Annotated in this window: 46 protein-coding genes; 18 read left to right on the plus strand and 28 right to left on the minus strand. The window is 53.2% G+C overall.

Annotated features, from left to right (window positions below):
* Nucleotides 1-91: 91 nt before the first annotated feature.
* Complete coding sequence (gene pduL, locus QZL66_RS09205; protein WP_022411423.1) at nucleotides 92-673, minus strand: PduL/EutD family phosphate acyltransferase; 582 nt, start codon at nucleotides 671-673, stop codon at nucleotides 92-94.
* A gap of 176 nt (nucleotides 674-849) precedes the next feature.
* On the minus strand, nucleotides 850-1,974 hold the full coding sequence (locus QZL66_RS09210) for a CPBP family intramembrane glutamic endopeptidase (RefSeq protein ID WP_022411424.1): 1,125 nt from the start codon (nucleotides 1,972-1,974) through the stop codon (nucleotides 850-852).
* 282 nt (nucleotides 1,975-2,256) lie between these two features.
* On the opposite strand from QZL66_RS09210, the gene QZL66_RS09215 reads away from it, so the two are divergent.
* Entirely contained in the window at nucleotides 2,257-3,141 is an 885-nt protein-coding gene (locus QZL66_RS09215; RefSeq protein WP_022411425.1) for a YitT family protein, read from the plus strand.
* A 106-nt stretch (nucleotides 3,142-3,247) separates the two neighbouring features.
* Nucleotides 3,248-3,658 (plus strand): bis(5'-nucleosyl)-tetraphosphatase, encoded by a 411-nt coding sequence (locus QZL66_RS09220; protein ID WP_022411426.1) that lies wholly within the window; start codon nucleotides 3,248-3,250, stop codon nucleotides 3,656-3,658.
* Between the two features lie 49 nt (nucleotides 3,659-3,707).
* Here the strand turns inward: QZL66_RS09220 and QZL66_RS09225 are convergent, their stop codons facing one another.
* From QZL66_RS09225 to QZL66_RS09235, 3 genes are all read right to left on the minus strand, one after another.
* Nucleotides 3,708-4,085 (minus strand): DUF4363 family protein, encoded by a 378-nt coding sequence (locus tag QZL66_RS09225; protein ID WP_022411427.1) that lies wholly within the window; start codon nucleotides 4,083-4,085, stop codon nucleotides 3,708-3,710.
* Nucleotides 4,082-4,765 (minus strand): DUF421 domain-containing protein, encoded by a 684-nt coding sequence (locus tag QZL66_RS09230; protein ID WP_022411428.1) that lies wholly within the window; start codon nucleotides 4,763-4,765, stop codon nucleotides 4,082-4,084. Before QZL66_RS09230 ends, QZL66_RS09225 begins: the two co-directional genes overlap by 4 nt.
* A gap of 65 nt (nucleotides 4,766-4,830) precedes the next feature.
* The gene (locus tag QZL66_RS09235; protein ID WP_022411429.1) at nucleotides 4,831-5,343 is read right to left on the minus strand and encodes a GtrA family protein; all 513 of its coding nucleotides are present in this window, start codon (nucleotides 5,341-5,343) and stop codon (nucleotides 4,831-4,833) included.
* Between the two features lie 132 nt (nucleotides 5,344-5,475).
* Here QZL66_RS09235 and QZL66_RS09240 point away from each other — a divergent pair, with 132 nt between their 5' ends.
* The gene (locus QZL66_RS09240; RefSeq protein WP_022411430.1) at nucleotides 5,476-6,738 is read left to right on the plus strand and encodes a hemolysin family protein; all 1,263 of its coding nucleotides are present in this window, start codon (nucleotides 5,476-5,478) and stop codon (nucleotides 6,736-6,738) included.
* A gap of 75 nt (nucleotides 6,739-6,813) precedes the next feature.
* Here QZL66_RS09240 and QZL66_RS09245 read toward each other — a convergent pair whose 3' ends face one another.
* The 5 genes from QZL66_RS09245 to pflB form a co-directional block, all read right to left on the minus strand.
* Nucleotides 6,814-7,743, minus strand: a complete 930-nt coding sequence (locus QZL66_RS09245) for a magnesium transporter CorA family protein (RefSeq protein WP_022411431.1) — start codon at nucleotides 7,741-7,743, stop codon at nucleotides 6,814-6,816.
* A 256-nt stretch (nucleotides 7,744-7,999) separates the two neighbouring features.
* Nucleotides 8,000-8,764 carry a pyruvate formate-lyase-activating protein gene (gene pflA / locus QZL66_RS09250; protein ID WP_022411432.1) on the minus strand — a complete coding sequence of 255 codons (765 nt, stop codon included), beginning with the start codon at nucleotides 8,762-8,764 and terminating at the stop codon, nucleotides 8,000-8,002.
* A 208-nt stretch (nucleotides 8,765-8,972) separates the two neighbouring features.
* The gene (gene grcA3 / locus QZL66_RS09255; RefSeq protein ID WP_226944079.1) at nucleotides 8,973-9,242 is read right to left on the minus strand and encodes an autonomous glycyl radical cofactor GrcA3; all 270 of its coding nucleotides are present in this window, start codon (nucleotides 9,240-9,242) and stop codon (nucleotides 8,973-8,975) included.
* A 26-nt stretch (nucleotides 9,243-9,268) separates the two neighbouring features.
* Nucleotides 9,269-9,478 (minus strand): hypothetical protein, encoded by a 210-nt coding sequence (locus QZL66_RS09260; RefSeq protein WP_022411434.1) that lies wholly within the window; start codon nucleotides 9,476-9,478, stop codon nucleotides 9,269-9,271.
* 34 nt (nucleotides 9,479-9,512) lie between these two features.
* Nucleotides 9,513-11,588 carry a formate C-acetyltransferase gene (gene pflB / locus QZL66_RS09265; RefSeq protein WP_227794134.1) on the minus strand — a complete coding sequence of 692 codons (2,076 nt, stop codon included), beginning with the start codon at nucleotides 11,586-11,588 and terminating at the stop codon, nucleotides 9,513-9,515.
* A gap of 391 nt (nucleotides 11,589-11,979) precedes the next feature.
* Between pflB and QZL66_RS09270 the strand changes: the two genes are divergently transcribed.
* Nucleotides 11,980-12,840 carry a S66 peptidase family protein gene (locus tag QZL66_RS09270; protein ID WP_022411436.1) on the plus strand — a complete coding sequence of 287 codons (861 nt, stop codon included), beginning with the start codon at nucleotides 11,980-11,982 and terminating at the stop codon, nucleotides 12,838-12,840.
* Between the two features lie 223 nt (nucleotides 12,841-13,063).
* On the opposite strand, the gene gap is transcribed toward QZL66_RS09270, so the two are convergent.
* Complete coding sequence (gap, locus tag QZL66_RS09275) at nucleotides 13,064-14,101, minus strand: type I glyceraldehyde-3-phosphate dehydrogenase (protein ID WP_022411437.1); 1,038 nt, start codon at nucleotides 14,099-14,101, stop codon at nucleotides 13,064-13,066.
* Nucleotides 14,102-14,362: 261 nt separating this feature from the next.
* Between gap and QZL66_RS09280 the strand changes: the two genes are divergently transcribed.
* The 7 genes from QZL66_RS09280 to QZL66_RS09310 all read left to right on the plus strand — a co-directional run bounded on the left by QZL66_RS09280 (nucleotide 14,363) and on the right by QZL66_RS09310 (nucleotide 20,980).
* On the plus strand, nucleotides 14,363-15,448 hold the full coding sequence (locus tag QZL66_RS09280; protein WP_022411438.1) for a hypothetical protein: 1,086 nt from the start codon (nucleotides 14,363-14,365) through the stop codon (nucleotides 15,446-15,448).
* 153 nt (nucleotides 15,449-15,601) lie between these two features.
* The gene (locus QZL66_RS09285) at nucleotides 15,602-16,309 is read left to right on the plus strand and encodes an AzlC family ABC transporter permease (RefSeq protein ID WP_022411439.1); all 708 of its coding nucleotides are present in this window, start codon (nucleotides 15,602-15,604) and stop codon (nucleotides 16,307-16,309) included.
* Complete coding sequence (locus QZL66_RS09290; protein WP_022411440.1) at nucleotides 16,306-16,614, plus strand: AzlD domain-containing protein; 309 nt, start codon at nucleotides 16,306-16,308, stop codon at nucleotides 16,612-16,614. The genes QZL66_RS09285 and QZL66_RS09290 overlap by 4 nt, the downstream gene beginning before the upstream one ends.
* 297 nt (nucleotides 16,615-16,911) lie before the next feature.
* A complete protein-coding gene (locus QZL66_RS09295) occupies nucleotides 16,912-17,778 on the plus strand; it encodes a prohibitin family protein (protein ID WP_022411441.1) in 867 nt (288 codons plus the stop codon).
* Nucleotides 17,779-17,888: 110 nt separating this feature from the next.
* A complete protein-coding gene (gene xylB, locus QZL66_RS09300) occupies nucleotides 17,889-19,415 on the plus strand; it encodes a xylulokinase (RefSeq protein WP_022411442.1) in 1,527 nt (508 codons plus the stop codon).
* 77 nt (nucleotides 19,416-19,492) lie between these two features.
* Nucleotides 19,493-20,176 (plus strand): hypothetical protein, encoded by a 684-nt coding sequence (locus QZL66_RS09305; protein ID WP_022411443.1) that lies wholly within the window; start codon nucleotides 19,493-19,495, stop codon nucleotides 20,174-20,176.
* Between the two features lie 12 nt (nucleotides 20,177-20,188).
* Nucleotides 20,189-20,980, plus strand: a complete 792-nt coding sequence (locus QZL66_RS09310) for an NAD(P)H-hydrate epimerase (RefSeq protein ID WP_022411444.1) — start codon at nucleotides 20,189-20,191, stop codon at nucleotides 20,978-20,980.
* A gap of 4 nt (nucleotides 20,981-20,984) precedes the next feature.
* Here the strand turns inward: QZL66_RS09310 and QZL66_RS09315 are convergent, their stop codons facing one another.
* Nucleotides 20,985-21,428 carry a C-GCAxxG-C-C family protein gene (locus tag QZL66_RS09315; RefSeq protein ID WP_022411445.1) on the minus strand — a complete coding sequence of 148 codons (444 nt, stop codon included), beginning with the start codon at nucleotides 21,426-21,428 and terminating at the stop codon, nucleotides 20,985-20,987.
* A gap of 109 nt (nucleotides 21,429-21,537) precedes the next feature.
* On the minus strand, nucleotides 21,538-23,628 hold the full coding sequence (gene ppk1 / locus QZL66_RS09320; RefSeq protein ID WP_022411446.1) for a polyphosphate kinase 1: 2,091 nt from the start codon (nucleotides 23,626-23,628) through the stop codon (nucleotides 21,538-21,540).
* Between the two features lie 285 nt (nucleotides 23,629-23,913).
* On the opposite strand from ppk1, the gene QZL66_RS09325 reads away from it, so the two are divergent.
* The gene (locus QZL66_RS09325) at nucleotides 23,914-24,849 is read left to right on the plus strand and encodes a Ppx/GppA phosphatase family protein (RefSeq protein ID WP_022411447.1); all 936 of its coding nucleotides are present in this window, start codon (nucleotides 23,914-23,916) and stop codon (nucleotides 24,847-24,849) included.
* A 77-nt stretch (nucleotides 24,850-24,926) separates the two neighbouring features.
* On the opposite strand, the gene QZL66_RS09330 is transcribed toward QZL66_RS09325, so the two are convergent.
* The 4 genes from QZL66_RS09330 to QZL66_RS09345 form a co-directional block, all read right to left on the minus strand.
* Nucleotides 24,927-27,686, minus strand: coding sequence for a glycoside hydrolase family 9 protein (locus tag QZL66_RS09330; RefSeq protein ID WP_022411448.1), 2,760 nt, complete (start codon nucleotides 27,684-27,686; stop codon nucleotides 24,927-24,929).
* A 57-nt stretch (nucleotides 27,687-27,743) separates the two neighbouring features.
* Nucleotides 27,744-28,046 (minus strand): YerC/YecD family TrpR-related protein, encoded by a 303-nt coding sequence (locus QZL66_RS09335; protein ID WP_293602176.1) that lies wholly within the window; start codon nucleotides 28,044-28,046, stop codon nucleotides 27,744-27,746.
* Nucleotides 28,047-28,382: 336 nt separating this feature from the next.
* Complete coding sequence (locus QZL66_RS09340; protein ID WP_022411450.1) at nucleotides 28,383-30,101, minus strand: ammonium transporter; 1,719 nt, start codon at nucleotides 30,099-30,101, stop codon at nucleotides 28,383-28,385.
* 287 nt (nucleotides 30,102-30,388) lie between these two features.
* The gene (locus tag QZL66_RS09345; protein ID WP_022411451.1) at nucleotides 30,389-31,222 is read right to left on the minus strand and encodes an Mrp/NBP35 family ATP-binding protein; all 834 of its coding nucleotides are present in this window, start codon (nucleotides 31,220-31,222) and stop codon (nucleotides 30,389-30,391) included.
* A 209-nt stretch (nucleotides 31,223-31,431) separates the two neighbouring features.
* Here QZL66_RS09345 and sigK point away from each other — a divergent pair, with 209 nt between their 5' ends.
* Nucleotides 31,432-32,109, plus strand: a complete 678-nt coding sequence (gene sigK, locus QZL66_RS09350) for an RNA polymerase sporulation sigma factor SigK (RefSeq protein WP_022411452.1) — start codon at nucleotides 31,432-31,434, stop codon at nucleotides 32,107-32,109.
* 65 nt (nucleotides 32,110-32,174) lie between these two features.
* On the opposite strand, the gene QZL66_RS09355 is transcribed toward sigK, so the two are convergent.
* Nucleotides 32,175-33,674 (minus strand): sodium/proline symporter, encoded by a 1,500-nt coding sequence (locus tag QZL66_RS09355; protein WP_336309479.1) that lies wholly within the window; start codon nucleotides 33,672-33,674, stop codon nucleotides 32,175-32,177.
* Between the two features lie 416 nt (nucleotides 33,675-34,090).
* Between QZL66_RS09355 and QZL66_RS09360 the strand changes: the two genes are divergently transcribed.
* From QZL66_RS09360 to QZL66_RS09380, 5 genes are all read left to right on the plus strand, one after another.
* A complete protein-coding gene (locus QZL66_RS09360) occupies nucleotides 34,091-35,005 on the plus strand; it encodes a hypothetical protein (protein ID WP_293602181.1) in 915 nt (304 codons plus the stop codon).
* Nucleotides 35,006-35,079: 74 nt separating this feature from the next.
* The gene (gene xylA, locus QZL66_RS09365) at nucleotides 35,080-36,402 is read left to right on the plus strand and encodes a xylose isomerase (protein WP_022411455.1); all 1,323 of its coding nucleotides are present in this window, start codon (nucleotides 35,080-35,082) and stop codon (nucleotides 36,400-36,402) included.
* Between the two features lie 110 nt (nucleotides 36,403-36,512).
* The gene (locus QZL66_RS09370; protein WP_022411456.1) at nucleotides 36,513-37,055 is read left to right on the plus strand and encodes a prolyl-tRNA synthetase associated domain-containing protein; all 543 of its coding nucleotides are present in this window, start codon (nucleotides 36,513-36,515) and stop codon (nucleotides 37,053-37,055) included.
* Nucleotides 37,056-37,059: 4 nt separating this feature from the next.
* Nucleotides 37,060-37,551 carry a Cys-tRNA(Pro) deacylase gene (ybaK, locus tag QZL66_RS09375; RefSeq protein ID WP_022411457.1) on the plus strand — a complete coding sequence of 164 codons (492 nt, stop codon included), beginning with the start codon at nucleotides 37,060-37,062 and terminating at the stop codon, nucleotides 37,549-37,551.
* A 25-nt stretch (nucleotides 37,552-37,576) separates the two neighbouring features.
* Nucleotides 37,577-37,924, plus strand: a complete 348-nt coding sequence (locus tag QZL66_RS09380) for a hypothetical protein (protein ID WP_022411458.1) — start codon at nucleotides 37,577-37,579, stop codon at nucleotides 37,922-37,924.
* Here QZL66_RS09380 and QZL66_RS09385 read toward each other — a convergent pair.
* The 10 genes from QZL66_RS09385 to QZL66_RS09430 all read right to left on the minus strand — a co-directional run.
* Nucleotides 37,905-39,401, minus strand: a complete 1,497-nt coding sequence (locus QZL66_RS09385; RefSeq protein ID WP_022411459.1) for an oligosaccharide flippase family protein — start codon at nucleotides 39,399-39,401, stop codon at nucleotides 37,905-37,907. The two genes, QZL66_RS09380 and QZL66_RS09385, sit on opposite strands and share 20 nt — an antisense overlap.
* Before the next feature lie 127 nt (nucleotides 39,402-39,528).
* Nucleotides 39,529-41,382 carry a DNA helicase RecQ gene (gene recQ, locus QZL66_RS09390; protein ID WP_022411460.1) on the minus strand — a complete coding sequence of 618 codons (1,854 nt, stop codon included), beginning with the start codon at nucleotides 41,380-41,382 and terminating at the stop codon, nucleotides 39,529-39,531.
* A complete protein-coding gene (gene recN, locus QZL66_RS09395; RefSeq protein ID WP_022411461.1) occupies nucleotides 41,379-43,073 on the minus strand; it encodes a DNA repair protein RecN in 1,695 nt (564 codons plus the stop codon). Before recN ends, recQ begins: the two co-directional genes overlap by 4 nt.
* On the minus strand, nucleotides 43,073-43,519 hold the full coding sequence (locus QZL66_RS09400) for an arginine repressor (RefSeq protein WP_022411462.1): 447 nt from the start codon (nucleotides 43,517-43,519) through the stop codon (nucleotides 43,073-43,075). The genes recN and QZL66_RS09400 overlap by 1 nt, the downstream gene beginning before the upstream one ends.
* A gap of 18 nt (nucleotides 43,520-43,537) precedes the next feature.
* Nucleotides 43,538-44,407 (minus strand): NAD(+)/NADH kinase, encoded by an 870-nt coding sequence (locus tag QZL66_RS09405; protein ID WP_022411463.1) that lies wholly within the window; start codon nucleotides 44,405-44,407, stop codon nucleotides 43,538-43,540.
* A complete protein-coding gene (locus tag QZL66_RS09410) occupies nucleotides 44,404-45,201 on the minus strand; it encodes a TlyA family RNA methyltransferase (protein WP_022411464.1) in 798 nt (265 codons plus the stop codon). Before QZL66_RS09410 ends, QZL66_RS09405 begins: the two co-directional genes overlap by 4 nt.
* Nucleotides 45,188-47,092 carry a 1-deoxy-D-xylulose-5-phosphate synthase gene (gene dxs, locus QZL66_RS09415; RefSeq protein WP_293602190.1) on the minus strand — a complete coding sequence of 635 codons (1,905 nt, stop codon included), beginning with the start codon at nucleotides 47,090-47,092 and terminating at the stop codon, nucleotides 45,188-45,190. The genes QZL66_RS09410 and dxs overlap by 14 nt, the downstream gene beginning before the upstream one ends.
* 93 nt (nucleotides 47,093-47,185) lie before the next feature.
* Nucleotides 47,186-48,079: a polyprenyl synthetase family protein gene (locus QZL66_RS09420; RefSeq protein ID WP_022411466.1), complete on the minus strand. Its 894-nt coding sequence runs from the start codon at nucleotides 48,077-48,079 to the stop codon at nucleotides 47,186-47,188.
* Complete coding sequence (gene xseB, locus QZL66_RS09425; RefSeq protein ID WP_022411467.1) at nucleotides 48,063-48,278, minus strand: exodeoxyribonuclease VII small subunit; 216 nt, start codon at nucleotides 48,276-48,278, stop codon at nucleotides 48,063-48,065. The genes QZL66_RS09420 and xseB overlap by 17 nt, the downstream gene beginning before the upstream one ends.
* A 26-nt stretch (nucleotides 48,279-48,304) precedes the next feature.
* A partial coding sequence (locus QZL66_RS09430; protein ID WP_293602192.1) for an exodeoxyribonuclease VII large subunit occupies nucleotides 48,305-48,627 on the minus strand: 323 nt, incomplete at its 5' end.

The raw sequence follows: 48,627 nt of genomic DNA on the forward strand, positions 1-48,627 counted from the left end.
TCTCAACAGATAGACAAGAGCGGCAGATGTAAAATGCTTCCGCACTCCACAGCATCCGCCGCTCTTGGTGATAAACTCACAGATTCTGCAATTAGTCTACGCTGACGATCTCACCCATCAGGCTGCGGGGTGCAGCAATTGCGTTGGACTCATCGGTATCAATGTGCATTGCAGTTGCATAGTTGGGAGATACACGACAGACAACGTCGCCCAAAATTGCCTTTCTGCCTTCGGTTTCTACACGAACCCAGACAATATCCTTGTCCTTTACGCCGCACTTCTCAGCGTCTTCCGGTGTAAAGTGGATGTGACGCTTGGCAACGATCACGCCCTCGCTGATCTCCAGCTCGCCTGCCGGACCAACGATCTTGCATGCGCCGGAACCAGCGACATCGCCGGACTCACGAATCGGTGCAGCAATTCCGATAGAACGTGCATCCGTTGCGGACAGCTCTACCTGATTTGCGCTGCGGAACGGACCAAGGATGGAAACGTTCGGCAGTTCCTTCTTCGGGCCAACGATGGTAACACGCTCTTCGCTTGCAAACTGACCCGGCTGAGAAAGCATCTTCTTAACGGTCAGTTCCTTTCCTTCGCCGAACAGAACGGCAAATGCTTCTGCTGTCAGATGTACGTGTCTTGCAGATGTTTCTACGATAAACTGAAAAGACATTGCAAAAACCTCCAGATTTAGATTTGAGAGCAGTTCCGGAAATGCCGTCAAACCAGCCTGCCGGCGCCCTCTTCCTAGGCCTATTGTACTACTTTTTCCGCCATTCGTCAAGGGCAGAAACCGGATTTTCACAGATTTTACAAAATCACGAAAATCTGAAACAGGGTCCTGGATTTTTATTGCAGTCCAAACGCCAGCAGCATGCCGATCTGGAACGCCAGCGCAATCAGCAGGCAGGGTGCCGTCCATGCCACACGATTTCGCATCGCCTGCTTCTGGGTGTTGTACGGCAGAGGCTTCCGGCACTCAAAACAGAACCAGAACAGGATGCCAATGAAAGCGACACCCAGATATATTAGATTGAGTCCGAAATTCACATAATTTTCCCAAAGCGAGGGCACAAGTTCTCCGATCAGTTCAATTGCCATGGAGGTGCTGTTGATTGCAATGTGCACCAGAATGGACGGGAGCAGGGAGTTGTGCCGTGTGTCGATCTTTCCCATGAAGATTCCCACCAGAAAGCCCAGAAGGAACTGCGCCGGATTGCCGTGCGCCAAACCAAAGGCAAGCGCACTGATCAGGATGCCGAACCGAATACTGACACGGGAGAGCGTCTTCATCAGGAAGCCTCGGTAGAGCAGCTCCTCCGTCAGCGGTGCCAGAATACAGGTGTACAGAATGGTCATCAGCACGGACTTTCCGCTGGAGAAATAGGAGAAATCCGCATCCACGCCGGACAGACCGCCCTGCTCCAGAAACCAGGACAGTGCCGTATACAAATAGGCTGCGACACACTGCAACCCGATTCCGATGGGGATGTACTTCAGGGCGCTTTTCCACGTGAAATCCTGCGTCTGGAACAGACTGCGCAGCGGAATTCGCATGCTCTTACAGCCGATGCACGCTGTGGCGGTGTTGATGGTAAAAAAAATCAGCCCGTTGATTGCGATGAGAATAGAGGAGTTGGAGAGATAGTCCGAGGCGGTATTCCATTCCATGTGGTAGCGCATCTGGAGCACCCACGTGACCAGAAACATCAGTCCAAAGGCGAGGAGCTGGGAAATCAGATCGCTGAGCAGGATACCCAATCCCGCAATGTTCAGGCACTTCCGAATGGCACGCCGTTCCTCCCGCTCCGGCGCAAAGGGCACCTGAAAGCCCGGCAGCAGGATCTGCGGTAAAACACGCCGATAATCCATCCGGTACTCCCGATTTTCCATGGGATTTTCGAAGGGATTTTTGGGATCCAGCATCTCGTTCTGCTGCGGTGCTGACTGGCGCATGGTTTCTTCTGATAACAATATTTTCTGCCTCCTATTCTATGCGGTCGCTTGTGTCCGGATATCTTTCATTATAACACATTTTTCGTGCGGCGTAAACCGATTTTTACATTTTTTACAGAAAACGCTGTTTTTTCTCCATCTCCGTTTGATTTTCCGTTTCTTGACAAATTTTCTTTTTTATGGTATGATGATAATTAAATCAAACATCAAAGTTGAAATTCGTTCTGATATGAAGCAGTTTGTATCGCAAATGCTAATTGTTTCGATCAAAACATATTCCGGACCAAAAGGAGGAACTCCATGCACTCAGAGAAAACAAAACCGCAATTCGAATGGAAAAAGTTCTGCCTGCTGTTTCTGGCAGGCATCATCAACGCCTTTGGCGTCACGCTCTTTCTGGCACCCGTCAACCTATACGACAGCGGCATTTCCGGCACCTCCATGTTACTTGGGCAGCTGACACCGGACTGGATGAGTCTGTCGCTGTTTCTGCTGGTACTTAACGTCCCCCTGTTCCTCTACGGACTCAAACGGCAGGGCGCAGCGTTTACCGTCTACTCCATTTTTGCTGTCGCAGTCTACTCCGTTGCTGCATGGCTGATTACCGATGTGCTGCCCATCGATGTCAGCATCGCCTCTCCTCTTGCTGGCTCTGACTTGCTGCTTTGTGCGCTGTTCGGCGGTCTGATTTCCGGCACCGGAAGCGGTCTTGCTATCCGCTTTGGCGGTGCCATGGACGGCATCGAAGTCATGGCGGTAATCTTCGCCAAACGGCTTGGCATCTCTGTGGGAACGTTTGTCATGATCTACAACGTCCTGCTGTACATCGTCTGCGGCATTGTCATGAACAGCTGGATTCTCCCGCTGTACTCCATTGTTACCTATGCAGCCGCCCTGAAAACCGTAGATTTCATTGTAGAGGGCTTCGACCGCTCTAAGGCGGCGATGATTATTACCGCCGTTCCGGAGGAGGTCTGTGCAGAGCTTTCCGCCGTCTTTGGCTGCGGCATGACCACCATGGCAGGACAGGGCTACTACTCCGGCACAGACAAAACCGTAGTCTATGTTGTCATCAACCGCTATCAGGTCAGCAAGCTGCGGGAAATCGTCCACCGAAAAGATGCTGCCGCCTATATCACCATCACGGAAGTTGCCGACGTGTTCTCCGCCAACCAAAATGCCTGAGCGTTCGTTTGCGGGTTCTCTGTTTTTTCCGTGTTTTCCTATGGACAAATCGCATCAGATGTGCTATACTAGAGGTAACAAATCATCAAAATGAAGGAGTTGTCTTATGCAGCACGAAAAATCATGTGGTGCCATTGTCTATCGAAAATCCCATGGCAATACCGAAATTCTGCTCATCAAGCATATTAACAGCGGACACTGGTCGTTTCCCAAGGGACATATGGAAACCGGCGAAACCGAAGTCGAAACCGCCGTTCGGGAGATCAAAGAAGAGACTTCGATCGATGTGATGATCGACCCCACATTTCGGGAAACCGTCTCCTATTTTCCCAAGCGGGACACCCAGAAAACTGTGGTCTACTTTATCGCACGTGCCAAAAATTTTGACTATTTTCCGCAGGAGGAGGAGATCTCCGAGATTCGCTGGGTAGACATCGGCTATGCCTCCAGCATCCTCACCTACGAGAACGACAAGAACATTGTCAGCAAGGCAAAGACAGCGATCAAAGAGTTCTAAAAAACCGTTCTGAAAACGTTTCTGTGTCGTTTTCAGAACGGTTTTTCCATTACAGGATGTTTTTCCAAGAGGGCATCTCAAAGTCGTGCAGATGCACCAGACGCATACGCAGCTCCGTCATCTCCGACCGCAGCTCATCGCAGTCTGACACACGCATAGGATCCAGATGGGAAACGGAGACATCGATCTCGGACACACGTTCCCGCCACACCATGATGTTCAGCAGAACCTCCGTTTTCTCCCACTGGCGCTCAAATTCTGCAAACGGCTCTTCCGCTGCTTCCAGCGGACCATTATCAATAGCATCCTCCAGCACATCCAGCTGTGCCAGCAGGCGTGTGGTCTGCTGGTGCACATACCACACTGTTCCGCCGCTAATCAGCACCAGCACCAGCAGAATTGCAATGCCAAGCCGCACCCGATTCATTCCGCACACCCCCGTTTTCTGGGAATCACGGTACAGGCGCCGGAGGAATCCCCCAGCATCAGGAACACTTCCTCCGCCGTCAGCCGATGCTCCGCCAAGCGCTGTTCCAGCCATGCGTCGTTCTTTTCAATCATGACCAGCGATTTCTCCATCACCTTGCCATCCTGAATGACCACTGCCGGCGGATTCTGCGGCGGACGTTTGAGCTGTACATCGCCCTGCGTCAGTGGCTGGTACTCTGGCTTCGGATAAACCGAGATGGTTCCCGTTGTTTCCATAATGGCGAACTGCACCTGCGCCGGATCAAAAATCTGGTTGCTCCGCAGCGCTGTCATCAGGTCGTCCACAGAGAGCCGCAAGTCCTGAAGTGTTGCCTGTTCGATCTGTCCGTTCCGAATGATGATTTTCGGGCGGCCGGAGATCATGCGCCGCATCCGCAGCGAGCGCAGCGTGATCCAGGACATGATCACCTCATAGCACACCAGCGTCAAAATCGGCAGGATTCCGATAAACAGCGGAATGTCCGGATCCTCCAGCGGCAGCGTTGCAATGTTGGAAATCAAGATCGTGATGACCAGTTCCGAGGGCTGAAGCTCTCCCAGCTGGCGCTTTCCCATAAGGCGCACGCCAAAAATCACCACAATGTACAAAATGAGAGATCGAATCAAAACCACGCCCATAAAAACGCACTCCTTTCATACCTGAAGTATGTCCGGAGTGCACTGCTTTTATACGGAGCCGTGCGCTATTTTTTTGCACCATCCTCCCGCTTTTTGAAAATGACCAGTTTGCTGAAGATGTAGTTCAGGATCAGGATCACAATCTGCGCTGCGATTTTTACCAGCAGCGAACGCCATGTGATGATCTCGCCGTGAACTGTGGCAAAAAAGTGGTTGCCCAGCTCCATAATGGCAAGTTCCAGAAAATAGGTGACCAGTCGTGCTCCGTAAAACATGTAAAATTCCCGCCAAAAGGCAGCACGGGTATGCGTTTCACTCTTGAACACGTATTTCTTATTGGTGAAAAACGCAAAGGTCACAGCAAAAATCCAAGAAATTGTGGTAGAAAGTCCGGTGTTCAGCCAGTTCGCCATGTGCACCGCATTGAACAGCGCCGTAGGCAGCATCTGGAAGATCAGAGACACCAGCGTTGTCAGTCCGCCCACCAGAATATACATCCACACCGATTCGTGGGCGTACCAAAGCTTTTGCAGCGGTTTCGGCAGATAGCCGATGATCCATGCAATCATTTTTTCCATGGGAAATCCCCCTTTTTCAACAAATTTATCCGTTTCTCTTGATTCTTTTTTCTTTTTATGGTATGATAAGTAAGAAGTTGTCACGCATTGTGCCAACGCTTATTTTTTCAAGTTCAATCAGGAGGAACTATTTTGATTCACGTCGTACTCATTTTGATCCTAGTCGCTTTTTCTGCGCTATTCTCCAGCACGGAAACGGCATTTGCCTGCGTCAACAAGATTCGCCTCAAGCACATGGCAGACTCCGGCGATAAACGTGCCGGAAAGGCGCTAGATATCGCCAACCGCTACGAAGATGCCCTCACGGCGATTCTGGTGGGAAACAATGTTGTCAACATCGGTGCCTCTTCTCTGGCAACAATTCTTTTCACCAAGTACTTCGGCTCTGCCGGCGCTGCCATCTCCACAGTTGTCATGACCGTTCTGGTGCTGACGTTCGGCGAGGTGCTCCCCAAGTCCTACGCCAAATCCCATGCGGACAAGCTGGCGCTGGTGCTGGGTTCCGCTCTCTCCACATTCACCACAATTATGAAGCCTTTTGTCCTGCTGTTCGGGCTGCTCTCCCGTGCCATCAAGCCCAAGGAGGAAGCCCCCAGCGTCACCGAAGATGAACTGAAATACATCATTGACGAGATTGAGGAGGAGGGCGTTTTGGAAGAACAGGAGAGCGATCTGGTCATCTCCGCCCTGCAATTCGACGAGACATCCGTCAGCGAGATTCTGATTCCCCGTGTCAAGATCGTGGGCATTTCCTCGGAGGCAACGGTGGAAGAAGCAAAGGAACTGTTTCTGAACAGCCACTTCTCCCGTTTTCCCATGTATGAAAAAAGTCTGGACAACATCATTGGTATGATTACCAACCGCAGCTTTTTCCAGCTGATGTGCGGACAGTACCGCACGCTGCACGAGATTCTACAGGATGTTATCTATGTTCCGGAGACGAAACGCATCAGCGACATTCTGCGGGAGATGCAGCACGCCAAGACACATCTTGCCATTGTGGTCGATCAATACGGCGGAACCAAGGGGATGGTGACACTGGAGGACATTCTGGAACAGCTTGTGGGCGATATCTATGACGAGAGCGACGAGGTTATCCACGAATTCATGAAGACAGCCCCGCACACCTACACCGTCGTTGGTTCTTTCAGCATCAGCGATGTTTGCAGTGCGGTAGACGAAGAGGATGCGCCGGCGCAGATTCCGGAGACCGATTCCACCACCATTGGCGGATGGGTCATGGAACTGCTGGGACACATTCCTGAAAAGGGTGAAACTGCCGTTTGCGGCACATTCCACTTCAAGGTGCTGGAGGCGGACAACCAGACTGTGAAACTCATCCGTCTGGAAATCGTCCCCGAAAAAGAAGCGGACGGCGACGCCAAAGAAAACTGATCTTCCCCCATTCCAACCAAAAAGCCCCCGGATTCCTGCAATTCGGGGGCTTTCCGGCTGTATCAGAACCATGGGCTATTTTTTCTTATACTTGAACAGAATCAGCGCAACCAGAAGCGTTGCAATCAGCGAAATTAGCGTCGGCGCCCAGGTGTGTTCCGCAAAGGGCAAATCCAGCGTATTCATGCCGTAAAAACTGAACACCATGGTCGGAATCGCCAGAATAATCGTGATGCGAGTCAAATTCCACATGACAATGTTCAGATTGTTGGAAATGACAGAGCCAAACGCATCCACGACGCCGGACAAAATGCTGGAGTAAATGCTCGCCATCTCCTGCGCCTGCTTTAACTCGATCAGCACGTCCTCCAGCAGATCCTGATCCTCCTCGTACAGCTTCACCACTCGTCCGCGCAGAATCTTGTTCATGGTGACATCGTTGGACTTGAGGGAGGTAGAGAAGTAAATCAGGGATTTCTCCAACTCCAGCATCTGAATCAGCTCGTGGTTTTTCATCGCACCGTGCAGTTTCCGCTGCATCACACTGGAAGTTTTATCGATCTGTTTCAGGTAGATCAGGAACGATGATGTGATGTTCATCATCAGCCGCAGCACAAACTGCGTCCGGAATTGCGTCTGAATGTTCCGCACACGCCCATTTACTACATCATCGATCACCTTATTCTCCCGCAGGGAAATGGTGAACACATGGTGTTCCGTGATGATAATCCCCAGCGGCATGGTGTAGAAAATCAGTGTGTCGTCTTTCTGCACCTCAGAAACCGCCGTATCCACAATAATCAGCGTCTGCTTCTCCTCCTGTTCCACACGGGAGGACTCCTCTTCATCCAAAGATGACTTCAAAAAGTCGCTGTCCAAGCCGTATTCCTCGATCAGCATCTTCCGTTCCTGCGCTGTGGGATCTACAACGGATACCCAGCAGCCATTGATAATGGAATCGATTTCAATCAAGCGGTTGGCGACAGTTTTGTAATAAGAGACCAAAATCAGGTACCACCTTTCAGCAAGGCAGTACGGAGGATTACGTCACGGGCTGTCCTTGCATTTTTCAACATTGCGCCATTTGCAAAAGCTCTGCTCCGGCAAAGGGTATGGGTCAGCGTTCATGCCGTACCTCCTTTTTTCGATTCAAAATCAGCAGCAAAACGAATGCCACTCTTTTTATTATAACAGAAAAAACCGCCTTTGACAAGGCGGTTTTTGTAAATTTCTCGAAAAAGTGCGCAGCTTCGAAACTTGCTCACGCTTTTTTGGCTTCAATGTCGTCCCGAATGCGTGCCTTCATGCCATGGAAAATAACCTCCTTGGCATGTTCTGCCTCCTCCTTGGTGGCAGCAGGAATCCCCTTCAGCGGGTAGTCGATCCCCAGATTCTGGTACTTCACCTCACCCATGGTGTGATAAGGCAGCACATCCAGCGCCTTGAGGTTATCCAGTCCGCCGATAAAATAGCCCAGACGATACAGGTATTCGTCGTTGAGCGTGATCGTCGGTACGACAACGTGGCGAATCCAGACGGGCACGTTCTTTTCTTTCAAGTACTCCGCAAACTCCAGAATGTGCTTGTTGCTCTGTCCGGTCAGCTTCTGGTGCTCGGCATCGTCAATGTGCTTGATGTCCAGCATCACCAAATCGGTTGCCGCCATAAGGCGGTCAAATTCGGCACGCCGTTCCTGACGAAAGGTGATACCGCAGGAGTCCAGGCAGGTGTGAATTCCCTTTTTCTTTGCCGCCTCAAACAGCTCTGTCAAAAACGGCATCTGCAACAGGGGTTCACCGCCGGTTGCAGTGATTCCGCCGTCGTGCAGAAATTCCTTGATGCCGTCGTACTCTTTCAACAACGATTCCACGCTGCGCAGATTTTGATCTCCGCCGCCCACCGTCCATGTGTCCGGATTATGGCAGTACAAACAGCGCATGGGGCATCCCTGAAAGAAAACCACAAAGCGAATACCGGGGCCGTCTACCGTGCCAAAGCTCTCGGTTGAGTGAATATGTCCTTCCATTTTTCTTCCTTTCCGGCAGATACAACAGTGGACGCACAGAAATTCTGCACGTCCACTGCTAGTATTCTTGCCTTTTGCGTCACCGCTACGGGCACAACACGTGTGCCACTGCGGACCGCAAAGAGTACACGTTACTTCATATGAAACAATTCAGCACTGCCGTACTGCAATAGGATTCCCACTGCACTCCGGCAAAATCCGCTTTTTCTTAGAGAGAAGCGTGGAAAGTTCTGGTGATAACATCATCCTGCTGTTCCTTGGTCAGCTTGATGAAGTTTACAGCGTATCCGCTGACACGGATGGTCAGCTGCGGATACTTTTCCGGATGCTGCTGAGCGTCCAGCAGAGTTTCACGATTCAGTACGTTTACGTTCAGGTGGTGACCGCCTTTTTCAGCATAGCCGTCCAGCAGGCCAACCAGATTTTCAATTTGCTTTTCATTTGCCATGATAAATTCCTCCTCGCAGAATTTACAGATACGGGTTGCCGGGGACTGGTGAAAACTCACTCGTCCTCTATAAACTCAGTAGGCTGACAGCATGCCATGTTTCCCTTGGAGCAGTCCATACTGCGATAGGTTTTCACACTCATGCCTCCGCCCATCAGATCGTCCTCCGAAATGGTCAGATGACCGCTGCCGTCTTCCATCAGCTTTTCGATCATATCCACCAGTTCGTCCGACTTATCCTGTTCTTTGACCTCATGTTCTGCCATGACATCCGCCTCCTTTCTTTTTCAAAAAAGAGCCTTACTTGCTTTCCATTTCCTTGCGGATGGATTCGATATCGATATCGCCAGCGAATACCTTGGAATCCTTACCCAGAGCATCCGGGATGATGGTGAAGGTATTGGAGATACCATCCTGTGCGTTCTTCCACGGCAGCTTAGCAACAGAAGCCATAGAAGCAGCTGCACCGTGGGTGTCACGGCCGTGCATCGGGTTTGCGCCCGGAGCCAGCGGCTGACCCTTCTTACGGCCATCCGGAGTATTACCAGTCTTCTTACCGTATACAACGTTGGAAGTGATGGTCAGGATAGAAGTGGTCGGAACGCCGCCTCTGTAGCAGTAGTTGCTGCGAATCATGTCCATAAACTTGTCCAGGATCTCAACAGCAATGCTGTCGACACGATCGTCGTTGTTGCCGTACTTCGGGAAGTCGCCTTCTACTTCAAAGTCGGTTACTACGCCGAATTCATCACGGATGCACTTAACCTTTGCATACTTGATTGCAGACAGGGAGTCAGCAACAACAGACATACCAGCGATACCAGTTGCGAAGTAACGCTTTACATCTCTGTCGTGCAGTGCCATCTGGATTGCCTCGTAGCAATACTTGTCGTGCATGTAGTGGATGCAGTTCAGGGTATCTACATACAGCTTAGCCAGCCAAGCCATCATGTCGGTGTACTTTGCCATAACATCATCGTAGTCCAGATAATCGCCTTCTACCGGACGATACTTCGGACCAACCTGATTGTGCTTACCGGTCTTTGCATCCAGTCTTTCGTCAACACCGCCGTTGATTGCGTACAGCAGGCACTTTGCCAGGTTTGCACGTGCGCCGAAGAACTGCATTTCCTTACCAACACGCATGGAGGATACGCAGCAAGCGATTGCATAGTCATCACCGTGTGTCACGCGCATCAGATCATCGTTCTCATACTGGAAGGAAGAGGTGTTGATGGAGAGCTTTGCACAGTAGTGCTTGAATGCCTTCGGCAGTCTCTTAGACCACAGAACGGTCAGGTTCGGCTCCGGAGCAGTACCCAGGTTTTCCAGAGTATGCAGATAACGGAAGCTGTTCTTAGTAACCAGTGTTCTGCCATCGATACCCATACCGCCGATGGACTCGGTAACCCACTGCGGGTCGCCGGAGAACAGTGCGTTGTATTCCGGAGTTCTTGCGAACTTTACCATACGCAGCTTCATGATGAAGTGATCGATATATTCCTGTGCCTGTTCCTCAGTCAGAGTGCCGTTGTCCAGATCACGCTGAATGTAGATATCCAGGAAAGTAGAGGTACGTCCCAGGCTCATTGCAGCGCCGTTCTGATCCTTTACTGCACCCAGATATGCGAAATAAGTCCACTGGATTGCTTCCTTTGCGTTGGCAGCCGGTACGGAAATATCATAACCATAACGAGCAGCCATTGCCTTCAGAGCCTTCAGAGCCTTGATCTGCTCTGCCAGTTCCTCACGCAGACGAATCTTTTCTTCTGTCATTGTACCGGAAGTAACAGCCTTCTGATAGTTCTTGTCTTCGATCAGGCGGTCGATACCGTACAGAGCAACACGGCGATAGTCACCGATGATACGGCCACGGCCGTAAGCATCCGGCAGACCGGTGATGATTGCGTTATGACGAGCAGCACGCATTTCCGGTGTGTAAACATCGAATACACCCTCGTTGTGTGTCTTTCTGTAGTGTGTGAAGATGTAGCTGATCTCCGGATCAACTTCATAGCCATAGGCCTTGCAAGCCTCTTCTGCCATACGGATACCGCCGAACGGCTGGAGAGAACGCTTCAACGGCTTATCGGTCTGCAAACCAACGATGGTTTCCAGATCCTTGTCGATATAGCCGGCTTCGTGAGAGTTTACCGTCGAAACAATCTTGGTGTCCATATCCAGAACACCGCCGTTTTCCCGTTCCTTCTGGAACAGATCCATTACCTCGCCCCACAGCTTTGTGGTAGCCTCAGTCGGACCAGCCAGGAAGCTCTCATCACCTTCATACGGTGTGTAGTTCTTCTGAATGAAGTCACGGACGTCGATTGTCTTGCTCCAAGCACCATCAACGAAACCTTCCCATGCCTTTGTCATAGACTCTGCCATCTTTAAATCTCCCCTTTGCTGGAAAACCAGCAGAATTTTGATAGATTTTTGCAAATCACAGACAGAAAATGCGGTGAAACCGCCGGAAATCCGGCGTAGTTTTCCACTGCACTTCATCTGCGCTTTGTTTCTCTTAAATAATAACACATCTCAACTACTAAGTCAATAGCTTTCAAGAAATTTCTCCAAGATTTTTTTTAGAGAACCTTATTTTTCAATTTTTCTCCTGCATTATCCCATTTCGATTTTGAAAAAAAGAAATGAAAACCTCCCTTTTTGTTTTTTTTGCAAAATAATTGTCACTTCCAGCGATTGACTTTCACTGGCGCACATGCTATACTATGGGAAAAGGAAACAGCGCTGAAAGGAATGGAATTTTATGCTGCATTTGAAAAAACGGGTTGCGCTGGTCGGGTGTTCCGACGGAAGAGATTGGCANNATGACAAACCGGCCATCGACGCACTGTGTGCTGAACTGGAAAAAATGGGGCTGGAGGCAGTGATCTCGCCGGCGCTCTACTGTGCTGCAGGCGGTGTCACACAGCTGCCGCAGGAACGTGCCGCTGCACTGATGCAGGCGTTCCGGGATGACAGCATCAGCGCCATTCTTGACGTTTCCGGCGGAGATTCTGCCAATGCTGTCCTGCCGTTTCTGGATTTCCCGGCAATTCGTGCGCATGCAAAGCCGTTTTTCGGCTACAGCGACCTCTCCGTACTGCTGAACCCCCTGCGGCAATGCGCCGACGTGCCCGTCTGGTATTTCCAGCCACGCTTTCTGTGCAGTTCAGCAATTGCCAGAGCAAGCTTCTCGGCAGCGATATTCGGCGAACCGCCGCAGGTTCCGGAATTTCCCATTAGCTTCCTGCACGGAGATTCCCTGACCGGCACGCTGACTGGCGGAAACATCCGCTGCACACTAAAACTCATGGGCACACCTTGGCAGCCGGATTTCGCCGGCGAGGTGCTGTTTCTGGAGAGCTGCTCCGGCGGTCTGAAGCGAATCGAAACCATGCTGCACCAGTATCAGCAGGCCGGCGCATTCCGGCAGTGCAGCGGTGTCCTGCTTGGAAACTTCTCCGAGTTAGAACAGAAGCATTTCATGCCGCTGCTCTACGGACTGGTCTGCACAATCGTAAACGATCCTTCGCTGCCCATCGCCTGCACTACCGCCATCGGTCACCAGGAGGACTCCCTGTGTCTGCCGTATCACCTGCCCGTTGCCCTATCCCGCAAGGACTGAGGGTTTCCCTGACATCTGAAAAAAGCTGCCGGAAAGCACAGCCGCCAGTCTCGCCGAAACCGCAAAAAATCAGAAGCTCTTTTTTATCGCATCTTCTATCTATTTTCTGCGATATATTGAACTTTATGCAGAGAAAATGCAAAAAGCGGCATGGCAGAACGCCACGCCGCTTTCAATTGCGAGATTCAGACAAATTGCTTGTCCTATCGAGAATGTGCTTTCCTTATGCCAGTTCAGCGAAGAACTTGATGGTGCGAACCATCTGGCTGGTGTAGCTGTTCTCGTTGTCGTACCAAGAAACAACCTGTACTTCGTACAGATCATCAGCGATCTTGGAAACCATGGTCTGAGTTGCATCGAACAGAGAACCATACTTCATGCCGATAACGTCAGAAGATACGATCGGCTCTTCGTTGTAGCCATAGGACTCAGTAGCAGCAGCCTTCATAGCAGCATTGATGCCGTCAACAGTTACGTCTGCACCCTTAACAACAGCGGTCAGGATGGTGGTGGAACCAGTCGGAACCGGTACACGCTGTGCAGAACCGATCAGCTTGCCGTTCAGTTCCGGAATAACCAGACCGATTGCCTTTGCAGCACCGGTGGAGTTCGGAACGATGTTAGCAGCGCCAGCTCTTGCTCTTCTCAGGTCACCCTTTCTGTGCGGGCCGTCCAGGATCATCTGGTCGCCAGTGTAAGCGTGGATGGTGCTCATGATACCGCTCTGGATCGGAGCGTAGTCATTCAGAGCCTTTGCCATCGGAGCCAGGCAGTTGGTAGTGCAGGATGCAGCAGAGATGATCTTGTCATCAGCGGTCAGGGTGTTGTGGTTTACGTTGTAAACGATAGTCGGCAGATCGCTACCAGCCGGAGCAGAAATAACGACCTTCTTTGCACCAGCATCGATGTGAGCCTGTGCCTTTGCCTTGGAAGTGTAGAAACCAGTGCACTCCAGAACAACGTCAACACCGATCTCGCCCCACGGCAGCTCAGCAGCGTTTGCCTTTGCATAGATCTTCAGGGTCTTGCCGTCTACTGTGATAGTACCAGCTTCATCATCAGCGGAAACAGTGTGCTTGTTCTCGCCGATCTTGCCTGCGTAACCGCCCTGTGCAGTATCATACTTCAGCAGGTGAGCCAGCATGGAAGGCTTGGTCAGGTCGTTGATAGCAACAACCTCATAACCCTCTGCGCCGAACATCTGACGGAATGCGAGACGACCAATACGGCCAAAACCATTAATAGCAACTTTAACTGACATTGGAATTACCTCCTAAATTTTTATATTTCTATTGTACACCATTTCCGGAAGAAATTCAAGCACTTTCTGAAAAAAAGCGGGGTGGTTTTAAGCAAGTTCTATATTTTTCTATGATTCCGGCGAAAACAGACCGCTCTATTTGTGCATTTTCCACAAATCCAAAAAATCAAACAAAAACATCGTTTTTTTTATTTTCATTTTTCTAAATATGTAGTATAATAAAAGCATAGAATAGAAACAGATAGACAGGAGGGAAAAGATATGCAGCAGACGCAACTCAAGTGGATTGCACAATGGTATCAGCAGGCATCGGACTATGTCATGGCATTTTCCGGCCAATGGGAACTGCTCTGGCAGAACCGCCCATGCCCGATGCTTCAGAACATCACCGACTTCGGCTCTTTCTTTCCTTTTTCTCAAAATGATAAAACTTCTTCCAGAACTTCAACAATCTGTCACATCGGGGAACTCTACCGAGTCCACTGCGACAGGAATCTCACAGACGGCACTCCCCTTTTTCTGGTTCGAATTGATGCGCTGCCCTATACGGATCTATCCATGGAGAATCAGGAGTGGTGCAACGATATGGAAAATCGTCTTGCGGCAATGCGCAGTCAGATTTTTGGAATCTCCAATGCGGTTGCCGCACTTTACTGCGCCATTGAAGAACAAAGCGATGCCTGTCCCCGCACACTCTTGGAGGAACAGATGCAGCAGCTGAACATTATTAAAGGGAATTGCTGCCGTCTTATCCGCCCCACAGTTCTCCTCGCAGAGCAGATGCGGTATTGCCAAAAAAAGGATATTTCCGGATCACCTTTTTTTCTTGACCGTGAAATGTCGAATTTTGTCGAATCGTGTCGAAAAATACTCGGCCGAACGCTGCGGATCCAAGGAGAAAGCGAATCGCAGCTGGCGATTTCCGTCAATCCGCAGCGGCTTTTGCTCTGTCTGCTCTGTCTGATTTTGCAGATCAAGCGGCAATACAGCGACACAACTTTAATTCGCATCGCTGCAAAAAAAGCAGACGGCTATGCAGAACTCACATTCTCCGCAGAATCCAGCGGAATCGACGAAACACGCTCCCGCCACAGTCCCGCAGTACTGCTCTACCACACGCACCTGCTCTCCCAGGAGGAGGTCATCATCCGCCACTTCTGCCGCTGCTATCAGGCGACGCTGCTCTCGGCGGAGCGAGAGCAGAAGAAGATGGCGGTTCTGCGCATTCCGCTCTGCGACGAAACCGCGCCGCTGTTCTTACAAAGCGGTGTCCGGCGGTTTCGAAGCGACGAGGATTCGCTCTATGAAATCATGCTGGCAGATATTTCAGAATACCGCTTTTATTAGAGTGTATTCCCATCCAAATAAAAGACACGTCTTCTCGGAATTTCCAGTGCTTCGGCAATCGGAAATTCCGATTTGCTTTTTTTCGGGAAATGTGGTAGAATAAGTCGATATGACATCGGTGCAGCTTCTGCGCCGGGAAAGGACGTTCTTACATTGAAATCACCATTCGTCAAAGGCATCTACGACGGCATCCCCATTGCGCTGGGCTATCTGCCGGTTTCCTTCGGATTCGGAATTCTGGCAATCCGCTCCGGACTCTCCGTCCTGGCAGCCATCAGCATTTCCGTCACCAATCTTACCTCCGCCGGACAGGTCGCAGGCGTTGCAGTCATCGCTGCTGGCGGCAGCTATCTGGAAATGGCACTGACCCAGCTGGTCATCAACATCCGCTACGCCCTCATGGGCATCTCCCTCTCGCAGAAACTAGACAGCTCGTTCCGCACACCTCAGCGGCTTCTGACCGCCTACGGCATCACCGATGAAATCTTCGCCGTTGCCTCAGCGCAGCCGGGTTTGATCTCCGCCGCCTACCTCGCCGGTCTGATCGTCATCGCCTTTTTCGGCTGGACGCTGGGCACAGTGCTCGGCGCAGCGGCAGGACAGATTCTGCCAGAACTGATCACCAACGCCATGGGAATCGTGCTCTATGCCATGTTCCTGGCAATCGTCCTCCCCGCTGCGAAAAAGAGCAAGGGGATTCTGCTGGCGGCGCTGCTCGCCGCCGGATGCAGCGTTTTGTTCCGCTATGGATTTCCCGCGGTATCCAGCGGATTTGCCGTTATCATCTGCGCTGTCGCCGCCGCCGCAGTGGGAGCGCTGCTGTTTCCCGTTCCGGAAGAACAGGAGGCGAGTGCCACGTGAGTATCGTCATCTATATTGCAGTGATGGCGGTGGTCACCTATCTCATCCGCATGCTGCCCCTCACCATCTTCCGGAAAAAGATTCGCTCTCCGTTTCTGCGCAGCTTCCTCTATTATATTCCCTATACCGTACTCAGCGCCATGACGATTCCAGCCATCTTCTACTCCACCGGAAGTCTGCTCTCTGCCGTCATCGGCACGGCAATTGCAGTGATTCTGGCGTATCGAAATCTCCCCCTGATCGTAGTTGCACTCGCTGCCTCTGCCTCGGCGCTGGTCACCGACTTTTTGTGCAGCATCATTTGACAAATCGACAAATTTATGGTATACTAAAGTGAAGTGCCTGTTCCGCAGTTTCTGTCGTTCACAGAATCCGAAACAGGCGCTTTTTTTAAGAACCTGTCTTCACAAGCGTATACACGTGTCTTTTCGGCAAATTTTGCTGCATCCTGCGTAAAAAATACTTGCCGGGCGACAGCCCGCCTGCGCATTTTTGCCTTGTCTGCAACAAAATTATGCTCGAAAATCCACATATATTTCTTGTGAAGCCAGGTTCTAAAATTGCGGAATTTTCCGCCAGACATTTTGAAATGAGGAATACGTATGAAAAACAAAAAAGCAAGAGCCGGCATCATCGCCGGTGTTGTCGTTGTGGCACTGCTGGCACTGGGCATCAGCGCTACGACTGTTGTCCCCGCCGGACACTCCGGTGTTGTGGTGACCATGGGACGTGTGCAGAAAACGGCACTGGACGAGGGGCTGCACTTCAAGCTGCCCTTTGTCCAGCAGATCATTCTGATGAACAATAAGATTCAGAAGACCGAGGTGGCATCCAACAGCGTTTCCAAGGATTTACAGACGGTTTCCAGCTCCGTCGCCATCAACTTTCATATCACCAAGGACGCCGCCTCCGACATCTACCAGAACATCGGCGAACAGTATGCGGACACGGTGCTGCAGCCTGCCATTCAGGAATCTGTCAAGGCAGTGACGGCGCAGTATACCGCAGAGGAAATGATTACCAAGCGCTCCGCCGTGGGCGATGAGATCGGGCAGGCACTCTCGGACAAAGTGTCGGAATACGGCATTCTGATCGACAAGTTCAATATCATCAACTTCGACTTTTCCGAGGAGTTCAACGCAGCTATTGAGCAGAAGCAGGTGGCAGAGCAGAACAAGCTGCGGGCAGAAACTGAAAAGGAACAGCAGATCATTGAGGCAGAGGCTGCCGCCAAGCAAAAGGTCATCGCCGCAGAGGCTGAGGCAGAAGCGACTCTAAAAAAGGCAGAGGCGGAAGCTTCGGCAAACGAGAAGATCAATGCCTCCCTGAGCGATGGCGTACTCCGCTATCAGCAGATCGAAAAGTGGGACGGCAAGTATCCCAATGTGGTATCCTCCGACTCCGGCATTCTCGTCACAATTCCGGATCAGGGCAACACCGGCACAACAGAAAGCGGAAACGGAAACTAATTCGATTTTGACGGGATTTCGCACAATTTCGGCTTGACATTTCCGCACTTTTTTGATAAAATAAAACAAAATCGAAGCTGCGTTGGCAGCGTGGAAAGGAAGCAACAACTATGGCTTATGTAATTGGCGTGGACTGCGGTACCAGTGGTACCAAAACCGTATTATTCCGGGAGGACGGCACTGTCATGGCAAGTGCCACTGTGGAATATCCCATGTATCAGCCGAAAAACGGCTATGCAGAACAAGATCCGGCAGACTGGAAAAATGCCATGATCCAGACCATTCAGGCAGTGGTCGCAAAGAGCGGTGCTGCGAAAGAGGAAATCAAAGGCATCGGCATCTCCGGACAGATGCACGGTCTGGTCATGCTGGACAAGGACAATCAGGTGCTGCGGAACTCCATCATCTGGTGCGACCAGCGGACAGCTGCGGAAGTGGACGAGATGAACCGCACGGCCGGTCAGGAGAAACTCATGGAAATCACCGCAAATCCGGCACTGACCGGATGGACAGCTGCAAAGATTCTGTGGGTCCGGAACAACGAGCCGGAGGTCTACGAGAAGTGCCGTCACATTCTGCTGCCGAAGGACTATCTGCGTTTGATTCTCACCGGCGAGTATGCCACCGAGGTTTCTGATGCCTCCGGCATGCAGCTGCTGGATGTGGCGCACCGCTGCTGGTCTGATGAGCTGCTGCACCTGCTGCAAATCGATAAGAGCCTGCTGGGCAAGGTGTACGAATCCTGCGAAGTCACCGGAACGCTGACCCGTGACATGGCGGAAACGCTGGGACTGTGCGAGGGAACGGTTGTTGTCGGCGGTGCCGGCGATAATGCAGCTGCTGCCGTGGGAACCGGTGTCGTCAGGGACGGCAAGGCATTCACCACCATCGGCACCTCCGGCGTGGTCTTTGCACACACTTCTGCCATGGCAATGGACAGCAAGGGCAGAGTCCACACCTGCTGTGCAGCTGTCCCCAACAGCTGGCACGTCATGGGCGTGACACAAGGTGCCGGTCTTTCGCTGAAGTGGTTCCGGGACAATTTCTGTGCTGCGGAAAAGCAGACCGCTGCACTGATGGATGTGGACACCTACTACCTCATGGACAAGGAAGCTGCACAGGTGCCGGTCGGCGCAAACCGCCTGCTGTATCTGCCGTACCTCATGGGAGAGCGCACACCGCACCTCGATCCCAACGCCCGTGGCGTATTCTTCGGACTGTCCGCAATGCACACCAAGCGGGACATGCTCCGTGCTGTACTGGAGGGCGTGACCTACTCTCTGCGGGACTGCGTCGAAGTGTTCCGTGAGATGGGCATCTCCGTAGACGACATGATGGCTTGCGGCGGCGGCGGAACTTCTCCCCTGTGGCGGAGCATGCTGGCAGACCTGTACAATTGTCCGGTCAAGACTGTTGCCTCCAAGGAAGGTCCGTCGCTGGGCGTGGCAATTCTGGCTTCGGTTGGCGCAGGCATCTACAGCAGCGTGCCGGAGGCATGCGATGCCATTGTCAAGACCGACAAGACACAGAATCCGCAGGCGGAAAATGTGCCGTTGTACGAGTCCTACTACCAGCTGTACCGGAACATCTATCCGGCGCTGAAAGAACAGTTTGCCACACTGGCCGGCTTGCAGTAACACCAATCACCCCCCAAAAAAAACAAAGCGGCAGCGCTCCCGGCAGCGTTGCCGCTTTTGGAAAGGAGTCTGTGAATTTGATTGCTATCTGGATCCATTCCGCCCTCCTGCTGCTTCTGTTTCTCCTCATCTTTCTGTTATTTTTGCGGAAGCCCCTGCAAAGCCAGCGGCGTTTTGAGAAAGTCTTGCTGAGCATTCTCATCGTGTTGTTCTCGCTTCTCGGTGCCAGACATACGCCAAATCTGGAGAATCTCGTGCTTCGGTACGCTTCGCCGGAGTCGGCGTTTCAATATCTGGGACGTGGCGATTACATCGAAAGCATTTCCGGCGAAAATGAGGTCGTGGCGATTTCCTCTGGAAACAGCAATTCGATGCTACGCCTGTCCGTATCCGGTGATCGTTACCGTGCAGATGCGCTCCCCGTACAGACCTCATCTGCCACTTTCGAGAATTACGAAAGGGGTTCTATCGTCAGTGTCACTCTGATACCATCTCAAAAAGCGGGTGCCTATTACGTAGTGATCCGCCTGTTCTCAAAAACACCGGTCGCAGTTTCCGATGCCTATGGCAGCGACTTTAGCGTTTTTCCCTCTGTCAAGTCGCCATCCATTCAATATTATACCGCATATCTTCCCTCCTTGCAGGAGCCGTATCTATTTACCGTAGGCGAATCGCCCTATCTCATCAGCCCCCGCAAGAGCAGCTTCGAGAAATTCCGGGAGTTCTTCACGCATCATCATATCAAATCCCAACAATTATAGGAGGTACTGCATATGGAAAAACTAATCTCCGTTGCCACCATGCGTGACAGCGATGCCGCCGAAATTGCCAGCGGCACAGAGAGTAAAACACTGATGTATCGTGCCGGGCTGGGGCTGTTCCGCAGCTGCGACTGGCACGGCAACATTGACATCGTCGCCGGAAGCGGCAACAACGCCGGCGATGGCTACGTACTGGCGCTGCTGCTGCACCGGCACAGCATCCCCTGCCGTATCGTCTGCACCAGCGAAAAATTTTCACCGGACGGCGCATACTTTTTCCAGCACTGTCAGGCAGAGGGGATTCCTATCGTCACAGAAGCTGACTTCCAGCAGTCAGATATCATTGTGGACTGCCTGCTGGGCACCGGATTCCACGGGGAGCTGCGTCCCGCCATGCGGAATCTTGTGGAGCAGATCAACGCATCTCCGGCATATGTGCTCAGCGTGGACATCAACAGCGGTATGAACGGCGACAGCGGAGAGGGAGTTTGCGTCCGCTCCGACTGCACCGTTTCCATCGGCACGCTCAAATACGGGCACATTCTGGGACTGCTCGCCGGAAAGATCGGTTTGCTCCGCAACTACGACATCGGCATTCCCTGCCGTGGCGCATTCTTACCGCTGTTCTCTGAGGATACCGCTGTATGCGATTTTTCACCGCCAGATTCTTTTGCTGATCTAATGGATGCAGCCGGCGTTCCGGCTGGCAGTCCGGCACACCGGCTCCAGCTGGCAGCAGAAATGAAAAAAGCCTGCATCCGTTTTGGAAAAATCACGGACACAGGTTCTTATCAGACGCTATAGCGACTTACACTTCCAGCAGTTCCTCCAGCAGCTTCGCAGCAGTTTCCACAAACCGCACGCAGGGACGCACTTTATAGTACGCTTCTGTGCGTGGCTGAGGATCCTGCTTGAGTTTTCCCGGCAGACTTTTCAGCAATTCCCGACAGACCAGCGTCCCGTGCTCCTGCTGAAACTGCTCTGCCAGTGTGCGAATTCTGGCGTAATGCGCTTTCTTTCCGTCGTAATCTGCCGGATTGTCATAGCCTTTCAGCATGCCGGCAACGAGAAACATTCCGGTAACTGCACCGCAGGTTTCCCGCAGTCCGCCCATCCCCCCGCCAAACGAGGAGGAGAGGCGAACAGCATCCTCCAGCGACAGACCCATTTCCTCATGAAATGCGCCCACAACAGACTGCGCACAATTATAGCCCTGACAAAACAGCGCATGTGCTTTTTCCACATGATTCATAACTTTCCACATTCCTTTCCGGTGCTGCTGCACCGTATCACTTCCCATGAAAAAACGTTGGCACATTTCTGTGCCAACGTTTTTAGTATATCACGAAGCAAGTAAATTGTCAATTTTTCGCAGCGGAATCTGTTTCAGAAGCAACCGGCGCATCCTTCTGCGCCAGTGCCTCATATGCCTGCGCATAGAAATACTCCTGCGAATTGACCAGCGGTTCGCTTGCCGGTTCTCTGGTATAGGTGCCGTCCGGCTGCTGTACCCGTGCCTTGACATTGTCCGTCATCATCACATCGAACATATCCAGAATGCGCTGCTTGATGCCATTGTCATAAATCGGCGCTGCAACCTCTACCCGACGGCGGGTGTTGCGGGTCATCCAGTCCGCAGAAGCAATGTACACCTTACAGTCTTTGTGTGCGCCGAAAATATAGATTCTGGTGTGTTCCAGAAAGCGTCCCACAATACTGCGAATCGAAACGTTCTCCGTCTCTCCGGGAACACCTGCGATCAGGCAGCTGATACCGCGAATGATCATCTCGATCTTTACGCCGGCTTTGGATGCCTCGATCAGTTTTTCGATCAGATATTTGTCCGTCAGCGAGTTGATCTTGATGCCAATATACGCCGGCTGTCCCATCTTTGCCAGCGCCGTCTGCTCGTCGATCATCTCCGCCAGCTTGTTTTGCAGACACTTCGGCGCAACCAGCAGGTGCTCCATGTGCTCCACTGTCTGTCCCAGACAGAGGGCGTTGAACACACGGCTTGCCTCCAGACCGATGTTATGGTTGGCAGTCATCAGCGAATAGTCTGTGTAGATGGCAGACGTCTTTTCGTTATAGTTGCCCGTTCCCACCTGTGTGATATAGGAGATCTCACTGCCGATCTTCTTGGTAATCAGGCAGAGCTTGCTGTGCACCTTCAGATCGTCCAGACCATAGATGATCCGGCATCCGGCATCCTCCAGACGGCGAGACCACTCGATGTTATTTTCCTCGTCAAAGCGTGCCCGCAGTTCCACCAGCACAACGACATCCTTGCCGTTTTCTGCGGCATCGATGAGCGCCTCCACGATCTTGCTGTTGGACGCCACACGATACAGAGTCATCTTAATGGAAACGACATCCGGATCATGGCCAGCCTCATTCAGCAGTGTCAGGAACGGGCGGATGCTCTCATAGGGGAATGTCAGGAAGCGGTCCTGCTCCTCCACCTGCTCCATCACACGCTTAGACGGATCCCGCCAAGCCGGTTCCTGCGGTACCCGGCGGTTATAGAACAGGCATTTGTTATGGCGCAGCATATCCCGTACCACAGACAGTACAGAGAGGTTCAGCGGTGCCTCGGAATAGAACACCTGCTCCTCGGAAAGGTTGAGGTAACCGCAGAGCGTCTGAATCACCTTGGTGTCCATCAGACGGGAGAATTCCATCTTGATCGGGCAGAGCTTCCGCCGTTCCCGAATCAGCTGCTCCATTGCCTCACGGTAGTCCTCTTCCTCCTCTGTGCGCTCGTCCGGCTCAATGTCAGCGTTCCGAATGATGCGAATGAGGGACTTGCTCTTGATGGTATGGCGGGAGAAGATCTCCGGCGCAAAGTGGAGAATCAGTTCCTCGGACAGAATGAACCGGTTCTTTCCCGTGGGCAGAGAGACGATCTTCGGAAATACGCCGCTGCTGCACGGCACGATTCCCAGCTTTTCCGTGCCCTTTTTCTCCAAGACAACCACGGCATAGATATATTTGTTTTGCAGGAACGGAAACGGCTGCTTCTTTCCGATGATCTGCGGCGAGAGCAGCGGTTCAATTTCCGACTTGAAATATGCCTCCAGCCATGCAGCCTCTTCGGTGGTAATGGTGTGGAAATCTACAATATCCACGCCCTGCATGCTCAGTTCTGCCCGCAAGTCCTCGTAGGTGTCGTCCTTGTCCCGCAGCAGCTCCCGCACACGTGCGTAAATTGCGGTCAGCTGCTCCTTACAGGTCATATTGGTCTTGTTCTCCCGAAAGTTGGGATTTTCGCACATCTGGTCGTGAAGCGAACCGCAGCGCACCATGAAAAATTCGTCCAGATTGCTCTGGAAAATAGACAGAAACGAAAGCCGCTCGCAAAGCGGATTCTTCTCATCCTTTGCCTCCTCCAGAACACGCTGGTTGAATTTCAGCCAAGATAGTTCACGATTGTCGTAGCATTTTGTTGCCATAGGAAAGTACCTCCAAATTTTTTTGTTGTCTCTTAATGCGCTATCTATGTTCCGCTGTTTGCGAATCTTGAAAATCAATCGATTATATTCCTATTCTATTATAAAAGAAATACGAAAATTTAGACAGCGCAATGTTGTAAAAGATATGTTATTTTTCTGTAAACTCAAAAATCTTGAATATTTCACTGGAATTTAACATCCCGTTTGAAACTATCGGCTTGTATAACCCGCCGAAAATGCAGTATAATAAGAAAAAATACCGTATTGCCATAGGAGTTTTGCCACATGAAATATGCAGTCATCGATCTGGGATCGAATACCATTCGTCTGGTGGTTTACGAGGAAACGAACGCCGAGTTTCACGCCCTGTTTACACAAAAGTTCACTGCCGGGCTCGCCGCCTACCTTCAGGACGGCATGATGACGCCGGAGGGAATCCGGCTGATCTGTACCACCTTACAGCGCTGCAAGATGCTGCTGAAAGAGTTTACCCCTTGCACCACGCTGGCGTTTTCCACCGCACCGCTGCGGAACATCCGCAACACGCAGGAGGCAATCGACCAGATTTATGCGGAAACCGGATATTCTGTGGATGTTCTCACCGGTCTGGAGGAGGCGTATCTGGACTATTACGGCGTGCAGCGGGAGCTTCCCGTGGAGAGCGGACTGCTGTTCGACATCGGCGGAGGAAGCACAGAAATTCTCACCTTTGCCCACGATGGAACCGGCGTCATTGAAAGCGTCCCCATTGGATCGCTGAATCTCTCCAAGAAGCACATCGCCAAGCTCTTCCCCGACAAAAAGGAGCGGGATGCCATTCGGCTACAAGTGCAGAAATCGCTGAAAAGGCACAAGCTAAACCATCTTCCGCCCTACGAAACCCTCTGCGGTATCGGCGGAACTGCACGAACGGTATTACAGCTGCTCCAAGCCATGAAGGTGATCTTGCCGGCACAGCGCACCTTCACTGCAGAGCAGTTTCGGAAGCTGAAAAAATTTCTGTGGAAAAAAGACAGCGCTGCGATGGAGCTTCTCACGCAGTACTGTCCCGACCGGCTGCACACCATCTTTTCCGGCATTTTGATTCTGGAAACCCTGATCCTCCAGAGCCGGTGCACGACAGTCTATGTCTGCAAATACGGCGTGCGGGAGGGCTATCTCCGGCGCTATCTGATGCAGCAGAAAAAGAGTGCCCCCACCGTGAATCCGGACTGCGCTTAAATCGTAAAAACCAAAGACACGTATGACGCTGCGCCATACGTGTCTTTTTCATTGAATCGATTGCCTGAAAACTTCCATTATTCCGGCAGAGCATTGATGAGGTGCACCAGAAAACGCAGCAGACTCATGGAATCATCGCCGCCGATACCACTGCCTGCACAGCAGTCCGCATTCTTTTTCTGCTGGTCATTCAGCTCGACCACGCCAGCCACTGCCTTGTTCAGCAGAACGGCATCCGACAGATCTACTTCGCTGTCCAGGTTGACATCGCCGTAGAGCACAGTTGCATCCACAGTTCCTGTGGCGCTTGCCTCGGTGACGGTCGTGGTGCTGGTGACTGGTGCAGTTTCCGTGGTATTCTCTGCGGTTGTGGTCACTACCGGTTCTGTGGTTTCCGCCGGCTTCTTGCCGTCCGGTTCTTCACCCCAGACCAGTTCGCCGTTGGCATAGGCCGGAATCTTCTTGGTGATAGCTGCGGCATCGTTGTCATCCTCAAAACTGATGAGATCGCCGTAGCTATAGTCGTTGGAGGAATCCCATGTGGTGTCGTAGGTTTCCGGATTCATCTTGTTCAGCAGACCGAACTGATAAACACGGCTGCCGTAGAAGTTGCAATTTTTCCACGCAATTTCCACATAATACGTGCCGTTGTCGTCGTACTTGATCGGCTCGGAGATGGTGGCGGAAGTCTTGTTGTTGGTCATGGCGCTTTCCGCATCGTAGTCCACACGAGTTTCCACCATAGAGATATCCTCTCCGATTGCCGTCAGCTCATCGATGTTGAAATAGTACCGGACACGGAGATCATCGCAGAACTGCGGCGGATTGATGGTGCGGTTGTGCACCACGATCTTGACCTGCAATCCGGCATCGTTCTCCTGCGCCTTTCCGGCAGTGACATAGAAGCCCGTGGGCGTATCCTCTGCCACTTCATATCCTGCCTTGGCGTTGGCAGACATATCAAAGTCCGGAATGACTGCATTCTTGTCGGCGAGTTCCTTGCCCTCTGCCCCATAGAACTGGTAGAGTCCGGCGAGGTCGCCGCAGAAACCGGCGTTATAGTCGTCCGTGACTTCATTGTAAATGTAGTCGCTGGTGACATCGTTGTGATAATCCTTCAGATCCGGTCCGCCGACCAATGCACCCCAGAGGGTGTGCGTCTGCGGATCAGGTTCATCCATGCTCTGAGTTGACGAACAGGAAGCGGCTCTGTGGTGGGGATGGGTGGCATAGCTGTTTTCATAGCCCACTTCGAAGGAATAGCCCATGGGGTTATCGCCCAGAATGTATTCCATCTGATCCTTCGCCCACTCCGCAAATGTCAGATCGCCTGTTTCCTTGGCGTAGACCATGGCGCAAAGTCCGGCTGCCGTATTGTATCGTGCGCTGCCGTAGTCAGAAACCACCGCAAAGCCGGCGGGAGATTTCGCAATCCATGCGCCGTCGGCTTCCGGCAGATCTTTAATCTCGCTGGCGGTGATCTTGGAGTTCCACAGCTGGTCGTCCATGCCGAAATACTTGTGCTTGGTCACAGGAACGTTAAAGTCTGCGTTGGCAGCATCTGCCTCATTCATACCCGACCAGAATTCCAGATTCCAGCGGAAGATGTACCAGTCACGGGAGATGTTGGTCACCGGTGCCAGCTTCGCAAAGACACCGCCCCAGACGGTATCCCAGCAGTGCACCCAGATGTTCTGCCAGCAGTTTCCGGTATCAGAAATGATACGCTTCAGATAGCCGGTGTAGGGATGTGCGCCCATTTCGCCGGTGACAGACTCATCCACGCTGATGATATCGTCGATATAATCATAGTTCTCGGTGCAGTAATAGAGCCAGACGGCTGCCCATGCCAGTTCATCATAGTCATAGCTGGAGGTATAGAAACCGCCGTCGTAGCCAAGGCTGTCCACCACCAGCGTGGTATCTCCGGTTTCGTGGTGCGTCTTGACGGAAAATTCATAGAGCGCCAGCGCATAATCCAGACACTTCTGCGCATACTCCGGATCGGTGTCTTTAAAGTTCAGATAGTTGACCGCCAGCGATGCTGCTGCACCTGCGGTCTGGTCGGATGCCGGCGTTTCTGTGGTGGCGAAGTATGCCGGACGCTTGACAGCACAGGAAGAGGTTGCCACATAAGTGTCATCCACCTGCAATTCCGGCGCACACCAATAGTTGTGGTCGTTGTTTCCCTCACCCACCTGATAGCAATATGCCACTACGTTGCCGTTATCGTCCAGGAAAGTGGCTTTCAGGAAATAGTCGTTGATCCAGCGCAGCTCGTCCTCCACGTGCTTTTGCAGTCCCATCTGCACATAGGAGTCCCGAAATTCGTAATAGCCCCAGCCTACAGTGGAGGCAGAATAGCTGCCCGGCAGACCGAATTTGACGTGGTCTCCGGCATCGTGCCAGCCGCCGGTCAGATCGACGCAGCCATCGCCGTCCGGATCCAGATACTGCCGATTGGCATCAATAAATTCCTGACTCATATTCGTGCCGACGTAGAGTCCCTCGGCAGCGCTGGCACCACCATCGCCTTTTCCGCTGTCCTCGTTGGCTTTTCCGCCGCCCAGACTTTGCATGGGCACCAGCGGGATCATGCCATCTTTCACGTGGCAGTTTCCCCGCCAAGAATAATAGCCGTCATCTGCCACCTCGTCGCCGCATTTATTGGCATCGTAAAAGCAGAGCGCTAGCTGGAGCGCCTCGGCAAAGTTGTCGTAATTGTTCGGATTCTCCTTGTCGACCACTGCCGCATCCGCCGGCAGTCCCGCAGCAGTGACAAGCATCACACCGCTGAGCAGTCCGGCAAACACCCGCCGGAATCGTTTTGAAATCATCTGAATTCATCCTCCCTCATGGTTTGGAGCCACTGCACTGCTCTGTACAGCTGACTCCTATGATTCTTCTTTCTTATCGTATACCCGGTCAAAAATCAGCTGGTACCCGTTGCATCCATCTTTAATGACACGATTGACACGGCTGATGGTCGCAGTACTCGCCCCCGTTTTCTCCACAATATCATGAAATACATGTCCTTCATGCAGCAATTTCGCCACCTGTAGCCGCTGCGAAATTGCGTTCAATTCCTGATACGTGCACAGATCCTTAAAAAAAGCATGACACTCCTCTGGCGTTTTCAGTGCCAGGATCGCCTCAAATAACGCTGCCATATCTGCATCCTGCCGTTCTCTTTTCATGCCGTTTCCCGCATCCTTTCCTGTACAGCCGGAACCGCTCCAGCCTTTTTTGATTTTGAACCTGTTTTCTCCGAAATACATGCTGTCACATGGTATTGTGTCCTTCAAAGAAACACTTTCAAATAATATCATTGTATCATATTCTGTTCAAATTGTAAATAGTACTTTGCAGTTTTTCGGATATTTCAGCAAAATGTCCAGAAACGCCACGTTTTTTTGGTCAGGCAGACAAAAAAGGAACTGCCCCTGCAGCAGGTGGTACCCGATACCGCAAAGGCAGTTTCCCAATTTAGGAAAGTATTTTAGGAATTTGCAAAAAGGTTCAGGAAGATGGAATCAGTCCTGAAGTGCATCGTAGCCTGTTTCACCGGTACGAATCTTCACAACATCCTCTACATCGTAGACGAAGATCTTGCCATCGCCGATCTTGCCGGTATACAGCACCTTCTTCACTGCGTCCACGATTTTCTGCGGCGGGATCTTTGCCACAACGGCTTCGACCTTGACCTTCTTGAGGAGCTTGGTTCCCTCGGTCTTAACGCCACGATAATAGGACTCGTTGCCCTTCTGCGAGCCATAGCCCATGACATGAGTTACGGTGACACCGTTCACGCCCATAGAGGACAGGGTTGCCTGCAATGCATCCAGTCTGTCCGGATTGCACATCACAACCAGCTTGGTCATCTTTGCCTTTGCGCCGTTTGCCGGCTTCATGATCAGCTCCGACTCCGGAATGGTGACACCAGTAGCAGCTGCGTCCGCAGCATCCGATGCCATTGAAACCGTAGACGGCATAAAGTCTGCATAAGCGGAGGGCAGGTTGTGCTCGGTTGCGTCCAGACCAAGAACTTCTTCCTCGGCAGAAACACGCAGACCGATGGTCTTCTTGATGATAAAGAATGTGAGTGCGATGGTGACAGAAGTCCATGCCAGAATGCAGACAACACCCAGCGCCTGTACGCCCAGAACGGTGAAGCCGCCGCCATAGAACAGACCGTCATAAACATCGTTTGCCGGAACGGAAGTGGTTGCAAACAGACCAACTGCCAGTGTGCCCCACAGACCATTCATAAAGTGTACAGCTACTGCGCCCACCGGATCGTCTACGTGCAGCACGTGATCCAGGAACCATACGCCGAAGCATACCAGCAGACCGGAAATAATACCGATGATGGCAGAACCGAAGGCATCGACCACATCGCATCCGGCGGTGATGGCAACCAGACCGGCCAGAGAAGCATTCAGACACATGGACACATCCGGCTTGCCATACTTGATCCAAGTGAAGATCATGCAGGAAACAGTTGCCAGTGCCGGTGCGATGGTGGTGGTCAGGAAGATGGTGCCCAGCTGCGGAACAGAAGTTGCAGCAGCGCCGTTGAATCCGTACCAGCCGAACCACAGGATGAAGACACCCAGTGCGCCGATGGTCAGGGAGTGACCCGGAATTGCGTTTACCTTTACCTTGCCGTCCTTGGTCTTGGTGAATTTACCAATACGGGGACCAAGGATTGCTGCGCCGATCAGTGCGGAAACACCGCCGACCATGTGGATGACACCGGAACCTGCGAAATCGTGGAACGGTGTGGAAAGCTGCGACAGCCAGCCGCCGCCCCATACCCAGTGGGTTTCTACCGGATAGATCACAGCGGAAATCACTGCGGAATAGATACAGTAGGAAATGAACTTGGTACGCTCTGCCATGGCACCGGAAACAATTGTCGCTGCCGTCGCACAGAATACCAGATTGAAGACGAAGCTCGACCAGTCAAAGTTTGCATAGTCCGAGAAAATGTCAAATCCCGGCTTGCCGATGATACCGGCAAGGTCTTCGCCGCACAGGATTCCAAAGCCAATTAAGATGAACACCACTGTACCAAGACAGAAGTCCATCAGATTTTTCATAATGATGTTACCGGCGTTCTTTGCTCTGGTAAATCCAGCCTCCACCATTGCAAAACCGCACTGCATAAAGAATACCAGTGCCGCACCGACCAGATACCAAATGCCATATACATTGCCGTTAATCAAATCCAGAACGGAATTTTGATCCATAAGAATGCACCTCTCCATGTTGTTATTTTTTCTGGCGGCAGCGGTACCAGTTCTGTCGCCGAGAAATAAAAAAACAGCAAGGGCATTGAGCTTGTGAACTCAGCGCCTTTGCTGTTCTTGTCACTTAGTATACCAGCTTTTTCGGCAATTGTCAAGAAAAAAATCGCCGAAACCCAGTACTTCTTGAAAAAACAATTATTTTTGCAGGATTCTTTATTTCAAAAAATCAAATCCGCTTTTTCTTTTCTTTTTCAATCAAATTCAATCAAAAAAGCGGTGCGTCCGCCTCACTTGCTTTCTTTTCCGCCGAAAGAATCCGTCAGAATCTGTGCCGTTTTCTTCAGGTAATCCACATCCGCCTGTGCCAGTGCGCCGGCATCGCATGCCTTTGCCACATTGGGATCCAGCGGAACACGCTCCAGAACCGGCACGTTGGTACTGTCTACAGCATCATCCGAGCCAAACAGCGGAATTTCTCTGCCGCAGTCCGGACACTTCAGAAACCGCATATTCTCTACCATGCCCAGAACCGGAATGTCCATCTTCTGTGCCATCTGCACTGCCTTCTGCACGATCATGGAAACCAGCGACTGCGGGGTGGAAACGATGATGATACCATCCAGCGGCAGGCTCTGGAACACGGTCAGCGGAACATCGCCCGTCCCCGGAGGCATGTCCACGAACATGAAGTCCACGTCGCCCCACTTAACATCCTCCCAGAACTGCTTGACTACGCCGGAGATCACAGGGCCACGCCAAAAGACCGGATCAGTCTCATTTTCCAGCAGCAGGTTCAGGGACATGACCTTGGTTCCCTCTGCGGTCACGAACGGCAGCAGGTTGTCGTCCTCGGTCTGCGCATGCTGGTGAATGCCGAAGATCTTCGGGATGGACGGGCCGGTGATATCGGCGTCCAGCACAGCTGCACGGTAGCCCAGACGCTGGGTCTGAATGGCGAGCAGGCTGGTAACCAGCGACTTTCCGACGCCGCCCTTTCCGCCGACCACGCCGATGACACTGCGAACACCCTTTGTATTGTTGATGACACGTTCATTCTGTTCCTTCTCCTGACATCCGCTGCTGGTGGAACAGGAACTGCACTGATGATTACAATCAGACATGATGAAAAAACTCCTTCCAGTTGCAGAGCGCCATGCCAGACGGCGCTCTGTTCGTTCTCCCAGACGACACAGTGCTTTTCCTGTATGCCGGGTATCCCTATTATACCACAAATTCCCCGAAAGTGCAAGTCACTCAGAAAAATGTGAGCGCCCTATTTCGCCGGAATATCTCACATGTCCCACCGCATACACTATTCCGAGGTGATTCGATGTTTTTACAATTACTCCAACAGGTTTTCTTTTTCTTTCTGCATGTGGCGGAGTCCGGTTCTTTCCGTAAGCCGCTGACCAAACAGGAAGAATCGGACTGCTTCAATGCCATGGCGCAGGGCGACCGCCATGCACGGGAACGTCTGATTCTGCACAACATGCGCCTTGTGGTGCACATCACCAAAAAGTATGGGGTGCTTCCGGCAGAACAGGAGGAACTGATCTCCATTGGTACCATCGGGCTCGTCAAGGCGGTGGATTCCTTTGACAACAGTAAGGGGGCGAGGTTTGCCACCTACGCCAGCCGCTGCATTGAAAACGAGATTCTCATGAACTTCCGTGCCCAGAAAAAGCACGCCGACCAGCTCTATATGGGCGAACCTATCGACACCGACAGCGAGGGCAATCAGCTCACACTCATGGACATTATGGACGACGGCAGCGACCTGCCGGAGATGGTGGACACACTGATCCAGTCCCAGCAGCTATACCAGTATCTGCAAAACTGCCTGACGCCACGGGAAGCCGAGATTCTGGTGCAGCGATACGGGCTGTACGGCAAAGCACCCATGACACAGCGGGAGATCTCCAAGAAAATGGGCATTTCCCGCTCCTACGTCTCCCGCATTGAAAAGCACGCCATTGAAAAGCTCCGTCTAGCATACCAAAGAGAATGAAGACAGCAAAGCCCCGCTGCAAATGCACAGGATTGCAGCGGGGGCTTATCATTTCAAATTATAACTTACTTCTGTTTCATTTCCGCAGAAACCGCCTCGAATTCATCCACGATTTCCTGTTCCGGCGCCTTGGTCAGCAGCGATACCACAACAATGGCAATCAGCGCACACACGAATGCCGGCAGCAGCTCGTAGATGGCGAACACACCGCCCAGCTTGCTGACAGCAAACTTCCAGACGAAAACCATAATGCCGCCGGTGAGCATGCCGGCAAGTGCACCGTATTTATTAGAGCGCTTCCAGAACAGTGCAGTCAAAACCACAGGGCCAAAAGTTGCACCGAATCCAGCCCACGCAAAGGATACCACACGGAAGACAGAGCTGTTGCTGTCCCATGCCAGAATGATACCCAGCACAGCGATAACCAACAGCACGGCGCGTGCTACCATCATGGACTGCTTTTCTGACAGCTTCACATGGAAAACGCCCTTCATCAGGTTCTCCGACACACTGGACGAAGCTGCCAGCAGCTGAGAGTCCGAGGTGGACATGGTGCACGCCAGAATTCCGGCAAAGATCAGACCGGCAATCAGCGCAGCGCCAACGCTGTGCTTGCTGAGCACTGTTGCCATTTCCAGAACAATGGTCTCCGAACGGGAGGAAGTGGCAAGCTCTTCAATGGTGCCGTTGGCAGTCAGCGCATTGCCGATGATGCCGATAAACACAGCAACACCCATGGCGATCACCACCCAGGTTGAGGCGATACGGCGGGAGATCTTAATCTTGTTCTTATCGTCAATCGCCATGAAACGCAGCAGGATGTGAGGCATACCGAAGTAGCCAAGTCCCCACGCCAGCGTTGAAACAATGCTCAGTCCCCCAAAGGAAACCAGTCCCCCGTCCGCAGTTCTCGTGCTGGTGAAGCTGAGATAGTTTTCAATGCCGCGTGCATTTTCCATAACATTCTCCAGACCGCCGGCAGTGTACACGCCGTAGATCACCAGAACCACCAGCGCAGAGGTCATGACGATGCTCTGAATCAGGTCGGTAAAGCTTGCCGCCAGAAATCCGCCCAGACAGGTGTAGGCGATGATGATGACAGCGCTGATGATCATTGCCATGTGGTAATCCCACCCGAAGAGCTGATTGAACAGCTTGCCGCAGGCGGAAAAGCCAGAGGCGGTGTAGGGCACAAAGAAGACCAGAATGACCAGCGCAGCGATGCCCATGAGCACGTGCCTGTTATCCCGATAGCGGTTGGAGAAAAAATCCGGAATGGTAATGGCGTTTCCACAGCGCTGGGAGTACACACGCAGACGCTTGGCAACGATCAGCCAGTTCAGATAAGTACCAATGGCAAGACCGATGACGGTCCAGCCGACCTCGGCGCATCCGCTCAGATACGCCAATCCCGGAAGTCCCATAAGCAGATAACTGCTCATGTCCGACGCCTCTGCACTCATGGCAGAGACGATCGGTCCCAGACGCCGTCCGCCCAGATAGAAATCCCCGACACTGCTGTTTTTCTTGGAGTAGACCGCTCCGATTATGACCATTGCCGCCATATAGACGAGAATGGCAATGAGAATACATACGACTGATTTTGTCACAGACCACAGCTCCTTTTTTCTTTTGACCGTGCACAATTTCGAGCGCTCCCGATTGAAATTGACACAATTATTTTTATTATACCATGTTATTCACAAAAAGTGCAAGCGAAATTGCATGTTTTTATGTGAATATTTTGTAAAAGAACCGAATTTCTCCTTTAAAATTGTATGTTTTCTTTTGGATTCCGTATTTTTTTTGCAATAGTACTTGCCACCCATCAAAAAAAATGATATAATAGAAATGAGATTACATGATATTTCAGCTGTATTCTTTCGAATTGTCCTCTTTGATTTTGTGCAGAATTACAGAAAGGAAAGGAAGAGCCTGTTTGCTGCGTCTGGTTTTGGCAAGCGGGCGTGGACGCAAAACCATGAATTCAAAATCCATCTGGGGAAAAAGACTTCTTTCTCTGGTGAGTGCCGCCTATTGTGCGATAGTCTGCTGGTTTTCTTATCTCGCACTGTTCTATGAAGTTTCTATCCCAAACAAAGCCGCTTTCTGCGGCGTTTTCTCCGCAGTTTCCCTTGCAGCGCTGATTGCGATGCTCTACAGCCGCTTTCAGATCCTGACACGTCTTTCCAGCATTGTCATGCTGCCTGCGGCGCTGCCATTCATTTTGATCTGCTTCGGAAAATGGGAGGTCATCCTGCCCATTGCCGTGACGGCGCTGGTCATCTTCTTTTTGTCCGGTGCCGGAGAGACCACCAAAACCATTTTCGGTGTCATCTATCTCCTGCTCTATGTGCTGGGCTCGCTGGGGTACTTTATGGTGATGTCCTTCTTTGCCTCGCCCGCCAACCAGAGCATTCTGGAATCCGGCACTTCTCCCTCGCAGGTATACCGCTATGAGGTCATTCAGACAGAGGACAGCTCCGGCGGCAACCTTGCCATTCACGTAGAGCCAAACGAGCTGGACATTGACCTGCCGCTGATCTCTTTTGTTGCCGTAGGCTATGACCGCACAGTATATCTGGAACGGCCGCTTCAGGAGAATGTGCAGGCAGTGACATGGACAACCGTATCCCGTGCAGAAATCACGCAGCAGCTGCTCGCCATCTCCGATGATCTGGAACTGGATCTGAACGATACCCAGAAAGCCGTGCTCGGTGTTTCTGCAGACGATACCGTCTATTTGCGGGATCTGTCGGATGCGCAGCTGGAACAGCTGGGCGTACCGGAGGACAACGACGTTCTGACCTATGGCGATGAGGTTTGCTTCCGCTCCTATATTGCAGTGCTGGAAGAGTACTTTGCACCGGAAAAGCGTCAGTTCTCGCTGTTTTAACCCTGCAGAAGAGCCTGCTTCATTCTCAGGTTCTCAATATATTTTTTATTCTATTTTTATAGGAGGCTATCCCAATGAGTGAATTTTTCAAGAGTATCCCCAAAATTGCATATGAAGGCAAACATTCCAAGAATCCGCTGGCATTTAAGTTCTACAATCCGGAAGAAGTCATCGCTGGCAAGACCATGCGGGAACAGCTGAAGTTTGCGCTGTCCTGGTGGCACACTATGGGCGGCGACGGCACCGACATGTTCGGCTGCGGCACGACCGATAAGACCTGGGGCTGCGCAGACGCTTCTGAGCGTGCCAAGGCAAAGGTTTACGCTGCTTTCGAGATCATGGAAAAGCTGAGCATCGACTACTACTGCTTCCACGACAGAGACCTCTCTCCGGAGTACGGCAGTCTGGGCGAAACCAACGAGAAGCTGAAAGAGATCGTAGATCTGTGCAAAAAAATGCAGGACAAGACCGGCAAGAAGCTGCTGTGGGGCACCGCAAAGTGCTTTGATCACCCCCGCTTCATGCACGGCGCAGGCACCTCTCCCAGCGCAGATGTTTTCGCATTTGCAGCAGCACAGATCAAGAATGCCATTGACGCTACTGTCAAGCTGGGCGGTCAGGGCTACGTTTTCTGGGGCGGCCGTGAAGGCTATGAGACACTGCTGAACACCAACATGGGTCTAGAGCTGGACAACATGGCTCGTCTGATGCATCTGGCTGTGGACTATGCAAGAAGCATCGGCTACACTGGCGACTTCTACGTTGAGCCGAAGCCGAAGGAACCCACCAAGCACCAGTACGACTTTGACTCGGCAACCGTCATCGGCTTCCTGAACAAGTACGACCTGGACAAGGATTTCAAGCTGAACATCGAGGCAAACCATGCCACACTGGCACAGCACACCTTCCAGCACGAGCTGCGTGTGGCAAGAACCAATGGCATGTTCGGTTCCATCGATGCCAACCAGGGCGATCCGCTGCTGGGCTGGGATACTGACCAGTTCCCGACCAATGTCTATGACACCACCCTGTGCATGTACGAGGTTCTGAAGGCAGGCGGCTTCACCAACGGCGGTCTGAACTTCGACGCCAAGGCAAGACGTGGCTCCTTCGAGCTGGAGGACATCTTCCACAGCTACATCGCTGGTATGGATGCATTCGCACTGGGTCTGCGCATTGCAGACAAGCTGATTCAGGACGGCAGAATCGACAAGTTCGTAGAAGACCGCTATGCAAGCTGGAACACCGGCATTGGTGCAGAAATCATCGCTGGCAAGGCTTCTATGGAAGATCTGGAAAAGTACGCTGTTGAAAAGGGCGAAGTAACTGCTTCCCTGTCCAGCGGCCGTCAGGAAATGCTGGAAGATATCATGAACGATATCATGTTCAGCCTGTAAGTTTCACACAAGAGCACCCGTTTCGTAAATGAAACCGGTGAACAAACGACAAGAGCGCAGAACCTCAGCATTTTGCTGCGGTTTATGCGCTCTTTTTGGAGGAATCGAACATGACCATTGAAACCGGAAGACCGGCGGATTGCAGCGGCAGACCGGAAAAGGAGTGCGCCGTATACGACCTTCTGGAACGGCTGGACATTCCCTTTACACGGGCAGACCATCCGGCTGCATTTACCATGGAGGAATGTGAGGCTGTTTCACAGGCGCTGCACACGCCGATTTGCAAGAACCTGTTTCTTTGCAACCGGCAGAAAACCGCTTTCTATCTGCTGCTTCTGCCAGCATCCAAGCCCTTTCGCACCAAAGAGATCACAGCACAGCTGGGATGCGCCCGCCTCTCTTTCGCCGGCGAGGAGCAGCTGGCATCGCTGCTGCATCTGACTCCCGGCTCTGCCACCATCTTTGGCTTGCAGTATGACACGGAAAATCGGGTGCAGTTAGTGGTGGATCGTGACCTGCTGGACGAAGCATACTTCGGCTGTCATCCCTGCATCAACACTTCTACCATCCGGCTGAAAACCAGCGATGTCTTTGATCAGCTGACCCATGCGCTGCACCACGATTACACCCTCGTCACCCTGAAAGGAGAATGAAGCTATGGCAAAGGAAAAAATCCTCAAGACCAACGCCATCCGGATGCTGGAAAAGGCAAAAGTTCCCTACACCCACCGTGTCTGGGAGGCTGCCACCGGACAGCACACCGGCGTGGAGCTCGCCACAGCGTTGGGACAGAATCCGGAACAGGTGTTCAAGACACTGGTCACTGTGGCGAAATCCGGAGAGCACTATGTCTTTCTTGTTCCCGTGGCGGAGGAGCTGGACTTGAAAAAAGCGGCAGCTGCCGTTGGCGAGAAAGCGATTTCCATGTGCAAGTCCAAGGAACTGCTGCCGCTGACGGGGTACATTCACGGCGGCTGTTCTCCCATCGGCATGAAAAAGCTGTTCCGCACCACCATTCATGAAACGGCGCAGAATTTTCCCACCATTTTGTGCAGTGCCGGAAAAATCGGACACCAGCTGGAACTGTCTTTGGATAGTCTGCGCCAAGTCGTTCCGTTTCAGCTGGCGGACATCATTGTGGAGAAATAGCGCACCATAAAGGAAAGGACTGAGGATGAAGTATTGCATAACTGCTGCTGAACGGTGCGGTACCTGTTACCACGAATTTCAGCGGGGAAAGTTCGGAAAATTCTTTTGGAACAAGACACAGTTCTGGGAGGAGGACTCTCTTCTGCTCCACGATGATCTAATGCGTTCCTCCGGATTCGGTGCGTTTCTCGGCGCGCAGCTTCCGAATTATGCGCCATTCGGCATCACCTATGTCACGCAAATTCAGTGGCAAAACTTGTTCCTGGCAGCGCAGCAGCAGGGCGGTGCTGTCGCTGAGATTGCCGGTGAAATCGACAGCTGGGCGCAGGAAACGTTCCAGTCCCACACCATGTTCACCATTCTCGGCATGTGACCCATGTGTGCCGCTCCCGCAGCAGCCAGAACACCAGCACATACAGCGGCAGGGCGATGCCCAAAAACAGCACCATGCCCACGGCACGCTCCCGCAGCGCAGGACAGAACAGTTCCGGCAGTGCGGCAACTGCAAATGAAAACACAACGGCAAACAGCGGCTTCCCCAGGAGTTTTCCCGGATGGAACGGCATGTTTGCCGTTTTTGCTGCCATGCGCAGGCGATTGCAGTTCCCGAACACGTTGCTGGTATAGTAGGATGCCACGATACCATAAAACCCAAACAGCGGAATAAAAATCAGCACCACGCAAATGCGGATGACATATTCTGCCAGATAGTTGAGCGAGGAGAAGTTCTGCTTTCCCATGCCCTTGAGCAGCGCCTCCAAAACGATTTCCAGATAGATAAACGGCACGACCGGCGCCAAAATCCGAATCATTTTTCCGGAGAGCGTGCCGCCGTCCATCCAGTATCCCACCCTGCCGCCGAATTTCAGCAGGATTGCGGCAATGAGAATGGCGAAGATCAGCGTCAGCTGAATCACACGCTCGGTCAGATGGCAAACACGGCGCTGATTGCCTGCGGCGTTGGCACGGGCGATCTCCGGAATCAGAATCCCCGACAGTGCGCACAGCATGGTGGATGGAAAGAACAGCACCGGAATCACAACGCCCTCAAAAGTCCCGAACTGCTCCAGTGCACGGCTGGCACTGGAGCCGGACTGCCGGAGGGTGATGGGGATCAGGGTGTCGTTCGCCGTGCTGAGCGCTGCGGTCAGGCATCCGCCCAGCGCCACCGGAAATGCCAGCCTGCCATAACGCCAAAAGGAAAGGCTGCATGTTCCGCCGGATTCTCTGCGCCGGACATACAGCACTGTCAGAAAAATCGCCGTGCAAAATGTTCCGGCTGCCATACTGCAAATCAAATCCCGACAGACCTGCACGGAACTTGCAGCTCCGTGGCGCAGAAGAAATGCCAGAATCCCCACACGCAGCAAAAATTCCAGCACATCGCAGAGCGCCGGCACTGCCACACGGCACACGGCGTTGAAATACCCACGCAGGCACGCACAGTACCCCCACAGCGGCAGCAGCAGTGCCATCATCCGTACCGCATCTGCCAGTGCCGCATCCCGCAAAAACTGCCGGCTGAGTTCCGGCGCAAACCAGTACACCGCCGTGGAAACCGGCACAGCGAGCATCAGGCAAAAACAAAGTCCATGGCGCAGCACCCGTGCCGGACAGCCGCCGGTGCGCCCCAGTTCCTCCGACACAAACCGGCTGGCGCAGAGCATGGCATTTCCGCCGGCAGCCATAGCAGCCAGCTGAAAAAATGAACCGGCGAGCGCCAGAATGCCCACCGTTTCTGCCCCGACACGGCGTGTCATCCACGACTGAAACCACAGTGCCAGACACTCCAGAACAAACTGTACCGCAGTCATCTTTATCGTATCCCGTATCACACTGCGTTTTCGCATGGCAGTGCCTCCTCCCGCATAACCACATCTCTTAGAGCCTGTTTCAGCTTATGCAGTTCTGCTGGAAAATATGGCACAAAAAAATCAGCGGAACCATGTTCCGCTGACATTCAGCTTTTCAGGTTGTTCAAGATTCCTCCGGATGTTCCGCCTGCCATGCAGCGATGGCATGCAAAAAATCCTTGCCGTACTTCTGGCTTTTGACGATACCTACGCCGGACACCTGCCGCAGCTCTCCCATGGTACGGGGCTTTTTGCGGCACATATCCCGCAGCGAGGCATCTGTAAAAATGATGTATGCAGGAACACCCTCCGCTCTGGCGAATTCCGTTCGCAGCTCCCGCAGCTTCTGAAACAGTCCCTGTTCCTCCGACGATACGGAATCGTCGCTGCTTCCCATGGAGATGCGCTTCTTCTGCACAATGGGCACACGGTGCGACACCTGTTTTTCGCCCCGAATCACCGCAGCCGAACCGCTGGTCAGGACAAGCTCCGAAAACTCCTGAAACGGCCGCAGCGCCAGACACTCCATCTCCACCAGTTCGTCGATCAGCTGTGCCACCTGCCGCCGTGTCATTTTTTCGATGATGCCGTAGGTGGAGAGCTTGTCCAGCCGCATCCGCAAAATGGATTCTTTTTTGCTGCCGATGAGGATATCGGCGGTCATGGTGCGGCTCAGGTGATAGCCCGCTTTTTGCCCACGATATACGCAGGAGATGATTTTTTTTGCCTCCAGCGTGACGTCCTCCTCCCGATAGTTGGTCAGACAGCAGGAACAGTTCCCACAGGTCTCCGGCGCTTTTTCGCCGAAATATTGCAGCATCCGCCGCCGCAGACAGCTGGTGGAGGTGGCGTAAAATGTCATCTGCCGGAGCCGTTCCTCCCCCTTTTGCAGGAGGGATTCCCGCAGCGATGCCTCCTCAATCTCGGCATTTTCCTTTCCCCGTTCCAGCAAAAACTGATTGGTGCGGACATCCCGTCCGCTGTACAGCAGGATGCACTGCGCCGGTTCTCCATCTCGTCCGGCACGCCCAGCCTCCTGATAGTAACTCTCCAGATCCATGGGCATCTGGTAGTGAATGACAAAAGACACGTTGGACTTGTCGATTCCCATGCCAAAGGCGTTGGTCGCCACCATAATCGTCTGGCGGTCATAGAGAAAATCCTCCTGATTGGCGGAGCGCTCTTTTTCAACAAGTCCGGCGTGGTATCGTGTGGCAGGATATCCTTTCTCACGCAAAGCATTGCAGACGTCCTCCACGGCTTTTCGGGTGGAACAATAGATGATTCCGCTTTTTCCGACATTTTCCGTGAGAATCTGAATGACCTCGTCCATTTTCTTCTGTGGCTGGCGCACACCGAAAAACAGATTCTTCCGGTCAAACCCTGTCTTTACCGACACCGGATTTTGCAGGTGCAGCAGCGCGGCAATATCCGTCTCGACCTGCTGAGTCGCCGTGGCAGTGAACGCACAGCAGACCGGACGAACCGGCAGCTGCTCCACAAACGGCACGATGTCCAGATAGCTCTGCCGGAAATCCTGTCCCCACTGGGAAACACAGTGTGCCTCATCCACCGCCACCATGGAAACCGGAACCTCTGCTGTCAGCGCAAGAAAATGCTCCGTCATCAGGCGCTCCGGTGCAGCATACAGAATCCGGTACTGTCCGTTCCGCACTCCGATCATCGTATCGGCAAACTGTGCGGGCGAGATGGTACTGTTGAGGTACGCCGCCGGAATCCCCACCTGATGCAGCGCCTCCACCTGATCTTTCATCAGAGAGATCAGCGGAGAAATGACGATTGTCAGCCCCGGCAGGAGCATGGCGGAAATCTGATAGCACACGGATTTTCCGGCACCAGTGGGCATGATCGCCAGCACATCCCGCCCCTGCAAAATGGCATCGATTGCCTGCTTCTGTCCGCTGCGGAACTCCCGATGTCCAAAATACTGCTGCAGCAGCGCCTCCGGTGTTCTCACAATTCCTGCGCTCCTTCCTTCGGCAGCGGATGCCACCGTTCCAGCTCCTCCTGTGCCGACCGCAGCAGAAGTTCGCTGGGATTCTCGCCGCCCATGATTCGGGCGATCTCACGAATACGCCCCTCCTCGGTCAGCGGCATGACATGTGTTTCCGTTCTGCCGCAGTCCGTCTGCTTTTCGATCATCAGATGATGATCCGCCATCACTGCGATCTGCGAGAGGTGCGTCACGCAGAGCACCTGCCGCAGCTGTCCCACCTCACGGAGTTTCATTCCGATCTTCTGAGCCGCTTTTCCGCTGACACCGGTGTCGATCTCATCGAAAATCAGCGTGGGGATGCTGTCCCGATCGGCGATGACGCACTTCAGCGCCAGCATGATGCGGGACAGTTCACCGCCGGAGGCAATGCGTGCCAGCGGGCGTGGCTCTTCCCCACGGTTGGCGGAAATCAGAAATTCCAGGTTGTCCATACCGTGAATGGTCAGCTTTCCCATAGTGTGCTTTCCGGTCAGCACCACATTGGGCATATTCAGGAATGCCAGCTGTTCTGTCACCTGTGCAGCAAAACGCTCCAGCAGCTGCGCACGGTACTCTGAGAGCTCCTTTGCCTGCGTGGACACCTGCTCCAGCAGCTGCTTCTTTTCCTCCCGCAGCGCCTCAATTTCCGCTGCATCGCTCTGCATCTGCTGAAGCTCTTCCTCCGCCTGCTGATACTGCTGCATCAGTTCATCCCCCGTGCACTGATACTGCTTGCCCAGCGCACGGATTTCCTGTAACCGTTTCGTGACCTGCGCGTACCGTGCCGGATCCATATCCAGCTGTTCCCGCAGATTCCGGCACTCCGCAGCGATGTCCTCCACCTCAATGCGCACGGTGTTCAGACGCTCATACAGTGCGGAGAAATCGCTGCGCAGCTCGGCAATGGCGGACAGTTCCTCCGCTGCCTCCTCGGTGCGATCCACCGCAGTTCCGCCGGACTCCTCACCGCTGAGCAGTTCCTCCGCATTCTGAAGCGCACTGGAAATCCCGCCCACATGCTGGAGCAATTCCAGTTCCTCCTCCAATGCGGATTCCTCTCCGGCTTCCAGCCCCAAGTCCTCCACATCCTGCACCAGCTGTCGCAGATACTGCCGGCGGTGCGCCTTCTCCTGTTCCAGCTTTCCCAGGTGGTTCAGGCGTTTCGCCGTCTGCTGCAATGCACGAAAGCTCTCCTGATACCGGTGCAGCCGTGTGTCATCTCCGCCAAAAGCGTCCAGAATTTGAAGATGGCATTCCGGCGAGAGCAGCACCTGATTGTCATGCTGTCCGTGGATGTTGATCAGCGTGCTGCCGATCTCCCGCAGCACGGAAACCGTAGTGGTATATCCATTGACCCGTGCTGCACTTCCGCCGTCCGCTGCGATCTCCCGTGTCAGCAGCAGCTCGTCGTCCTCGTGGGAGATGGAAAGCGCATCCAGCTTGGCGCAGACCGCCGGAGAGAGCTTGGTAAACAGCGCCGTAATGACCGCTTTTTTGCAGCCGGTCCGCACGATATCTCTGGTCACACGCTGCCCCAGTACGGCATGAATGCCATGGATCAGGATGGATTTTCCGGCACCGGTCTCCCCGGTGAACACGTTCAGATGGGGCGAAAACGGAATACGGGCGTGGGCGATGACTGCCAGATTTTCGATTTCCAGTTCTGCTAACATCAAAAGCCTCCCTTTCCTGCCGATGATCCAAAGAACAGCGCAAACTCCCGTGCCAGCGTTTCCGTCCGGAGCAGAACGAACACCGTATCATCTCCGGCAATCGTTCCAACAACACCCTCACGCTTCACGGAATCCAGCGCCACTGCCACCGCCTGCGCCATGCCGGAGCGGCAGTGAATCACCGCCATGTGTCCGGCATAATCGGTGCGGAGCACGGCGTCCTGAAAAATACCGCTGGTGCCCTCCTGGATCACCGGTGCTGTATAGCAGGCACGCTTTCCGCTGCGTCGCTGCTTGACCAGATGCAGCTCCCGAATGTCCCGTGAGAGCGTCGCCTGCGTCACCTCGAATCCCATGGCTGCGACTCTCTCCCGCAGCAGCTCCTGCGTCGGGATCTCTTCCCGTGCGATCAAAGACAAGATTGCGTCCTGCCGTTCCTTTTTCATGACAAACCTCCAGACATGCTATTTTCCATCTTTCAGGGACTGCATCAGTTTTCGGCTGAGGGAATCGAAAAAGGTGTTTCCGCTCAGATCCAAAATTCCCAGCATCTCTGAAGCACCGGAAATTTCCAGTGTCTCCTCCTCCCGAAATTCCACCGGTTTTTCCCCATCTGCACAGAGATAGACATCGTGGTCTTCCCGTACCCGACACGACACCTGCAATTCATTGTGGGGCGAAAACAAGATGGGACGGGCAGAGAGGGAGTGGGGACAGATGAGCGTCATCTCGATGCAGGGAAACTCCGGCTCGATGATCGGCCCGCCGGCAGAGAGGGCATAAGCGGTAGAGCCTGTCGGCGTGCTGAAAATCAGCCCGTCCGCCCGATAGTTGCCAAGCACCACGTTATTGCGGGAGACTGTGAACTCGATGACACGGGAAAAATTACGGGAAATGACGATGTCATTCAGCGCCAGAAATTCCCGCTTACAGGTGCCGTCCGGCTGTAACAGTCTGCCCTTGAGCAGCATTCTGCGGGAAACTCGATAGTCCCCCGTCTGAAGCCGTGCCACTTCGCCGATCTGATCCGGCTCCATGGATGCCAGAAAACCGAGCCGTCCGGTATTGATGCCGAGCAGCATCGCCTTTGTTCCCACCACATGGCGGGCGCAGTGTAAAATGGTGCCGTCTCCGCCAATGGCAATGGCAACATCAGCACTCTGCACTGCCTCCAAAAACGGCGCATAGCAGACAAATGGCAGGCCGCTTAGCAGCTTCCGGCAGCACGGGTCTGCCCAGACGGCAATGCCATTCCGGTACAGTGCGTTGCACACATCCTGTGCCACCGATGCAGCGCTTTTGTTCTGCAAATGGTGAAATAACACGACCTTCATTTCCGTCCCTCCTTCGCCAGCGCCGCCTGCACGACGGCAGCAAGGTCAGGAATCTCCGCCGGTGTTCCGCCTTTTTCCGCCACGGCGAGGTACTCAGCATTGCCGGTTCCGCCCCGAATGGGGGAGGGACACAGCAACTGCACTTCCAGTTCCAGCTGGTGCAGCAGCGCCAGCGTATTCACCAGCACATTCTGATGGACACGCGGCGAGGTGACCAGACCGTTTTTCCCGATGTTCTCCCGTCCCGCCTCAAACTGAGGCTTGATGAGAATCGCCGCTTTTCCGCCGTGCGCCAGAAATGCTGCCGCAGACGGCAGCACATGGGTCAGAGAGATAAAAGAAACATCGACGGAAAAAAAGTCGACTGGCTCCGGCAGCTGCGCCGGTGTGACGCTGCGGATATCCGTTCCCTCCCAGTTTACCACACGGGAATCCTGCCGCAGGGATTCCGCCAGCTGACCGTGCCCCACGTCCACCGCATAGACACGCCGTGCCCCGTGCTGGAGCATACAGTCTGTGAAACCGCCGGTGGATGCGCCAATGTCCATACAGACCAGGCCATCCAGCTGCAATCCGGCTGCCTGCACTGCATGTTCCAGCTTCAGACCGCCACGTCCCACGAAGGGCAGATCTTCCCCCTCCATGGTCACCTGGTCGCCCTCCGCCACTCCATACGCCGGCTTGGTACAGACGACACCGTTGACGAAAATCTGTCCGTTTCGGATGAGTCCCTGCGCACGCTGCCGGCTGGGTGCCATGCCATGTTTGGAGAGCCAGATATCAAGTCTCGCCATCGCCCTGTTCCTCCTGATAGATCTGCTGGATGTGCCGGAAAATAGCATCCGCAGAGAGCTGCATTTTTTCGATTTGCGATGCCATGGACGCATGCGCCAGATACTCCTTCGGAGCGACACGCCGATAGCTGCCGTGGAATCCGTGCTGCATCAGCGCATCCCCGAAGATCTGGGAAATACCGCCGTAATAGTACGCCTCCTCCAGGAAGAGCACGTGCTGATAAGTAGATGCCAATTCCACCACAGCATCCGACAGCGGAAAAATCCGTGTCAGCTTGAGCAGATCGCAGGGCATTCCGGCTTCCTTGGCACGCCGGCTCGCCTGATACAGGTTGTCGTAGATTCTGCCGTAGGAAATACACAGCACGTCTGTCCGCTGCCCGGACACGTGGGTGTACTCGGTGTTCAGCGCAGACTTGTCAAAGACGCTGTTGTCCGCCCCGCGGGGATACCGCACACAGGCAAGTCCCTTGTCCCGATACAGCGCCCGCCGCAGACAGAGCCGCAGCTCGTCATAACATGCCGGTGCATAGATCGTTGTATTTGGCACTGTGGCGAGATAGGAAACGTCGTACAAGCCGTGGTGCGTTTCGCCATCCTCGCCCACAACACCGGCACGGTCAACGCCCAGCACCACGTGCAGTCCGCCGATCGCCACATCGTGCATCAACTGGTCATAGGCACGCTGGAGAAATGACGAGTACACGGCAAACACCGGCAGCTGTCCCGTAGAGGCAAGCGCTGCCGAAAATGTAACCGCATACTGCTCGGCAATCCCCACGTCAAAATAACGCTTCGGAAATTCCTTCGCAAAATAGTGCAGTCCTGTGCCGCTTTCCATGGCTGCCGTGATGGCGCAGATCCGGCTGTCCCTGACTGCCAGGTGGGTCAGCTCCTGCCCAAATACGCTGGAATAGGAGTCCTTGCCGGACACCTCCGGATTGCCGGTCTCAATGTCAAACTTTGAGATGCCGTGATACTCTCCCGGATTCTGTTCCGCCGGCGGATATCCCTTGCCCTTGACAGTGTTGAGGTGAATGAACACCGGCCGGTGATACTGCTTTGCCGCCAGAAGCACCTCTTCAATAGCACCCTGATCGTGACCGTCCACCGGTCCAAGGTAGACGAAGCCGAAGTCCTCGAACAGGGTAGCAGAGTGCAGCAGCGCCTCCCGCACCACACTCTTGGAGTTCTTGATGACTTTCGCCACCGACGGGCCGATGACTGCCGTCTGGTTCAAGCGGCGTTCCACCGCCTTTTTTGTGCGCACATAGCCCTCGCTGCCACGAATCGATGAGAGATACCGTGCCAGAGAGCCGACGTTTTTGGAAATCGACATGTCGTTGTCGTTGAGAATAACGATCAGATTGTTGCCGGATTTTCCGGCATTGTTCATTCCCTCATACGCCAGCCCGCCGGTCATTGCGCCGTCTCCGATGACTGCAATGGCGAAGTGCTCCCGATCCCCCTGCAGACGCATGCCCTCGGCAATGCCGTTTGCCACGGAGATTGCCGTGCTGCTGTGCCCGCTGATAAAGACATCGTGCTCCGATTCCGAAGGCTTTGGAAATCCGGAAATTCCGTCCTCCTGCCGAAGCGTAGAGAACGCATTCAGCCGGCCTGTCAGAATCTTGTGCGTGTAACACTGGTGCCCAACATCCCATACAAATTTATCTTCCGGAGAAGTGAAAACACGGTGCATTGCCACCGTCAGCTCCACTGCTCCCAGATTCGAAGCCAAATGTCCGCCGGTCTTGGAAACTGTTTCGATCAGCAGATTCCGAATCTCCTGACACAGTTCCTGACACTGCGCCATATCCAGCTTCTTCAAATCCCCCGGCAAATCCAGCTGTTCCAGCAGAGATTTCTCCGGCAACGGGACTTTTTTCATATCCATTTTTTCCATTTCTGCAACAGTGCTTCGTTTTTTCTGCATCTGTGCCCGACCTTCTGCCAAAACGGCAAAAAGTCCCCCTCCTTATTGTTATTTTTCCCGATTCAACAGGGAATCCGTCAAATCCAGCAGGAACTCATGACCGACGAACTGCTGCAGCAGTTCCTCCGCCTCCTGTGTCAGACGGGCAGCTTCTTCCCGTGCCCGTTCCAGTCCCAGCAGTGTGACGAACGTCGTCTTTCCCTCTTCGACATCGCTGCCGACCGGCTTTCCCAAAACATCGGTCGTACTGGTCACATCCAGAATATCGTCCACGATCTGGAACGCAAGTCCCAGCTTTGCGCCGTACTGATCTGCCAGCGCAACCACGGATTTCGGCGCACCCGCTGCCACACAGCCCAGACGGCAGGCCCCACGAATCAGTGCGCCCGTCTTGGCAGCGCACATTGCCTCCAGATCCGCCTGCGTCACATCATCCCGTGTCTCATATTCCATATCCATGACCTGACCGCCGATCATACCGGCGGCACTGGTCGCCTCTGCCAGAATCTGCATCAGCTGCACCTTGACAGCATCGTCCTGCACCGGATCCTCTGCAATTACACGAAATGCCTGTACCGAGAGGGCATCGCCTGCCAGAATCGCCGTTGCCTCATCAAACGCCTTATGGCAAGAGGGTTTGCCGCGCCGGAAATCGTCGTTGTCCATGGCAGGCAGGTCATCATGAATCAGCGAGAATGTATGAATCATCTCAATGGCGCAGGCTGCTGCCATTGCCTGCTGCACGCTTCCGCCGCAGAGTCGGCAGAATTCCAGCACCAGCACCGGACGAATCCGCTTGCCGCCGGCATCCAGCGAGTACTGCATTGCTGCGATAACACGCTTCTGCCGTTCCACCTCCGGTGTCACTTGCAGTCGCTCGTCCAATCCGGTTTCTACGAGATGTACCAAACGTTCCAGTTCCTGTTTATTTTCCAGTTTCATCTTCCGAATCCTCCTGTTTTTGCAGCGGGACGGTCTGTTTGCTGATCTGCAGCTTCGCCTGTTCCAGTTCCTTCTGGCAGGCTGCCGCCAGTTCCATGCCCTGTGCATACAGCTGCACTGCCTCTTCCAAAGGCAGACTGCTCTGCTCCAGCTTCTGCGTCAACTCCCGCAATTGTTTCATCTGTTCTTCCAATGCCATGCCTGTATTCCTCCAATGGTGTCCGCTTACGCTTTCACCTCAGCTGTAATTTCACCTTCTGCCAGCTGCACCCGCAGGATATCTCCGGGCTGCACCTGTTCCGCACGCCGTACCAGTTCTTCTCCCTGATATACCAGCGCATAGCCACGCCCCAGAATTTTCAGCGGACTGAGCATTTCCAGCTTTTCCGCCTGCTGCCGCAGCTGGTTCTCGTACCGTTCCAGCACCGCCGCACCGCCACGCACCAGGCGCCGGTACAGATGTTCCAGCGCCTGCTGTTCCATGGATTGCCGGTGTGCCGGAGATTGCAGGCGCAGCCGGTCGCAAAGACGTTCCAGCTCCTGCTGGC

It is taken from the genome of Ruminococcus sp. CAG:330, from assembly GCF_000437175.1.
GTDB lineage: Bacteria > Bacillota > Clostridia > Oscillospirales > Ruminococcaceae > Ruminococcus_C.

Excerpts from the sequence above, each read along its gene's own strand:
- pduL (WP_022411423.1), bottom strand. The coding sequence starts at position 673 with ATGTCTTTTCAGTTTATCGTAGAAACATCTGCAAGACACGTACATCTG.
- QZL66_RS09215 (WP_022411425.1), top strand. The coding sequence starts at position 2,257 with ATGCACTCAGAGAAAACAAAACCGCAATTCGAATGGAAAAAGTTCTGC.
- QZL66_RS09220 (WP_022411426.1), top strand. The coding sequence starts at position 3,248 with ATGCAGCACGAAAAATCATGTGGTGCCATTGTCTATCGAAAATCCCAT.
- QZL66_RS09225 (WP_022411427.1), bottom strand. The coding sequence starts at position 4,085 with ATGAATCGGGTGCGGCTTGGCATTGCAATTCTGCTGGTGCTGGTGCTG.
- QZL66_RS09230 (WP_022411428.1), bottom strand. The coding sequence starts at position 4,765 with ATGGGCGTGGTTTTGATTCGATCTCTCATTTTGTACATTGTGGTGATT.
- QZL66_RS09235 (WP_022411429.1), bottom strand. The coding sequence starts at position 5,343 with ATGGAAAAAATGATTGCATGGATCATCGGCTATCTGCCGAAACCGCTG.
- pflA (WP_022411432.1), bottom strand. The coding sequence starts at position 8,764 with ATGGAAGGACATATTCACTCAACCGAGAGCTTTGGCACGGTAGACGGC.
- QZL66_RS09260 (WP_022411434.1), bottom strand. The coding sequence starts at position 9,478 with ATGGCAGAACATGAGGTCAAAGAACAGGATAAGTCGGACGAACTGGTG.
- pflB (WP_227794134.1), bottom strand. The coding sequence starts at position 11,588 with ATGACAAAGGCATGGGAAGGTTTCGTTGATGGTGCTTGGAGCAAGACA.
- gap (WP_022411437.1), bottom strand. The coding sequence starts at position 14,101 with ATGTCAGTTAAAGTTGCTATTAATGGTTTTGGCCGTATTGGTCGTCTC.
- QZL66_RS09280 (WP_022411438.1), top strand. The coding sequence starts at position 14,363 with ATGCAGCAGACGCAACTCAAGTGGATTGCACAATGGTATCAGCAGGCA.
- QZL66_RS09295 (WP_022411441.1), top strand. The coding sequence starts at position 16,912 with ATGAAAAACAAAAAAGCAAGAGCCGGCATCATCGCCGGTGTTGTCGTT.
- xylB (WP_022411442.1), top strand. The coding sequence starts at position 17,889 with ATGGCTTATGTAATTGGCGTGGACTGCGGTACCAGTGGTACCAAAACC.
- QZL66_RS09310 (WP_022411444.1), top strand. The coding sequence starts at position 20,189 with ATGGAAAAACTAATCTCCGTTGCCACCATGCGTGACAGCGATGCCGCC.
- QZL66_RS09315 (WP_022411445.1), bottom strand. The coding sequence starts at position 21,428 with ATGAATCATGTGGAAAAAGCACATGCGCTGTTTTGTCAGGGCTATAAT.
- ppk1 (WP_022411446.1), bottom strand. The coding sequence starts at position 23,628 with ATGGCAACAAAATGCTACGACAATCGTGAACTATCTTGGCTGAAATTC.
- QZL66_RS09325 (WP_022411447.1), top strand. The coding sequence starts at position 23,914 with ATGAAATATGCAGTCATCGATCTGGGATCGAATACCATTCGTCTGGTG.
- QZL66_RS09330 (WP_022411448.1), bottom strand. The coding sequence starts at position 27,686 with ATGATTTCAAAACGATTCCGGCGGGTGTTTGCCGGACTGCTCAGCGGT.
- QZL66_RS09335 (WP_293602176.1), bottom strand. The coding sequence starts at position 28,046 with ATGAAAAGAGAACGGCAGGATGCAGATATGGCAGCGTTATTTGAGGCG.
- QZL66_RS09340 (WP_022411450.1), bottom strand. The coding sequence starts at position 30,101 with ATGGATCAAAATTCCGTTCTGGATTTGATTAACGGCAATGTATATGGC.
- QZL66_RS09345 (WP_022411451.1), bottom strand. The coding sequence starts at position 31,222 with ATGTCTGATTGTAATCATCAGTGCAGTTCCTGTTCCACCAGCAGCGGA.
- sigK (WP_022411452.1), top strand. The coding sequence starts at position 31,432 with ATGTTTTTACAATTACTCCAACAGGTTTTCTTTTTCTTTCTGCATGTG.
- QZL66_RS09355 (WP_336309479.1), bottom strand. The coding sequence starts at position 33,674 with ATGGCGGCAATGGTCATAATCGGAGCGGTCTACTCCAAGAAAAACAGC.
- QZL66_RS09360 (WP_293602181.1), top strand. The coding sequence starts at position 34,091 with ATGAATTCAAAATCCATCTGGGGAAAAAGACTTCTTTCTCTGGTGAGT.
- xylA (WP_022411455.1), top strand. The coding sequence starts at position 35,080 with ATGAGTGAATTTTTCAAGAGTATCCCCAAAATTGCATATGAAGGCAAA.
- QZL66_RS09370 (WP_022411456.1), top strand. The coding sequence starts at position 36,513 with ATGACCATTGAAACCGGAAGACCGGCGGATTGCAGCGGCAGACCGGAA.
- ybaK (WP_022411457.1), top strand. The coding sequence starts at position 37,060 with ATGGCAAAGGAAAAAATCCTCAAGACCAACGCCATCCGGATGCTGGAA.
- QZL66_RS09380 (WP_022411458.1), top strand. The coding sequence starts at position 37,577 with ATGAAGTATTGCATAACTGCTGCTGAACGGTGCGGTACCTGTTACCAC.
- QZL66_RS09385 (WP_022411459.1), bottom strand. The coding sequence starts at position 39,401 with ATGCGAAAACGCAGTGTGATACGGGATACGATAAAGATGACTGCGGTA.
- recN (WP_022411461.1), bottom strand. The coding sequence starts at position 43,073 with ATGTTAGCAGAACTGGAAATCGAAAATCTGGCAGTCATCGCCCACGCC.
- QZL66_RS09400 (WP_022411462.1), bottom strand. The coding sequence starts at position 43,519 with ATGAAAAAGGAACGGCAGGACGCAATCTTGTCTTTGATCGCACGGGAA.
- QZL66_RS09405 (WP_022411463.1), bottom strand. The coding sequence starts at position 44,407 with ATGAAGGTCGTGTTATTTCACCATTTGCAGAACAAAAGCGCTGCATCG.
- QZL66_RS09410 (WP_022411464.1), bottom strand. The coding sequence starts at position 45,201 with ATGGCGAGACTTGATATCTGGCTCTCCAAACATGGCATGGCACCCAGC.
- dxs (WP_293602190.1), bottom strand. The coding sequence starts at position 47,092 with ATGAAAAAAGTCCCGTTGCCGGAGAAATCTCTGCTGGAACAGCTGGAT.
- QZL66_RS09420 (WP_022411466.1), bottom strand. The coding sequence starts at position 48,079 with ATGAAACTGGAAAATAAACAGGAACTGGAACGTTTGGTACATCTCGTA.
- xseB (WP_022411467.1), bottom strand. The coding sequence starts at position 48,278 with ATGGCATTGGAAGAACAGATGAAACAATTGCGGGAGTTGACGCAGAAG.